The following is a 57671-nucleotide window of genomic DNA, read 5'->3' as shown; positions in this document are numbered from 1 at the left end:
TGATTGAGTTATAGAGCAAACAACTACCTTAATAAACATCCAGCATAGCAAAAAGTGTTAGATTGATGGCCATCAATCTAACACTTTTTCTCTTTAAACAAACACAAATAGGCATTTATTTAGCCTTTAATTGTTTTAAATACGCAATTGCATCATCGACCGTTTTCACAGGTACAATTTTCATTTTTGTACCGATCTCTTTAGCCGTTTTCACTGCCGTTGCATAATTTGATTCTAATTCAGGATACTTCGCTTTCATTTCAGTTGAGATTTCATCATCAGGCGCAAAAAAGATTTCCATGCCATCTCGATCGGCTGCAATGATTTTGTAATCAATACCACCAATTCGCCCAACTGTTCCATCAATAAGCATTTCACCAGTTCCAGCTACTGCATAGCCTTTTGTTAAATCCTCATCCAATAATTGATTTAAAATTTCCAGTGTAAACATAAGACCTGCTGAAGGACCACCAATATCTTCTGTATGCATTGTGACACTTGGATTCGTTTCAATCGACTTACTTTCTGCATAGGTAATTCCTAACCCAGCTTTTTTTTGCTCTGTTTGAGGAATTTCCTTCAAAGTAATCGTTTCTTCTTGTTCTTTTTGATTTCGTAATAATTGAATGGTCACTTTGTCACCTATTTGTTTTGTTGACAACAAATCAACAAGCATTTGTTGATTCGAAATATCTGTACCGTCCACTTTTGTTATTTCATCACCAGCTTTTAATAAACCATCTGAGGCGCCACCATCTAAGACATTTAATACAAATACACCATTGAAGTGTATCTTCGTCTCTAACCCAGCTCTTTGAAAGGCCACATATTTTGCATTAAATTGAGAGTCAGACATTAACTTTAACTGTCGGATATTATATTCCTCGTCATCCTCTAATGGATTTCTTACTTGTTGAATATCCATTATTTTTTCATATTTTTGCGTTTTCGCCCATAGATACGAAAACGGTGTGGCTTGCTGCATAGCAACTGTCATTAAACTCATTGAGCCCGCTTCATCCGTATGATTATTAGCGACACTCACAAATTTACTTACATCGTATGCACTTCCAGGCTTCATAATATACGCGTCTAGTCGGTATAGCATTAAAAAACAAAGCGCGACTAAAAACACTGCATAAAAACCAATTTTTTTCTTCATTGAATGGACACCTCCCAAGACGCATGCAAAAACCAGTAGTTCATGTTTTTGCCTTTTTCACATATATTAATTTTAGCATTTGCCTATGTGAATGACAAAAAGTTGAAACGAGATGATCACATGTTTGCGACAATTCAAATAGCGCTCTGCATACTTCTTATCCTATTACTCTTGTTATTCCCACAAACTGCTCATACTGGTACAGATTTAGGATTGAATCTATTTATGGAGGCGTTATTTCCGTATTTATTACCTTATCTTATTTTAACGCAATGGCTACTTCGTTTAACCGCTCCCATGCGCGCAAAAACAAAACGAGTTTCTTTATACGTACAAGCCTACTTAATAAGCGCTCTCGGTGGTTATCCAACAGGAGCTACAACCATTGTGTATCTAAAAAACAGTGGACAATTACACCCTAAGGAGGCAAATTTTTTACTCGCTGTTTGTCATGCACCTAGCCCTCTTTTTGTATTAGGCTTTGTTAGCCTTGATTTATTACACAGTAATACGTTTGGTTGGCTGTTTTTATGTTTACTACATAGTTTTAATATTTGTTGCTTAGTAGTCGGTTATTTTTTATTTCGTAAAACCGATCCACCTACTATTTCTATACACAATACCACCTTGTATTCATCCCCATTTTCAGAAAGCATAAAAGAAACAGCACCAACCATTTTGTTAGTTGGAACGACCATTATTTTTTTCACTACGATTCAAACGATTTTACAACAAAGCTTAGATAAAATGTTGCCCAATCTTCCACAATCAGTCGAACATGCTATTGCCGCTATACTAGAAGTAACAAACGGATTAAAAATGACTGTCACAGAATTCGGAGATTTCCAGTACTTATCATTGCTGGTTGTCATTATGCTGACAATGCAAAGCATTAGTATCCATTTACAAATTTTTGTAATTGCAAAATCAGCCAAGCTTTCAGTCAGACCATATATCAAATTTCGCCTTCTTAGCATAATCATTGTGCCTACTATTTATGCTCTTTTTTTCTTAAAATAATAAGTGCCTGACACTCACACAATTTTGTCTACCAAGACCGTTTGATTCCTGCAAAAAGCACGAAACGTAAGACGCGACAAGGAAGGGTACGGCTTGTCACATGCCCGTAGAAAGTGCCAGGCACTCACACAATTAAAAAAGGACTATAGACAGCACTCGGAATTTTCGAGTTGTCTATAGTCCTCTATTTGTTATTTAGCAAAACCGTATTTTTCTTTTAAAGCTTGTTCCACGCAAGCTGGAACAAGTTCATGCACATTGCCACCATACTTCGCTACTTCTTTCACAATGCTAGAGCTTAAGAACGAATATTGATTTTTTGTCATGATAAAAAATGTTTCAATCGTTTCATCAAGAAAGCGGTTCATTGAAGTAATTTGCATTTCGTATTCAAAATCTGAAACCGCTCGAAGGCCGCGCACAATCGCTTTTGCGTTCTTTTCTTTCGCATAATCAATAAGCAGACCTGAAGAACTCTCAATTCGTACATTCGGCAATTCCTTTGTTACTTCTGCCATTAACGCCATACGTTCCTCTACAGAAAATAACGGATTCTTTGATGAATTGTTTAAAACTGCAACATAGACAATATCAAAAACATCAGCTGCACGCTTAATTATATCTAGGTGACCAAATGTAACAGGATCAAAACTTCCAGGAACAACAGCAATTTTCTCCAACTTACTCTCCCTCTTCCCCAGCACAACGATAGACCGAAATAATCGTTCCGCCATATGTTTCTTGTCTCTGTAATAGAAAAGCACCAAAACTAGTTGGTAATTCTACTTCTTTTGCATGTTCACATAAAATAATACCATTGGGTTGTACTTTATCATGATCGACAAGCACCTGTACTAAATCATAGTATTCTTTATGGTGGTAAGGCGGATCTAAAAATACAAGATTAAATGAAATATCACGCTTTAAGAGCGCTTTCACAGCGCGCTTTGCATCAATACGAAAAAGCTCAGAACAGTTTTCATACCGACACTTCTTAATATTTTCCTGCAATACCTGATATGCTTTAGCGTCCTTTTCAATAAAGATAGCATGTTCTGCACCTCTGCTGAGCGACTCTATTCCTAACCCGCCGCTCCCTGCAAATAAATCCAATGCTGTTCCACCATCAAAAAACGGACCGATTATATTAAATATGGATTCTTTTACTTTGTCTGTTGTAGGTCTTGTTGTACTCCCTGCAACTGCCTTTAACGGCATTCCTTTACGTTCTCCTGCTACTACTCTCATAGATGTATTTCACCGTACTTTCTGTTACAAATAGAAAGCATTTTTGCAGCGAAAGAACTCCTCCGCTGCAAAAAATTATTCTTGTGCTTGTGTTAAAACTTGAATGCGACCATCACTTTTTTGTAGTTCTACTAAAAATAGTCGTTGTAGCCAAGCTTCTTCTACATAATAATGATCAACAATTTTTATAATTGGATCAGAAATTGTGGAATATCTACGTTGATTGAACACGTAGAATCCTGATTCTTTCGGGAAGCGGAATGTTCGATTGTCACTATTTACATAATAACCGTTTTTCCCTTCGCCAGCTGTATATCCTAGGTAAGGTAGTAATGTGTCGGCACTGTATAATACTTGACCTTCATATAAAATAACATGCACATCTTTTTTATGAATGCCATCTACATAAATACTACGCTCATCTTCCATTAATAATGGATACGTACCATTTTCTTGTGCTGCATTTAATTGGAAATAAGAAGTTTTTCCATTCAACACAGTTGAAAGTAGCTTATCCATTGTTTCTGGAGAAATGGATTCTTGTCCTAGGTTATCCATCGCTTCCTGCCATGCTAACTGCTGGCTTGCAGTCATGTAGTCTTTTAATGTCTGCACCATTTCCTTTGTCTTCTCTGAACCAATCGTATCCTTCACTAAATAGGATGCCACAACTTCAGCCAACCATGCTGGTGAATTTTCAAAATTATATTGTGAATGAATTTGCGAAAGGATTACTTCTTGCTCAACTGCTTGTGCTGTGAGCGTTGGTAAAAATAATAAACGTTCGTCATGCTGCGCAACAGGATTTTTCTCTTGTATAATCGCAATATGCTCATCATTTAAAAACTTTAAATTTTCAAGTGACTTTAGGAAATCTTTTGAAATTGCTTGCTGTGCATAAATTGTTAACACAGGTGTTTGCTCTTGCGCTTTTAACTCACCAGCCTGCCAATATAAATCACTCGCTGTACCATTGCCGCTAAACATTGTGTAGTTAACAAGTGATAATTGTTGCTGACCAACTAAAGGTAGACCTGTTATCCATTGTCCAACAGTTTTACTATCTGTTGAAATATGAATGACTGAATATGATACTTCTCCATTCGTTAACGTGGCAAAGATATTTTGAAGCAACATTTTATCTTTTAGGCCACCCTCAATTGGGATTATGTATGAAACAGATTGTGATTTTGTTTCTCCTTTTTCAAAATAGGAGACTTCCTCAGATAAACGATTACAACTATTTTCGTTATCGATAAAACATGTTGGGTTTGTCGCATCTTCAGGCCATTTTATTTTTACCTTTTGATTTGGTAAGTTTTTAAAATGATGACGAATATCTAGACTATTTTCACGATAGACAATCTCAATTTCCTGCGAATAATGGAATGTACCATTTCCTGTCTCTAAATCCGATGAATACGCCTGATATTGGAAAAACAACACACCCGATACAACTAATACTAAAATTGAAAAAAAGCTGACTGCAAATTTCATGTGCTTGACCTCCCGCAGCATGATACTATGTGTATTGGAAAGGATGTGCAATATTAAATGCCACAACAATTTATAGAATTAGGAGAAGGCTATGGCGATGTTTATGAACTACTTGAAATTATTAAAACGAATCAAGGTCGCTTTCACCAAGCCTTTATACTAACATCTACAAAAGAAGATAAAAAGGTAGCTTCTTTAGCTATCGCTTTAAAACCAGTCGGAGACAGTAAATTCATGCCGATTTATATTTGTCGCGAAGGCATTCCATTCAATGAAGAAAAGCCTTCCAAGCGTCAAATGATGTTCGAAGAAAGTATTGAACAACTAGGTCGAAAAGCGGTTGTTGTAGAAATAAAGCACTCATCTATATTTTCGGAGCCAAAACTATTTTATCAATACTTAATTGGAATAATGAGACTTCATCACTATATTCCTGCATTAAACTGACGTTATAGCCCCGCTTTATAGTCGTATTCCTTCGCTTTATCTGGCTTTGCATTTTCGAACTCAGTTTTAACGAAGGGACGATAAGATTCTACAACGTCTTTCACAAATGGAAGGCGTTGTAATTTTATTGTCATCATTTCAATGTCCTCTCGATTGCAATATAATACTACATACTTTTGCTTCCGAGAAATGTAATGAACATGACCATATTTTCGAAGTGATTTCGCATGTTTTAATTGATGGACGTAAACGATTAGCCCTTGTCGTTCGTTCATATAGTTTCCCCTCATTTCTTACATAAAAGCATACCATAGACCGGAAAATGATAGCAACAGAGTTTAGCTGACAGAACGCTCATTTTTCCGTTATAATGGAAAAGCATAGCGCGTTTATCGACAGATTTACTTTCTCTCATGCTAGATAAAAGTGCTTTAGCTTGAACATTGCAAGTGAATTCGCCAGCACCTTTTATATTAATTTGATTGTTAAGGAGGACGAATATGGGTAAGAAAACGAAGATAGCTATTGCAATAGCAGCAGCCAGTGCAGCTGCTTGGGCAGGTAGTAAAGCTATTTCCAAACCTCAACAGCGTGAAGGGAAACAAGCATTACAATTTGATCGCCCGATCATTCTCGCACATCGTGGCGGAGCACATTTAGAACCTGAGCATACAATGCTTGCTTTTGAAAAATCTGCACAATTAGGTGTAGATGGCTTTGAAATAGACATTCGCTTAACTAAAGACGAAGAAATTATTGTCTTCCATGATGCTACCGTAGACCGTACGACTGATGGCTATGGATCCGTATCAGAAATGACATTAGCAGAAATAAACGCATTGAATCATGGCTATCAATTTGAAGACTTAGCAGGTGAGTTACCTTATAAGGATAAAAAAGTTGACGTTGTTACACTACGTGAACTACTAGAAAGCTATCCAAATATGTTAATCAATATTGATATTAAAGATGCACCAGATACGTATGAAGGTAGTTTAATGCCTTCAAAACTATGGCGATTAATAGAAGAACTTCATGCAGAGGATCATGTCGTTGTTACTAGCTTTTATGGTGAACAAATTGACCGTTTTAATTTATATGCGCAAAATCAAGTTGCGCTTGGCGCAGGTGAATCAGATGTACGCAAAGCATTTGCTTCATTCTCAAGTCAATTCGGACATTTATATCATCCAAAAGTAGACGTATTTCAAATTCCTCCAAAATCAGGTGTTGTTTCGCTCGATTCACCAAAGTTTATTCAGTTTTTAAATAACTTAAACATCCCTGTCCATTATTGGACAATTAACGATTCTGTAACGATGAGTAAATTAATTAATAACGGTGCAAAAGGAATTATTACCGATCGACCTGATATTGCAGTTGAATTACTACAAGAACATGATTGAAGACATAAAGGTAAGAGCAACTATCGTATATGCTCTTACCTTTATCTTTTAATAATATCATTGAGATAATTGAGCTAAAATTGCATCCGTTACCTCCCTCATTGTAGCAGTTCCCCCTAAATCTCCAGTTTTTATGCCTTGCGCCAATGTCGCCTCCATTGCATTTAACACCTTAGTACCGAGCTCTTGATAACCTAAAAAATCAAGCATCATTTTACCTGTCCATATTTGACCAAGCGGATTGGCAATTCCCTTACCCGCTATATCTGGCGCGGAGCCATGCACAGGTTCAAACATAGAAGGATATTCGCGTTCAATATTTAAATTAGCTGCAGGAGCAATACCGATACTTCCCATTATAGCTCCACCTAAATCTGTTAAAATATCGCCAAATAAATTAGAAGCAACGATTACATCAAAGTTTTCTGGTTTCATCACTAGGAAAGCTGCTAGCGCATCAATATGATTCGTCGCTTGTCCAATCGCTTCATAATCTTTACCGACTTCTTCAAAAACCTCATCCCAAAATGGCATACTGTAAGTTAAACCATTGGATTTTGTTGCACTTGTAACATGCTGACGACGTGTTTTAGCCATATTGAAGGCATAACGCATCGCACGTTCAGTTCCTTTTCTCGTAAAGATGGCGTTTTGTATAGCAATTTCATCCTGGCCGCTATGAATACGACCACCACTCTCCGAATATTCTCCTTCTGAGTTTTCACGTACTACAACAAAGTCAAAGCCATTTGGGTTACGTAATGGCGATGGTAAACCTTGTAGTAGCTTTGCTGGACGTACATTAATAGATTGCTTCATTTCACGGCGAATTTTAATTAGTAATCCCCATAAGGAAATATGGTCTGGTACTAAATTCGGCATTCCGACCGCACCTAAAAAGATTTGGTCATAGCCCTTTAATAGTTCAATCCCATTATCAGGCATCATTTTCCCTGTTTCTAAATAATAATCACAGCCCCAAGGAAATGTTGTCCATTCAAATTGAAAACTTCCATCTAATTGTGCAACCTTGTCTAAAACTTCTATCGCTGCTGGTACTACTTCTTTTCCAATACCGTCCCCTGGAATAACAGCAATTCGATATGTATTCATTTCATTGCCCCCTTTTCCCAACTTTTCTTACATACTTACTATATAATTTTTATTGTAAAAAAAATAGAAGCAGTATCCATTTGATATGCCTCTACCTAGTACATAGAAATATGACACATTGATTTCCGTTCCAGACGCTCTCTTTCCGCAGGCACGGCTTCAACTCATTTTAGCTCTTGCTTTTACTGCAAGAGTGTCGCACCTTTCATACCAATCAACTAGTAGCATCTACATATAAAATATTTTGCTCCTTCCCTACTTAAAATAAGGTTATGAATTTATACAACAAAAGACACAACACCTCGAGAGGTATTGTGTCTTTACAATGAAGCAGTGTCATTTTGATACGATTTATATTATGCAGAACAGGAGCATGAGCCACCTGACCCACAACCGCTTCCACATGAAGAATTGGATGCGAAAAACGGATTACTTACTGGTACTTTTACTGCTTCAGAAACAGTTTTCCCAATAAGCAAGCTTATTTCATCTAGTAAATCTTGAAAATCATTTTCAGCTAACTTTAATGCTGAAATCTTTTCATTTAAATCGAGTGAGCGCTTTTGCTGACGAATCGATTTCATAATTGTATGATAATCCGGATGATATTTTCCGAAACGTTGTACATCTTCGTATTGCTCCTTCATGCGACCAAATGCATAAATAGCTTCAACCAGCTCACTATCGCTATAAACGGCATTATACGCTAACCTAAGCGTATTCGCAGGTTCGGAGGAAAGAATCATTTCGCAAAGCGCATCTGCCTCATCTAAAATGATTGCCCATTCAGAGGTTATCATCATTTTAATTCCCCCAATCTAATACCCATCATAACAGATTTTATGGTAATTTTACATTATTGATATTTCTAAATGAAGGAGTTTTAAAATTGGTAACATCATCTAAAGGACAAATTGAAGAATTACTTGCTACTATTTTACAAAATAGTACAGCGGAGGATGAGGAAGTATTATTACACTTGCTAAATGGTATTCACGATAAACAACAAGGTATACATCGCCGTTATATCAATGCTGCTTTACATATGGTAGGCAACTTCGAGCCAGACAGTAGTGAAGTACGGATACCGATTACGCCCGTGATTCACAATACCATTAAAGTTCCGCATGGAGGGATTATTGCGACAATAGCTGATGCCGCAATGGGCGGACTCGCATCGCGTTCTGTTCCAGCAGGCTTTAATGTTGTGACAACAAATATTAACGTGTCCTATATCGCCACTACAACCAATAAAGAGTTAATTGCACGAGGTCGTTTTGTTCATAAAGGACGTCAAACACTTGTAATGGAATGTGACATTGAGGATGAAACTGGTCGTAAACTGGCAATTGCCACCGCTTCGTTCTTCGTTATTCAGCGCCGTCAGTCATAACAGAGAAATAATCTTTAATACATTGTTGATCGGAAAAAGGGAATTTTTGATTTTTTATTTGCTGTGTTTGTTCATGCCCTTTTCCGGCAACAAGCACAATATCTCCTTTTTGCGCTTTAGCCAATGCTTGATGGATCGCAACTTTACGGTCTAAAAAAATTTCATAATATTGCTGTTCTGAAAAACCAGCAATAATACTTTCATTAATTACTATAGGGTCCTCATCTCTTGGATTATCAGTTGTTAAAAAAATAACATCTGCATACTTGCTTGCTACAGCACCCATTGCAAAACGTTTTGCCTTATCTCTATTGCCACCACAACTAAACACAAGGTAGATGGTCTTCTTACTATCAAAGGTTTGTAATACTGCCTGCAATGCCTCTGCCGTATGTGCGTAATCTACATACACTTCAATCCCAAGTGGGTTATCTATGCGCTCTAGTCTACCTTCTGGTAATCTTAGTTCCCACATATGTTCAGCTACTTCATCCATCGAGAAGCCTAAACGCCACACCGCCATGAATGCAGCTACTGCATTTTGCACATGATACTTACCAACAAAAGGTATGGCAATGATGTGTTCAGTCGTTGACGTTTGCAAACATAGTACAGTTTTTCCAATGGTTTCACTCACAATTTGGATATGTAAATCATTGTGATTGTCAAAGCCAAATGAGCAAGATTTTTTCTTGTCGTAAATACCAACGGATCGGCAAAAATTATCGTCTCCGTTTAACACAATTTTTTTAGATAAATCGGCTAACCTTTTTTTAGCACGTTTATACGCTTCTAGCCCTCCATGGTCTTCTATATGATCCTCTGATAAATTTAGAAATACTCCACAATCAATGTCGCAATGATCAAGTCTATGTTGTTGCAATCCCATTGAGGAAGCTTCTAAAACAACATGTGTAACACCTTGACGAACACATTGTTTTAAAATAGGATGGAGCTCTTTTGCTTGTAATGTTGTTAATTGCTCATATTCTGTTTGTTGTTTTTGCCCATTAACAAAGAAGCCTACTGTTCCAATAACTGCTACATTTTTATGTAAAGCCTTTAGTAATTGGCTTACAAAATGACTTACTGTTGTTTTTCCATTCGTTCCTGTTATGGCAATTACCGACAAAGCTTCAGCTGGAAAAGCAGCTAGCTTTGCGCTTGCATATGATAAAAACAAAGCGGTATTCGGTACCCAAACGAAAGGAATGTTTTGATCGCTGAATGGTATTGCAATACTTTCCTCGGATACGACGGCCGCAGCTCCTCTTGCCAGTGCTTCTTTTACAAAACGACTGCCCGATGTTTTTTTTCCTTTTCGCACAATAAAAATATCTCCAGGTTTCACCGCTTGTGCATAATCCTCTACACCAGTAATGATTGTGCGAATGGATCCACCAGTTACACTACATGGCCAATCTTTCAATAGCTCAGCTAATTGCAATGTCTCATCCTCCTTTCAGTTCTCTATCATATGACGGCTTTTGTAACGGTGTGACGAAAAATGTAGATGCCTCCTCATGCCAGTTAAACGGGCTATTTTAAAGGTGGAATCTTGCAATCCATTAACCAGTACAAAAAATATTAGTCGTTCGATTTTGCCGATTTTAAGCACAAAAAAAGATTGTCTTGAATTAATCAAGACAATCTTCTATAAATAAAATTGTTTGAGTGCCTGTCACTTAACATGGGCACTATATCGAAAAAATCCAATTCGCTTTTCAGTAAGCGGCTAACCTCGCTGTCGTACAGTTTGTTGCCTCTTACGTTTTGAGCTGTTCCCGCATAAATTTTTACTTAGTTAACCCTACTGGTAGCGCCGCGAAAATTCAGAATTGTTTGAGTGACTGTCACTCTCAGTTTCCTCTACGGATTCTTCACTATCATCTTTTTCCTTCGATGGCTCCATAAAAATTTGTGTATAGTAATTTAAAAAGACACCTGATCCTACAGCAGTATATTTATCGTTTAAAATCACTTTGCGATGTTCAGGTGAATTTAACCAGCCATGCATTGCTTCAATCGCATCAAAGTATGCTGTGGCAAGGTTTTCATTCGCATTACTATAAGCAATTTCTTGTGAGTCTAAACGTTTCTTTAAATCTCCATTTGTTGGAGACTCATGACCAGAAAAATTTTGCACCTTCATATCTTCACTGTGCAATTTAGCTACTTCCTCTAATTTTTCATCAAATGCCAACGGCGCTAAATCATGATGAACACGCGTGACATTAATTAAATCATCAAGCTGTGCCGTACTAGCTTCATTGATGTCCTGCTGTAAAAATGAGGAAGGCGGTGTAGGACTAACAAGCTCCCCTTGATAAATCATTTCGTAAGGTTGATGAAGTACGAGCGTCTCGCTATCAGTGAAGCGAACACCTTGTAGTGCACTCGTTTCGCTATCAATATAAAGCTGTGCAAACAGCCCATCAAATTTTATAAGTAGTCTAGTCTGCATATCTTCCTCACTCATAGAGAAAATGAAAATATTCTCCCCGACATTGGCAGCTACTTCATAATCAATAATGGTCATTCGGTAAATATCGTCCCGCTTCTGACCTATTTTAAAAGGTGTAGCATCTAGCTTATCACCCGCTATGTATACTTGTGTCACAACATCATTTTGCACACCTAACATAAAAAATGTTGATACACTTGTTTTATAAACCCACCATTCGTAACCAAACGATGAAGGCTCTTTCCTTGCTGGTTCACCATATTGTTCTAAGACAACTTGTATTCCTTGGCCAATTAATGTCGACATACCACTTTGCGGACGTGTCATCGCTCCAACTTCTGGCTGCTCCAGTTCTGTTTTCGGAATAATATTTGAACTGGCATTTGGCCCTTCTAGTGGCTCATTTTCCTTGGGCGTACTAAAGAACATAAAGCCGATAAACGCAATCGTTGCACAGGCAATTAAAATGCGAAATAAAGCTTTCATACTCGACCCCTTTCTTCCCCATTATTGTAAGTTATTATATCAATTGTAAACGTGTTGACACAATGTTGTCATTGCAACAATGTCAAATATGCTCTATTATAAAAATGAGCGTATACTTTGTACGAAAAGCTAAAGGAGGATTATTAGATGTATTTTGAGAATACTAACCTTGAAAATTTAACAGCTGACCAAGAACTAATTGAAAACATTATGAAAAATAATGGATTAGAATGTGACGGTGCTTGGGATTACGAACGCATGACTTTCGACCGTCGTTTCGATACTCGTGAAGGCCGTTACTACCTACGCGTATTCGCATATGCGCAATCAGGTGATGTTGGTGCACACGATGCTGTCCTTACATTAATGAAACCAGCTCTTGGTAAATACTACTATCCACATGGTGTTGAGTATGGTGACGATGAAGTGTTCCCAGCTCATCTTGTAAAAAAATGTGATGAAATCTTAAAAAAAGTAAGATTAGACTTAGAAGCATTCGTAGTTGAGTCTCCTTCTAACAAAAAAGCGTTGGAAACTGTTAACGCTTAAGCCAATGTCTTTGCATATTAATGACCTAAAACGATGGCATTGATGCTACAATAAGTTCATGTTTACTTGCTGCTAAAATGCAAGCTGTCATAAAAATGTATATGTATGATTATTAAGAAAAGACTGGTGGTCCAGTCTTTTTTATTTTGAGTAAAAAATTTTTTTCTTCTCATACTAACTATATCTTTCAAATGATGTAGGTGAGATACTTGATAGAATTTTTTAAAAGACCCTTTTTTCGCCATCCTATAATCGTTATCGCTATAGGATTAATTTTACTTTGGTTTTTATCCTTATCTTTTCCTATACTTCTTGCCTATGTAACCGCACTATTATTAGAGCCTTTCATTATTCGAATGAGCGAACGCTTTCGAAAAAAGCGTAAAATCATTGTCTCCATTTTTTTAGTTTTCTTTTTTTGTATAACATTACTATTATGTATTCTCATTGGCTATATAAGCTGGAAACAGTTTTCATCATTTATTATTCATATTCCAGATTATCTTAACCAATTGTCAGCACTATGGATTCAAATCCAATCCAAGCTAGCCAATTATACGTACCATTTACCTTTAGATCTTGTGGCACAAATTCAAGTAATGATTGGACGAGGACTATCTTCCATTGAAAAATTTGCACTTTCCTTAACAAATATTAATGATTGGTCGTCGTTACTCTCCTATATACCATCTCTGTTATTTGATATTTTCGTGTATTGGATAGTGCTATATATGCTACTTTTAGATTTACCATCCATCAACCAAAGATTATTGGCACCAATCCCTTTTCATTACCATCAAAAAATCCTTTTTATCGGAGAGCGTGTTAAAGTGGCATTATTCGGCTTTATAAAAGCTCAATTACTTGTTGGAATTTGTATATTTGCAGTCGCCTTAATATCGTTTTTTTTATTAAAAACACCATTTCCCTTTATATTAGCACTTTTAATTGTCGTCTTAGATATTATTCCCTTTTTAGACTCATTTATTTTACTGTTACCTTGGGCAATTTACAAAGCGTTTACTGGTGATTACGTCTTTGCTATTGCCTTAGTTGTGCTGACAGTCATCCTATTTTTAATACGTCGTATGATTGAACCAAAAATTATTGGTGATAAAATTGGTCTTTCTTCGCTCTCCACTTTTATCGCAATGTTTATCGGCTTTAAAATATTTGGTTTTCTCGGTATTTTAATCGGCCCTCTACTCGTTGTCGTTGCTCTTTCTTTATTTAATCAGCCTTCTACAAAAAATCTCCCACCTTCTCAAGAGTAAGGAGGGAGATTTTTATGTTAAAATCCTAAAATCGCTTTAATAACAGACGTTGTTTCGCCTGGCTCAAATAATATATACAGTAACATGTACACCATAACACCTGTTACGGCTACAAAGAACCAAATAATGCTTGTAATTGGCCCAATTCGCTTATGAAGCTTAATGTTTGTTTTTAAACCTGAAATAATACTAACTAGTCCAAACACAGCTCCAACCGTTGCTAATGTAATGTGGAAAATTAAAAAGAATGTATAGTAAGGTTTTAAATCCTCTCCGCCACCAAAAGCTGTATTACCAATAAAGACCGTACGTGAAGCGTAGATGATAAAGAAGCAAAGTGCAGCAACACCAGCAGCTAACATAACCTTTTTATGTGCTTCTACTTTTCCCTTTATAATTAAGCCCCAACCAATTGCTACAAGTACAGCACTTATTACAATAAATGATGTACTAATAGTAGGCAAAATTTGCAATTCCATTCACAAAACCCCTTATACAAAATAAATTTCAATTATTACAGCTGATGTTGATGTTCTCTTTCCCATTTCTGTTGGTGTGCCTTTAATGCATCGGCAGTAATTTTATCAGGGTCCTTTTGCTCAGAACGATACCATTTTGTAAAAATAGCGCCGATTAAAACACCAAAAATAAGCTCTTGTAAGATTTTCATAAGAACACCACCAAGTTGCTGATCCGCAGCAGGCTTCATATCTGTAAATAACTCTGGTCCAGATAAAGACAAGCCCGATAAAGTTGAGGCTGGTACACATAGCTCCATTGCTTTGAGCCAAGCTTCACCACTCGTATATGTTTCATACATAGCGTTAGGCGCAAAAATAATTAATGCACATGCAGGTGTAATTAAAACAGCATTGGCAATAATATACGCTAATTTATGCAAAGGTTTCATTTCATCACTATCTGGTATTTTTTGAATTAGAGGCCAGTACATTAAAACAGAAGAAACAAATAATACAAATGTATAAGTACCATGTAATGTTTCGTTTAATTTAATGTAATCTAATACTGATGGTAAATGGTAGATAGAAAATAAACCTATAAAAACAAATATCGCAACCACTGGTAATGTTAACACTTTAAATAAAGGTTTGACAACAGGCGCTTCAATAGCAACTTTCCACACCCACCATGGAATACCTTTAATTAAGAATATTGGCACAAGCAATAAAAGAATCGCCATTTGGACCATATGCATTGTAAACATAATATGGGCCATTAAATCAATCGGAGAACCTTTAATAATATAAATCGTAATCATTGCCAATACAAAATAAATTGCTTCACTTTTTTTCAATGGCTCACTTACTTTAAAATCTTTACGCCATTTCGTTGTCACTAAAAAGTAGATCGCTGTTATAAAAACGAGAACCCCTATTAAATACGGGCTCCATAAAGCTTGGAAACCAAATATACTAAGTGGCATACAATACGCGCTCCTTTAACTTTTTCCAGCATACATTCCTAACGCCTTAAGCGAGTGATGCATACCAAAATGTTTTACTTATCTTGGATACAAACTTCTACAAAATAAAGTTAAGCCTCTAGCGAATGTCGTGTTTTTTTAGCGTTAGCACAATAAAAACGGGCACAATTAAACAGAGACATAATGAAAACTCAGTACTCCTATTATAAAACGCTTACAGCTATACTGCAATGAACGAACGGTGAACAATTTACCAGCACTACATTCTATTAGCAAAACAAAAAAAAGCACGTCTCCGCGAAGAGCAGAGAACATGCTTTTTTGGTGATTACCACCAAATAATTGTTAAAAATGCTAAGAAGAATGTAAATGCGATTAATATCCCCATCCACATAAAGAATCCAATAACACCACCGAAGTGTGTTTTTTTGTCTTCTAAGTGCATGAAAGCATAAAGTTGAAGAACAACTTGAACGCCTGCAAGCAATAACACAAATGGAGCTATTAAGTATTTAGAAAAACCAGCAGCAACGACAGCGAACGCGATAAACGTTAAGAAAATCATGATCGCAAAGTTGATTACTTGTTTACGCATATGAACGGCATTATGATGACGATCATACTCGAATTGAGCTTGAGACTTAGCAACTACAGGTGTATCGTGTGATGACATTATCCGATCACTCCCATCAAGTATACTACTGTAAAGATAAATACCCAAACAACGTCGATAAAGTGCCAGTATAATGCAGCCACAAAGAATTTAGGCGCATTGTACAAGTTAAGACCACGTTTAGCGTTACGAACAAGTAAAGTCGTAATCCATACTAAACCTAAAGTTACGTGGAAACCGTGTGTACCTACTAGCGTATAGAACGAAGTTGCGAATGCAGATTGGTTAAATGTGAAACCAAGGTGCACATAGTGTTGGAACTCATAAATTTCTAGGGCAAGGAAGCCAAGACCTAAAAGTAACGTAATTGCTAACCAAGTTTGCATACCTTTGTAATTAAAGTTACGCATATGGTAGATTGCATAAACTGATGTCAGCGAAGACGTTAATAGTAACATCGTCATCGCAAATGCTAACGGTAATTCAAATAAACCTTGTGTTGTGAACTCCATGCCAGCTGGCCCTTTGTTCTTAAGTGCTAAGTAAGTCGCAAATAAACTTGCGAAAAGTACAACTTCACAGGCAAGGAAAATCCAGAAACCAACGACTTTATTTTTTCCTTCCATCGTTGCTTGTTCAGGATGATCTGGCCAAGTATGAGGAGTAAATTTAGTATTGATATCCATTATTTATTTCCTCCTTTACCGTAAAGTTGTTCTTCAATTTCAAGAATGTCTTCTTTGTGTAAGTGGAAGCCATGATCGTCCTTAACAGAACGGAAAATCATCGCGCCAAATGTAATAACAAGACCAATAATTAAAATGTAAATTGACCATGGTTTATCTGCATCTGGATTATAAAGTGCACCGAATGCTGCGATAAACATACCTAAAGAAATTACAAATGGAATTGCAGAGTTGTTTGGCATATGAATATCACCTAATGGCTCAGCAAATGTAACATCTTTATTACCTTCTTGCTTTTCAATCCACCATGGATCAAGACCACGAACAAGTGGTGTTTGACGGAAGTTATAGAATGGAATTGGTTGTGGAATTGACCATTCTAAAGTACGTCCATCGCCCCATGGATCGCGACCTGCTGGTTTACCTTTGATAGACATTAAGCAGTTAATTACCATTAAGATAACCCCAACACCCATCATCAATGCACCGATTGTAGAAATATAGTTGAACTGATCCCAACCTTGACCTTCCATGTAAGTGAATACGCGACGTGGCATACCCATTAAACCTAAGAAGTGTTGTACGAAGAATGTTAAATGGAATCCGATAAAGAATACCCAGAAAGTCAATTTACCAAGCGCTTCGTTTAACATACGGTTGAAGAAAATTGGCCAGTAGAAGTGCGCTGAACCGAATAGAGCAGTTACGATACCACCAACGATTACGTAGTGGAAGTGAGCAACGATAAAGTAAGAATCGTGTAATTGGTAGTCAAGTGGAGCAGATGCTTGCATTACCCCAGTAACACCACCCGCAACGAATGACGGGATGAAACCAAGTGCATATAGCATTGGTGTTGTAACTTTAATAGATCCGCCCCAAATAGTTAAGATCCAGTTGAATACTTTCATACCTGTTGGAACGGCAATTGCCATTGTTGCAACAGCGAAAATTGCGTTTGCAGTTGGCCCAAGACCAGTTGTGAACATGTGGTGAGCCCAAACCATGAAGCCTAGGAAACCAATTAAAATTGTTGCGAATACCATTGAAGAGTATCCGAATAGACGCTTACGAGAGAATGCTGGGATAATTTCCGAGAATAAACCGAAAGCAGGTAATACTAAAATGTAAACTTCTGGGTGTCCGAAGATCCAGAATAAGTGTTCCCAAATTACTGTGTTACCACCCATTGTATGGTCAAAGAAGTTACCACCGAACATACGGTCAAATAACATCATTAATAAACCAATTGTTAATGGAGGGAATGCGAATAAGATTAACGCACTTGATACTAGAGCCGTCCAAGTGAATAATGGCATACGCATAAATGTCATACCAGGAGCACGCATTGTAATAATCGTTACGATAAAGTTAAGACCTGAAATTAACGTACCCGCCCCTGAAATTTGTAAACCAAGTACATAGAAGTCAATACCATGTCCTGGAGAATATAAAGATAATGATGCATAAGATGTCCAGCCCGCATCAGGTGCGCCACCCATAAAGAATGATAGGTGAAGGAATACTGCACCTAGGAAGAACAACCAGAACCCTAAAGAGTTAAGGAATGGGAATGCAACGTCACGTGCACCAATTTGTAATGGTACAAGCATGTTCATAAATGCGAATAGTAATGGTGTCGCGGCAAGGAATAACATTGTCGTTCCGTGCATCGTTAATAATTCATTGAAAAAACCAGCTGAAACGAAATCGTTATTTGGTTTCATTAACTGAATACGCATTAATAACGCTTCAAAACCAGCGATAGCGAAGAACAATGTACCGGCTAATAAATACATTATTGCTAACTTTTTATGGTCAACAGTTGTAATGTAATCCCAGACAGCTGCTCCAAAGCCCTTTTTCTGTGTATATGAGCTCACAACTTTTACCTCCCTCAAAGTTTGTTACATAAACGAAAAATTATTTCTCTACTGATAAGCCCATGATGTAAGTTGCAAGAGCTTGAATTTCTTCTTCAGATAAATCGCCATAGATAGGTGCAGTACCATCTGGATTCATCATTAAGTTACCTGGTTTATATTCACCTGGGTTTTTAATCCATGCTTGTACGTTTTCTTCAGTATGCTCTAAGAAACCTGCAACACGGTTACGGTCACCAAATGTAGTTAAGTTAGGACCTACTCCACCTGTACCGCCTACGCCTGATACAGCGTGACAAGCTAAACAGCTGTTAGCAAATGTTGCTTCACCAAGATCAGTTGAATCTTTTGAAGCAGTTTGTCCTTCAGTTGCTTTCATACTAGCTACCCAAGCATCAAATGCTTCTGGGCTAACTGTTTTTACTTTAAAGTCCATTAGTGCGTGTGAAGGGCCACATAGCTCAGCACATTTACCATAGAATACGCCATCTTTAAGATCTGCTGATTCTTTATCGAATACTAAATAGAATTTGTTTAAGTTTTCTACGTTCGTATCCATTTTACCGCCAATCGCGGGAATCCAGAATGAGTGCTTAACATCAGCAGCTTTTAAGTTAAAGTAAACTTTTTGACCTGTTGGTACTACTAATTCTTGCGCTGTTACAATCCCTTGGTTAGGATATTCGAACTCCCACCAGTATAATTTTGCCGTTACATTTACTGTTAGGGCCGTTTTGTTACCTTCTGCATCTACTTCATCCATTGCAGCAACATCTGCAAATTTATAAGTAGCAGTAACAACTGGTACAGCTAAAATTAATAATAAAATAATTGGAATAACTGTCCAAATTACTTCAAGTGTGTGACTACCTTCTACTTGCTTAGGAATAACATTTTCGCCTACTTTTGAACGGCGGAATTTTAAGAATGCAAGTAAATAGATTACAGATACTATTACTACAACTAACGTCATAATTCCAGTAGCCAACATTAATAGGTTAAATTGTTCTTTACCTACTTGACCAGATGGTTTTAGTGCAGAAATATATTCTTCACCACAACCCGAAAGGAAAACCATCATCACTGCTAGAAGTGAAAAAAGACGCCACTTTTTAAGCCCTTTCATCATAGCTTAATTAAACCCCTCTTTCTTTGTTGTATTTTCATGTGTACCTAGGACATTGGTTCTATCTATATGAATTCTTGTGAAAGAAAGAATTCCAAATTAGCTGAATACCGCAAATATTATGATAGCCACAAATAGTATGGTCATATGATTCAATGAATAAATAAACATTTTATTTGCCCACTTCATATCGTCTTTTGTGGTAAAGCCCTTTAAAGCTAGTAATAACCAGCCTACGTTCAAAGTAGTCGCAAGCACTAAGAATCCAGTTCCAAGCTCAGGTAAAAGGAACGGTAACGGTAATAATAAAAGAATCCAGAAAAACATTGAGTACTTCGTTCGTTTAAAACCTTTTACAACTGGTAGCATTGGTATATTAGCTGCACGATATTCTTCAGTACGTTTCATAGCAAGCGCATAAAAATGCGGTGGTTGCCATACAAACATGATAAGAAATAGGGCAAGTGCTCCTGGGCCCAGAGTAGGTTCCACTGCTGCAAAACCAATTACTGGTGGAATCGCCCCTGAAATACTTCCAACGATCGTGTTACTAACATGCTTTCTCTTTGACCACATTGAATATAGAACAACATAAGCGAATATTCCAACTAGTCCCCACATGCCGGCCGCAAATGATGCCGTAAATAACAAAATTTCACCTACAATTAAAAATGAGAGAGCAATAGTCAATACAAAGTTCAGCTTAAATCTACCTGTTACTGTCGGTCTTGTCTTTGTGCGTTTCATAATAGGGTCAATATCTCGATCAATGAAATTATTCATTGCACCAGAACCGCCAATAATTAATGCAGCACCAAGCATGATACAAACTATAACATCAAGCTCTTGCAAGAAATGTCTACCAGTAAATTGAAATGCTAGCCACATCCCTGTAAACGTTGTGACAAGATTCGAGTTGACGATTCCAATTTTTATTAGTGCTAAGAAATCTTTTACAACGGATGAAGTTCCTGGTTTAGTATTTCTAGTAGCTGAAAACGTACGACCGTTTGACATGTTACCTCTCCTTTCATTTTTGTAAGCATATTCCGCTAACAATAACTATAGCGAAATTTGCGATTGATTTCTAGACGTTTAGTGAAATTTAGATGAAGTTGTAAAAATTAGCTTTGTCTAGAAATATAATTAAAAACAACATATCTATAGTAAATCATTTTCCAAATTGAATTGTGAAGGTTAAAGCACGAAATTATGAACAATTTGTGAAATGGAATCAACATCTAAAACTCCCTACTCCTTACAAGTTGTTTTTTAAACGTATTTTAGATATCATCTAGTAGCAGAAACATTACTTTCATGTAATATTGATAGATAAAGTAGGTGACTCATTTTATGCAACACAACAGGTATATGAAGTGGTTTGCTGTTGCCGCTACAGTGGGAATGCTCCTTATTTTACTAGGCGGGGCACTCGTTACTAAAACAGATAGTGGCTTAGGCTGCGGTAGAAACTGGCCAGATTGTAATGGATCTCTTATCCCAAAAGAAATTACAACAGAAGTATTAATCGAATTCTCGCATCGCGTTGTCACAGGAGTCGTATCAATTTCAATTCTTGTCTTAACCATTTGGACATGGCGGAAACTTGGACATATTCGTGAAGTAAAATTTTTAGGCTTTTTATCGATGTTCTTCTTAATTGCACAGGCACTAATTGGAGCAGCTCAAGTACTATGGGGACAAGGAGACTTCATTCTAGCACTTCACTTTGGAATCTCACTTATTTCTTTTGCTGCCGTTCTTATTCTTTCTATGATTGTATTTGAAGTTGATCGAAAGTTTGATGCAGATAACGTATTTATTGGGAAAAAACTACGTTGGCATACAATTGCTGTCACAATTTATTCTTATTTAGTTGTTTATACAGGGGCACTCGTTCGACATACTGATTCTAGTTTAGTATGCCCAGACTGGCCATTTTGCTACAATGAAACACCGTTTGCCTCACCAAACAATATGTACGAATGGGTACAAATGGGACATCGACTTGCAGCTATTATTATTTTCATTTGGATTACATACATAACTTGGCACGTAATAAAAGAATACAAACAACAACGTGTTATTTATTACGGCTGGATTATTGCTTTCATCATCGTTATATTACAAGTTTTAGCTGGTATGTCAGTAGTCCTTACTAGATTGAATTTAACTGTAGCATTATTGCATTCATTGTTCATTTCTCTATTATTTGGTCTCCTTTGTTACATGATTATGCTTGTAGCACGTAGCAATTATAATGAAAAAAATAAGTAACGTTTGGAAAAGGATTCGGCACTGTCGAATCTTTTTTTATTTACCCCACTTCATGCTCTTCTAAAAGAAAGAATTTTCACATGCATGAACTTTGTTAAGAAACAGTTAATTTATATTACTTTTTTGACACTTCATATAAATGGTTCTTAGTCCAGTCCCACTATAAATCCTTTCACAAGAAACTATAAATAATACAACAACAGCATCAACAAACATGAATCTGCTTATACCTTAAGCTAAAAAAAGTGGATTTCTTCATATATAATAGTAAAATCGTTTTTTCTATTAAAACGATTTTTATAGTGATTTAGATTATATTTCTTCTTGAGCACTTCCTACTATTCTTTTACATAAAAAAAGGTTAGTAGTGTGCTATAGGAGCACACCACTAACCTTCTTCTATATTAATTATTCAATTTCAATTAATAAGTCACCTGTTGAAATAGCATCGCCCGCACTTGCATATACCTCTTTTACAACACCGTCTTTTGGCGCTTGTACAGTTGTCTCCATTTTCATGGCTTCGGTAATTAACAAGTGGTCACCACGTTTAACAGGACTACCCTTAGATACTACGACCTTTAAAACAGTACCTGGCATTGTCGCCCCAATTTGATTTGGATTACTTGGGTCAGCCTTTAGTGCTATGCTGCCATCCACTTCTACTGTCATATCTTGAATGACAAGTTCTCGTGATTGACCATTTAGCTCAAAGTACATAACACGTGTACCATCATGCTGTGGCTCACCAATCGATACTAGTTTAATAATTAACGTTTTACCTTTTTCAATCTCTACTTCAATTTCTTCACCTAGCTTTAAACCGTACAAGAACGTAGGTGTGTCTAAAACTGAAATATTACCAAATGACGCTACAGTTTTAGCATACTCTTCAAATACTTTCGGGTACAAAGCATAGGCAAGTAAGTCTTTCTTCGTAACAGGTCGATTTAATTTGTCCGCCAATACTTCCTCTAGCTGTTCAAAGTTCACTGGCTCTAACAGTTCACCTGGACGAACAGTAATTGGTTCGCGCTCTTTCAATACTACTTTTTGAAGCTCCTCTGGGAAGCCGCCATGTGGTTGCCCTATATACCCTTGGAATAATTCAATTACTGAATCTGGGAAATCAATTGTTTGTCCTCTTGATATAACCGTTTCTTCATTCAACTCATTTTGCACCATGAATAATGCCATATCTCCAACTACCTTCGATGACGGCGTTACTTTTACGATGTCTCCAAATAATAAGTTTACACGTGAGTACATCCGTTTTACTTCATCCCATCGATCGCCAAGTCCAACAGCCTTAGCTTGCTGCTGTAGGTTACTGTATTGTCCACCTGGCATTTCATGGACATAAATTTCAGAATGCGGACTAATCATACCGCTCTCGAAATCTTTATAGTATTTACGAACATCCTCCCAGTAGTAGGAAAGCTTTTCAAGCGATTCAATATCGGCACGAATTTCACGTTGGCTACCCTTCATTGCATAATACAATGAGTTCGCACTTGGCTGTGACGTTAAACCAGCCATTGCACCGAGTGCTGTATCTAAAATATCGACCCCTGCTTCAATCGCTTTTGCATATAAATAAATTCCGTTGCCACTCGTATCATGCGTGTGCAAATGAATAGGTAGGCTTGTCGCTTCTTTTAACTCTGAAATTAGGCGATATGCAGCTTCTGGCTTCAATAGCCCAGCCATATCCTTAATCGCTAAAATATGGGCTCCTGACGCCTCTAGAGACTTCGCCATATCTTTGTAATACTGTACGGAGTATTTCGCACGCCCATCATCTAAAATATCTCCTGTGTAGCAAATTGCAGCTTCAGCAATCTTGCCTGCATCTCTTGCCGCATCAATTGCCACTTCCATACCTTTAATCCAGTTTAAGCTATCGAAAATACGGAATACATCAATGCCTGATGCAGCCGACTCAGCAATAAACTCTCGAATTAAATTATCTGGATAGTTTGTATAACCTACAGCATTCGCCCCGCGCACTAACATTTGGAACAGTACATTAGGTATTTGCGCACGCAGTTTCGCTAAACGCTCCCATGGATCTTCCTTTAAGAAACGATACGCTACGTCAAACGTTGCGCCTCCCCACATTTCAAGTGAGAAGAAGTTATGCATCATACGTGCAGTTTCATCTGCAATTTGGTACATATCTTGAGAACGTACGCGTGTTGCTAGTAAAGATTGATGTGCGTCACGGAATGTTGTATCCGTTAATAGCACATCTTGCTGTGCTAAAATCCATTTTTTCAGCCCATCTGCACCTTGTTCATCTAAAATTTGTTTTGTTCCAGATAGTGGCTGTCCTTTTAAATCTACTAGCGGTTTAATAGGCTGCGCAAAGATTGGCTTGGCCTTATTTTCTACACCAGGGAAACCATTTAACGTCACATTACCAATATAGCTAAGTAGTTTTGTTCCGCGGTCTTGGCGTACTGGGAAGTTAAATAATTCAGGCGTTGTATCGATAAAGCTTGTATCAAACGTGCCTTCGATAAAATTTTTATGGGTTACTACATTATTTAAAAATGGAATATTTGTTTTTACCCCACGAATACGGAATTCTTTTAAGTTCCGATCCATTTTCGCTGCGGCTTCCTTAAACGTCATTCCTGAAGTTGAAATTTTTACGAGCAACGAATCATAGTACGGTGTGACAACGGCCCCTTGGAAGCCATTACCAGCATCTAAACGAACACCGAAACCACCGCTTGAACGATATACCATTAGCTTTCCTGTATCTGGCATAAAGTCATTCGCTGGGTCTTCTGTTGTAACACGCGATTGGATTGCATAACCAATCATCGGAATATCCGCTTGTTGTGGAATATGAATTTCCTCGCTATGCAAGCCGTAGCCTGCCGCTACTTTAATTTGTGCATGTACAATATCGATACCTGTAATCATTTCCGTAATTGTATGTTCTACTTGAATGCGAGGGTTAACCTCGATGAAATAGAAATCATCGCCTGCAACTAAAAACTCGACTGTCCCTGCATTTATGTACGAGACATTTTCCATTAGCTGAACCGCAGCATCACAAATCTTATTTCTTAAATTTTCTGAAATCGAATTTGATGGCGCGATTTCTACCACCTTTTGGTGACGGCGTTGGATTGAGCAATCACGCTCATATAAATGCACAATATTGCCCATTTTATCGCCTATAATTTGTACTTCAATATGCTTTGGTTGGAGAATGCACTTTTCTACATATACGTCATCCGAACCAAACGCTGCCTTTGCCTCTGACTTGGCACGTTCATAAGCGGACGCCACATCTTCCTTTGTTTGTACGACACGCATTCCGCGCCCACCGCCACCTAAGGAAGCCTTGATCATAAGCGGATATCCATATTGCTCACCAAAAGCTTGTACTTCTTCTACAGAAGCAACTGGACCGTCTGTACCTGGAATGACAGGAATATTTGCTTTAATAGCTTGTTCACGTGCTTTTACTTTATCACCAAACATATCTAAATGCTGTGAAGTTGGACCAATGAATAAAATGCCCTCTTCCTCACAACGACGTGCAAAATCCACGTTTTCTGATAAAAAACCATACCCTGGATGAATCGCATCAACGCCTGCATCCTTAGCAATTGCAATGATGCCCTCAATATCTAAATACGCATCGATGGGCTTCTTACCTGCCCCTACTAAATAAGCTTCATCTGCTTTAAAGCGATGGAATGCCCCACTATCTTCTCGTGAATAGATAGCGACAGTGTTAATGTTGAGCTCCGTACACGCACGGAAAATTCGAATTGCAATTTCTCCCCGATTGGCTACAAGGATTTTGTTGATTGATTCCATAGGTATCCCCCTTATGTTATGTTTGTGATTTTTTTCTTTCTACCCTTTCAAACATGGAAACATTGACCAATATCCCCATAGCTAAAGATAGCAAAATTATAGATGTCCCGCCATAACTAATGAAAGGCAGCGTGACACCGGTTAACGGGATTAACCCAGTTACACCCCCAAGATTAATAAACGATTGCCAAGCTATCCAGCTCGCAATACCTGCCGCTATCATTCGTGCTAGCGGATCTTTTGTTCGCAATGCAATTGAAAAACCTTTATATACAATAAATCCTAAACCGCCTAAGACGATTAGCACGCCCCATACACCAAGTTCCTCCATCACTATTGCCATAATAAAGTCGGTTTGAGGTTCAGGTAAATATCCTAATTTTTGAATAGATTGTCCGAGTCCTCGACCTTCTAGACCACCACCACCAATTGCATAATAACTATTGACAACTTGGTGACCTACCCCGTTTTCAAAATCGAACGGATTGAAATACGACTCGATACGTCCTTTACGATTTCCTTTTAATAATTCGCCCTTAAAGAGCCAAAGCATACCAAGAATGGCTGCACCAAATGCACCTAATACGCCAAAAAACTTCCAAAACGTTTTAAAAGGAATACCACTTGCCGCTACAACAGATACTGCAATGCCACATAAAATAATGACTGCACCTAAATCTGTTTCAAATGCCACACCCGCAACAACAAGAATCCAAAGGAAAATCGGGTAAAAAATTTCTGTTGGCTGTAGCTTTTCAAATGTATATTTTTGAGATTTTCGATAAAATGCTGCTGCAAAATATAAAATTATAAATAGTTTCGCATATTCAGAAGGCTGGAAATTCCCGAATCCTGGGACATGAATCCAACTTTGAGAGCCTACTTCCTCTGCGCCATTACCTGCTACTTTTACCCATGTAAAGAGAACAATTAATACAATCGTCAGTAACAACATAATATTCTTATTTGCATAATGCTTATAAGGGAAAAATGCTGCTACCAAAAATCCTAAAGACGCGACAGCTAAGTTAATTAATTGTTTTTGATAAAAATAATCAGGCGCTTGTTCTTTTTGGACAATTGCTACCATCATACTTGAACTATATATCATCACTAATCCAAATAAACTTAACAACAAGACAGTAAAAAATAGTGGATAATCAAAATTTTGAGCATATCGTTTTAAGTATTGTTTCATTGGAAAACCTCGTTCTAGTAAAAAAACTCAAATCGCAGCAGCGTTTGAGTTTTTTCTTTTTATTTGTCTGTATACGCGTCATGTAGTACAGAAAGTTCTTTCTCGAGTGAATCGAGAATTGCTTTGCCTTTATCGCGTTCAATAAGTCCAAGCTTCACAGCAAAGTCAATTTCACGTGAAAGGCCGAACATTTGTGTATCTAATACTTCTTCATATAAAGGGCATTGTGGCATCGTTAAATGATCCATTTGTACTCGAATGAGGCGAGCAATTTTATCTGCATCAGCTACTAAAAGCTCCAAAGCCTTCTCTTGAAAGGAAGTTTGTGATTTCGTATCCATGAGGACGCCCCCATTATCTGATATTTCTTCGATTCTATCTTAATAAAGTTTATCTTTTAGTCGATAAAAATGCAAGTGTCTTCGTTGGAAAATAAAGAATCCAAATTATATTTCTTTATTATCTCCTTGTATTAGCGTTATACTAATTCATGGATATACAAGATTTGAGGAGGATTTCTATTATGGAAACAATTATTCCTATCAAGGGTGCAGTTTCGTATCAGCTTACATTAGATCCAACTGTTTGGATTTTTGACGATCGTAAACTAGACTTAAATACGTACTTCCAAGCAAGAGAAGTAGAGGAAGATGCGGATACAAAATATATGCGTGAAGTCGGTGCTCACTGGTCACGTGAAATTATGGAAGGTGCTACTTTCCCACCAACTTTAAAATCAGAACGTAAATTCGATCGTAAAGGGATGGAAACAGGTACTTTCGGTATCGAATTAAGTCATTTCTTGAAAAATGCTGAACTTAAACCAGAGGCGACAAAAATCGTCATTGAATGCAAAGATGGTGAAGAACATGCATTTTCAATCGAAGAAGCACAGACATTAATTTTTAAATACAGCCAAGATGGCAAACCTTTAGCTGAAGATGGCCCTGTCCATATATTATTTGGAGACGGCTCGAATGTAGACAACCCTATCAAAAATGTATTAGCCGTTCGTGCGGAATAGGGAGGGAATGCGATGCGCGTAAAATGTGTCATTTGCGATACTATTAACCAGTTAGATGATGATTTACCGTTAGCAAAAAAACTACGAAATCGCCCAATTCATACGTATATGTGCGATACATGTCACGATCGTATTAAAGAAAATACGGTGACACGAATAGAAACAGGGAACTTCCGTTTTTATCGTACCTCACCACAAATGGATAAAGAATTTTAAGCACCACTTGGAGTGCCAGGCACACACACTATTCTGAATTTTGCTAAGTAAAAATTCACGTAGACTCCTGCGGGAACGCACAATACGTTAGACGCAACAAGCCGCGCGACAGCGAGGGTTGCGGCTTACGCTGTGCCCGCGGAAAGCGCACGCCTGGAGCGGAAATCCATGCTTTAAAACGCAAAACCTTGTTAAAACAGGTTTTGCGTTTTTTAGTGTCAGCTATGGGCTTTCCCACTGTCGATACATTTTAGCATTTTCCCCTTTTGAAGGTTGCAACATAAAATTTCTCTGTCAGTATGCTCAGTTGATTGGAGCGGAAGGCGGGCGACTCCTGCGGGAACGCACATTACGTAAGACGCAACAAGCCGCGCGACAGCGAGGGTTGCGGCTTACGCTGTGCCCGCGGAAAGCGCACGCCTGGAGTGGAAATCCATGCTTTAAAACGCAAAACCTTGTTAAAACAGGTTTTGCGTTTTTATTTATCCATTATTTTTAATAATTACTTTCTCGATTAATTCGACGACTTGATACATGATTGTTGCAAAGAAAGCAATTATGAGCAGTGACATAAGGACAAGATTAAAGTTAAATACTTGGAAGCCATAAATGATTAAATAGCCAAGTCCCTTTGAAGCAACTAAAAACTCACCGACTATAACACCTACCCACGATAATCCAACATTAACTTTTAAAGTCGAAATAATTGTTGGGAAGGATGCAGGCAAAATAACCTCTTTAAAAGTTTGCCACCGCGTCGCACCAAAAGTTTGCAATACCTTACTGTAATTTGGGTCAACACCTTTAAAGGCGGTGTAAACGACAATCGTTGTAATGATGATTGAAATGAGTGCACCCATTGCTATAATCGAAAAATACCCTGGGCCAAGTGCCACAATTAAAATTGGTCCTAGTGCTACTTTCGGCATTGCATTTAAAATAACTAAATAAGGATCAAGTATTTTTGATAGCATCGGTGACCACCATAAAACAGTGGCAATTATAGTTCCTAGTAATGTACCTGCAATAAAACCGATAATTGTTTCCATTAACGTCACACCGACATGTAATGTGAGCGAGCCGTCACTTACTTTTTCAATAAACGTATGCCAAACATTTGTGGGCGAGCTAAAGATTAAACGATCGATCCATTCAAGCCTTGATAGTAACTCCCACCCTCCAAAAAAGGCGATTAAAATAATAATTTGATATAATCGAACATAGCGTTTTTCCTTTTTTAGCAATTGTTGATACTGTTTAAACAATGTGTTATCCAAGGCTCTCCAGCTCCTTCCAAATCGTTTGGAATACTTCTGAATACGCCGGATGCTGCCTTACATCGAACGGAGATAGCTGTTGTAACGCAGAAGGTATTTCAAACACTTTGTGTAACGTACCAGGATTGGCTGAGAAGAGAAAAACTCGTTCACTCATCGCAATTGCCTCACCAATATCATGTGTGACAAGAATTGCGGTTTTTTGATAGGCCTTTAATGTTTCGACGACTAAGTCCTCAAGCTTTAATTTCGATTGATAATCAAGTGCTGAGAACGGCTCATCTAGCAGTAAAATTTTCGGATTTACTGCCAAAGTCCTTGCTAGTGCAACGCGTTGACGCATTCCTCCTGACAATTCTCTCGGGTAATAACTTCCGACATGCGGTAAACCCACTTCTTGTAAGAGCGCATTTGCAGTTACTTTATGCGTCTTATTATCTCGCTGCATTATTTTTAATCCAATTGTGACATTATCCTCAATCGTTTTCCAAGGAAATAAGTAATCCTGTTGAAGCATATAGCCAATAAGCGATTGATTGTGTGGTGCAATGATTTCCCCATCAATAAACACCTTGCCTTCTGTTGCAGGAAACAACCCAGCAATAATAGACAATAGAGTTGTTTTCCCACAGCCACTTGGCCCTATAAAGGAAACAAACTCACCTTCGCGAATATCTAGGTTAATGTCACGTAAAACTTCCTTCGCCTGCGTACTGGAGAAATAACTATGGTGAATATGTTCTAGTTTTAAAAACTCCATTTACTCCGCAGCCTTTTTTGCAAACTTCGTATTCACAAGGTCTTCATATTTTACTCGTTGAGGAAGTTCACCTGCTTCCTCCATAATAGTTTGTAAATTATCCCACTCTTCCTCATCCAATATTGGATCTGTTGCGTAGGAACCTTGTGATTTATAGCGTTCTACTACTGTTTCAATTAAAGATACATCTACATTCTCAAAATACGGTTGAATTATTTTCGCAACTTCTGCTGAACTTTTTTCCTGTACAAAATCTTGTGCTTTTTTTAGTGCATTTGTAAAGCCTTGCACTGTTTTAGCATCATCCTTTAAGTAGCTACTTTTTGCCATGAAGGATGTATATGGTAAATGACCCGATTCAGTACCAAATGAAGCTACAATATAGCCTTTACCTTCTTTTTCAAAAACACTTGCTGTCGGTTCAAATAGCTGTACATAGTCCCCTGTTCCTGACGCAAAGGCTGTAGCAATATTGGCAAAATCAATATTTTGAATCAGCGTCAAATCTTTTGTAGGATCAATACTATGCTTTTTCAGGACAAATTCACCTGCCATTTGTGGCATTCCACCTTTACGCTGCCCTAAAAATGTGGATCCTTTTAAATCCTCCCATGAAAAATTGTCCATCTTTTCACGTGCTACTAAAAATGTGCCATCTGTCTGTGTTAATTGCGCAAAATTTTGAATCGGATCATTGGCACCTTGCGCAGTGACATATATGGATGTCTCAGAGCCAACCAAGGCAATATCAATACCATCAGAAAGTAACGCAGTCATCGTTTTATCTCCACCTGCAATCGTTTGTAGCTCTACAGAAAGCCCCTCTTCCTCAAAGAACCCTTTTTCAAGTGCTACATATTGCGGAGCATAGAAAATCGAGCGCGTCACTTCTCCGACTTTTACTTTTTCTAGCTCAGCTTTATTACACGCTGCCAACGAAAGGAGCAACAAAGCAATACCACTAACTAACAAACCTTTTTTAAGCCAACGCATTCCATTTCCTCCTTGATTTGATAAATAGCCTATCGAGACTAACTTATTCACACACAAAGATTTCGGTGCCTACGATGTTTCATAAAAAAGTAATGGGAAATAAATCCTTTTCTAATGCAATATAATGAGGTATTTTTTCAAGCAGAATATTTGTCCATTTTTTTGAATCTAGCAAACAAAAATGAACTATTTTATTTAAGAGAGAAAAAAAAACAGCCTTAGCAAATGAATGCTAAGACTGTTTACGGTAAAGGAGCCAAGCTACTATTATTGATTGGCAGCTTGTTGCTCTTCTCTTTTTTCTCGCCACATACGTGTTTTGTATACAATTAAAATTAACGCCGCTACGATGAGGCCTTCAACCATTGGTAGGAATAACGCGAAAAATGTCAACATAATACATCCCAAAAATAGGAACACATAAATGACAATATTTTGAGATAGCTTTAACTTTTTTGCAAAGCCTAATTTATAGACAATTGCAGAAAGTGCAAACACTAGAAAGAATACAACATAGCCTGCAACTTCATAGCTTGGTAAATTTTCGTATAAAAATCTAGTTATACCAGCCATTCTTTCATAAACTTTTGTTGTTTCCTCTGCATTTACAGGTGTAGCAACTTGAATAACATTTAGTTCACCCAATAAAGCGGACTTTATATCCAAGACTCCTCTTCCTTTCATTTCAGCGGAAAATTATTGTTCAGCGTTTTTTAATTTTTTCGCTGCTTTCTCACGTTCGTTTTTATCTAGAATTTTTTTACGAAGACGAATAGATTCTGGAGTGATTTCTAAGTACTCATCATCACCTAAGTATTCTAGAGCTTCTTCTAGAGATAAAATACGTGGTTTTTTAATAACATTCGTTTGGTCTTTATTTGCTGAACGGATGTTAGTTTTTTGTTTCATTTTTGTAATATTTACAGTGATATCAGCGTCACGAGTATTTTCTCCAACAATCATACCTTCGTAAATATCTGTACCTGGCTCTAAGAATAGTGTACCACGGTCTTCAATTTGCATCATACCATAAGTTGTCGATTTACCAGTTTCCATTGAAACGAGTACGCCTTGGTGACGACCACCAATTTTTCCTGGTAATAATGGTTGGTAGCAATCAAACGTATGGTTGATAATACCGAAACCTTTTGTCATCGACATGAACTCAGTTGTATAACCGATTAAACCACGAGCTGGTACTAAGAACGTTAAACGAACTTGACCACTGCCGTTGTTCACCATATCAAGCATTTCACCTTTACGTGTACCAATAGATTCAATAATAGAACCAACATTTTCTTCAGGTACATCGATTTGCACGCGTTCGAATGGTTCGCATTTCACGCCATCGATTTCGCGCACGATTACTTGTGGTTTTGATACTTGTAATTCAAAACCTTCACGACGCATGTTTTCAATTAGGATCGATAAGTGAAGCTCACCACGACCTGAAACTGTCCAAGCATCAGGAGAATCAGTATCTTCAACGCGTAAAGATACGTCTGTTTGTAATTGAGCACGTAAACGTTCTTCTACTTTACGAGAAGTAACCCATTTCCCTTCGCGACCTGCGAATGGAGAGTTGTTTACTAAGAAAGTCATTTGTAGAGTTGGCTCATCGATACGTAAAGGTGTTAGTGCCTCTTGGTGTTCAACAGGACATACTGTTTCACCTACGTTAATATCTTCCATCCCTGAAACGGCGATTAAGTCACCAGCTTTTGCTGTCTCAACTTCTTCACGTTTTAGACCGAAGAAACCAAAGATTTTTGTTACACGGAAGTTTTTCACTGTACCGTCTAATTTCATCAGCGCAACTTGTTGACCTACTGAAATTGTTCCGCGGAATACACGACCAATTCCGATACGTCCAACGAAGTCATTATAGTCAAGTAAAGCTACTTGGAATTGTAATGGTTCTTCTGAGTTATCAACTGGTGCTGGGATAGCCTCAATGATTTTTTCAAATAGACATTTCATATTTTCTTCTTGTTTAGATGGATCAGCGTCTAACGAAGCTGTACCATTTACACCTGAAGCATAAACAACTGGGAAGTCTAATTGATCATCATCTGCACCTAGCTCGATGAATAATTCAAGCACTTCATCTACTACTTCTAGTGGGCGAGCTGAATCTTTGTCCACTTTGTTAACTACAACGATTGGTGTTAAGCGTTGTTCTAATGCTTTTTTTAGTACGAAACGTGTTTGTGGCATACAACCCTCATACGCATCGACAACTAGTAAAACGCCGTCTACCATTTTTAAAATACGTTCTACCTCACCACCGAAGTCGGCGTGTCCAGGCGTATCAAGGATGTTGATACGAGTTCCTTCATAGTTTACTGCTGTATTTTTAGCTAAAATCGTAATACCGCGTTCACGTTCAATATCATTAGAGTCCATTGCACGTTCTTCAACACGTTCGTTTGAACGGAATGTACCAGATTGTTTTAATAATTGGTCGACTAAAGTAGTTTTACCATGGTCAACGTGGGCGATAATTGCGATATTGCGAAGATCTTGACGTAAGTTTGTCATTATTCCACTCCATATTCTTTTTTCGAATGTTTAACTGTGATATTATAGCACAAGAAGGATGTAAATGTCCTTATTAGAATTTCTCTCATTCTAAAAAAATATTTTCAATCACAAATTTATTATAAATTAGGGGGCTCGGTTATGAATCGTGGAAAAATCGTAATGGCCATTTATGCACTAGCAGCTGTACTAGCAATGTGTTCTATCGGGTATTCAGTAGCGGCAAGTAATATATTCGGCGTATTAGCAGGCATTATAGCTACTTGTGTCATTTTCATGACAGCTTTTAAAATGAAGCGTAAACTGCGAGAACAAGGCTTACTTTAATGCTAGTATTTACTTTCTAACAACATTTATGTGTCTAACATGACATAGTATCTCAGAAGGAGCTGTCCATTTATTGGATAGCTCCTTCTATTTTGTAAACAAAAGATGCGGGGACATAACTTATTGTTGTTAGAAACAATCGCAAAGATGTTCTTAAATTTTTACTATGCCGTTGATGCCCGCTTCTCAACGGGCACTTTTCGGCGAGCACACCGTAAGCGGCAATCCTCACAACGCACAGTATGCCCGCAACTACCATCAACAAGCGAATTTATTTTTGGCATAAGAAAGCAATATTTATAGCAAAAAAGTGTTAGATTGATGGCCATCAATCTAACACTTTTACTTCCTCATTTATTTCCCAAATTATATTGCTCATCAAATGGGCTGTTAAATCCTTAGCCTATTCGTTTTTTAATTTTCTAGGTAATCTAAAGTTGCTTGACCTAAAACATTCGCCGCAATGCGCAGTGAGCGTTCATCAATATCGAATTTCGGATGATGATGTGGATATACTTCCTCCCATTCAGGATTTTTTGCTCCTGTAAAGAAAAATGCCCCTGGAATTTCCTCTAAGTAGTAAGCAAAATCTTCACCACCCATAGTTGGTTCAACAAAATCAACTGATACTACATCCGTTACCTTTCTTGCAGATGCCATTACATGTTCTGTTTCTGCAGCATGATTCACAACTGGTGGGTAACCACGGCGAAACTCATATTCATAGTCTGCCTTTGTTAAATAACAAGTTGCCTTTAATAGCTCCTCAATTTCACGTTCTAGTAAATCGCGTTCTTCCTCATGGAACGTTCGTACAGTTCCTTTCATGTAGACTTGGTCTGCAATAACATTAAAAGGATTCAATGCCTCAATATGACCAACCGATACGACCGCTGGACGCAAAGGATTAATACGACGTGCTACAAGTTGCTGTAAGTTTGTAATAAATTGCGCTGCAAGCAAGATTGAATCCTTCGTATCACTCGGATTTGAGCCATGCCCACCCTTTCCTTTAATCTTAATATAAATGCCATCTGCCGCAGCCATAAATGGTCCGATAGCGGTCTGCACTTTACCAAGATCTGTTGGTGCCCATAAATGTGTACCAAAAATAACATCCACGCCTTCTAAACAGCCATCAGCAATCATTGATTTCGCTCCACCTGGTGCAAGTTCTTCTGCATGTTGATGAATAAAAACAATTGTCCCAGCTAAGTTGTCCTTCATTTGATTAAATGCCTTCGCTAAAATTAATAATGAAGCTGTATGACCATCATGGCCACAAGCATGCATACGCCCTTTTATTGTTGATTGGAAAGGTAAACCTGTTTCTTCTGTAATTGCTAAAGCGTCAAAGTCTGCTCGTAATGCCACCGTTTTCCCTGGCTTAGCTCCAACTAACGTTGCCACAACACCATTACCACCCACACCTTCACGAACCTCATGTCCTAATGCGCGATGAAATGCCGCAATAGTTTTCGGTGTTTCAACTTCCTCAAAGGAAAGTTCTGGATTTTCATGAAAATGACGACGTAGCTGAATCATTTCCTCTTCATATTGTTTTAATAAATCAACTAACTGCTCTTGTTGTAAAACTGTCATAGTTCAACACTCCTTATTTTAAGTAGATATAATCTCCAGGTCCAAGCGGTAAACCAAGCAAGAACCAAATGGCAAACAGTATAATCCAACCGATTGCAAAGAACACAGAAAACGGTAGTAAAGCTGAAATAAGTGTACCGATACCGATATTTTTATCGTAGCGTTTAGCAAACGACAGTAAAATGGCGAAATAAGGAAGCATCGGTGTAATTGGATTTGTAATTGAGTCTCCTACACGATACGCCATTTGCGTTACGGCTGGAGAATAACCTAAGTAAAGGAACATTGGGACGAAAATTGGCGCAAGTAATGCCCATTTCGCAGAAGCACTTGCGATCAATAAGTTGACGAATGCACATATTAAAACAAACCCAATCATCATTGGTAAACCTGTAAAGTTTAATGCTTGTAAAAGCTCTGCCCCTTTAATGGCTAAAATAGCACCAATATTACTCCAGTTAAAAAAGGCAATCATTTGTGAAGCAGCAAATGCTAAAACAATGAAGGGAGCCATATCCGCAATTGATTTAAAAATCTTCTCGGCAACTTCCTTATCATTTTTCACTACTTTTGCCGCAATCCCATAGGCAAGACCAGGTAAAAGGAAGAAGAATAACATAATCGGTACAATACCTGACATAAACGGAGAATTTAAAAAGCCTCCTGTTTCAGGATCACGTAAAAGACCATTCGATGGAATGACCATAAATGCAATGACAACAATATAAATGACTGTTACTATACCTGCCCATAGTAAACCACGTTTTTCTAAAGCTGTTAGTGGCTCTAACTTTTCAACCTTGCCTTCAAATATGCCAAAGCGAGGTTCTGTAAACTTTTTCGCAACCCATGTACCAATGACGATTAATAAAAACGTCGACGCAATTAAGAAGTAATAGTTCATCGTTGCTCGTCCAGTATATTCTGGGTTGGCAATATGCGCTGCGGATTCAGTAATTCCTAATAATAAGACATCTAGAGAACTAATTAAAATATTGGCACTAAAGCCCCCAGCTACGGCTGCATATGTAATAATTAAACCAGCAAGTGGATTTCGGCCAATGCTCATAAAAATCATTGCTGCAATCGGTGGTAAAATGATGAATGCTGCATCAGCAGCTAGATTACCGACTAAACCTGTGAAAATAATAAATGGCACAATTAATTTTGTTGGAGCTGACATGACAAGCTTTTTCATAACGGCTGAAATAAGTCCTGTTTGCTCTGCTAAACCAATACCAATCATCGTCACGATTACTAATCCTAAAGGAGCAAAGCCTGTAAATGTCGATACCATTTGCGTTAATATTAAGATAAGACCTTCTTGACTCAGTAGATTTTTTACTTGGATAACATCTTCAGTGCCTGGTTGAACCGCTGAAATACCAAACATTGATAGGATCCATGATAAAACAAGCACTATACCTGCTAAAATAATAAATAGTGTAATAGGATCAGGTAGTTTATTACCTGCCCTTTCAATACTATCTAACATTTTATCAATCCAAGATTTCTTTAATGTGTCTGATTTTTTTTGCATAAATCCCTCTCCTTCTATTGTTTAAAATTCGACTTATGCTATTCAATCAAACACCATTTTAAGACATTGATAGCATGTGTCCTTAATACAAAGAAACCATATTTTTAGAATATTTTCAATATTTAATTTTAAATTAAGGAGATAATACTATGTATAAAATTAATGTTTTCACTGCTAAATTGTCCCTCTCATGGGTAGAGCAACTCGAAAAAATTAAGCCCGCTTTTTGCGAATTTCATTATCATTCCTACACTGATTCTGAGCATCTATACACTCTGTTAGAGCAACATTTAATAGCGGGCGACGGTGCACTTTTTAGCGGGCAAATTCCCTATTTTTTTACGCAAACACATTTTCCAAACATGGCTATACCTATGCTCTATTTCGATATTTCAGAACGTGATTTTTACCGTACCTTAACAGAATTATTTTATGAGAATAAAATTGCTATGAATCGGATTGCCATTGATTTTTGTTATGAGGAAAACGATTACCTTGGCATTCATGAATGGTCACTAGGAAGACAACCTTATCTTTTTAGTCAAACAATGAATGAGTACGCAAACAATGATATTGTTGATAAAGTGGCGAACTGGCACATTCAATTACATCGCGATAATAAAGTAGATTTAAGTTTTACTCGTATTGCAGAGATGCGAGAGCGATTGGCACACCAAAATATACCATTTATCGCTTTTCATCCATCGCTTCATGCCATGCAATTAACATTGGATCAGTTGGTGAATCAGCTCCACCTTCGTCAACTTGAGCTAAATAAAGTAGTCGTTGTACATATTGTAATTCCGATAGATAAATCCAATATAGATGAATTGGAGTATCGGCAAATCGCTTTATATAAAGCCATTTTAGATTTTAAACAATTATATGCCAGCACCTTTATCGTGCATCGGGAAGCATCCTATATCGCGATTATTACAACATATCAGCAATTTTTAATGACAACCAATGACTATACACATTGTCAACTCGTAGATTTTTTAGATGATAAATTACTATTTCCCGTAAAAATAGGATGGGGAATTGGTAACTCTCTAACAGAAAGTCAGAAATTTGCAAAAAAGGCTGCAACACTCTGTTCTTCAAAGGAAACACAGGGCTATATTATAGAAAATGCAAAAGAAATTGGTCCGTTACTGTATGGAGCATTACTACAGTTTGATAACGAAAAACAGCAGCGCTTAAAAAAATTAAGCGCTGCCTATGATATCCCTTTACTGCAATTGCAAAAAATTGAGGCTGTTATAGAAAGATTAGCAACAACTATTGTTAATGGAGAACTGTTGAGCACACATTTAGGCATTACCGTGCGTTCTGCAAACCGCATTTTAAAACAGCTACACGAAAAAAATTTAGCGGTCGAATTGCCAAGTACTACTTCCACCAATCGTGGACGTCCGAAAAAATATTATCAACTCAATTTATATTAGTATCAACAAAAAACTGTTTAGGAAAAAATTCCTAAACAGTTTTTATGTAAAAGCTACAAATCATAAGGGACAATATATTTTTTTAATAATTCCTGATGAATAGCAGGGTTAGCAATTATAAACGTATCCTGATGTAAGAAATCAAAGCCTTCCCCATGTAGGTTTGTTGCGATAGCTCCAACTTCCTGAGCAATAATCATTCCTCCAGCGATGTCCCAAGGAGATAATCTCATGGACACATAAGCATCTAGCTTCCCACTGACAACAAAGGCTATTTCCATTGCAGCAGAACCATATGAACGCGTCCCTCGCACTTTACGAACTAATTCAATTACTTTTTCATGATGTATATGTCGATTTGGCGCTACCCAATGGGCATTAATGCCAATAACAGATTCTTCAATGTTTACAGGCTGTAACTTGCGCAATGGTGATGCATTATACCAAGCTCCCTCTCCTGCAACAGCATTGAATAAATCTTCACGCATTACATCATATATGTAACCAAGTTTCCCTATGCCATCAATAAATATCCCAATAGAAATCATAAAGTGACGATGTTGCTTTACAAAATTCATCGTTCCATCAATCGGATCAATAATCCATACAACACCATCTAATGATTCGACTTTTTCACCCATTCCCTCTTCACCTAAAATTTTATGGGTAGGGTCAAAAGCTTTAATTTGTTCAATAAAAAATAATTCAGTTTCTCGGTCTATATTTGTAACAAGGTCATTCGCATTCGATTTTGTCTCGATCACTAGATTATACGAAAATGCATTCCGTATACGTTTACCTGCTTCTACGATGATACTTTTCGCATATTGATCGATTTGCTTTAAATCCATAAAAACCCACCCCTCGAATATAGAAAACATTCACACTCGTGCACACACGCATTTACTAGTACTTGGCCTACGAGCGACAATGTTGCTGTTCGCTACGCAGTACTACATTTCCCCGTTTCTAGTCATCAAAAAGGTAAACCCTTATCCGAAAAGAGAGCGTGAGTTATGTATTATATTACACCTTTCAGCACATTTATTGTGCAATGACACTCACTAAAAAATGAAAACAATAAATTCTAATATGATATATTATCTATTTTAACCTTTATAATAACAAAAATCACCTGCTGTCAGAATATTCAGCAAGTGATTTTTATATGGGGGTTAATTTTTTTTTACGCATAGGCGTGCAAACTTTCCAGCTCCATCTGTATTTCGGCTAGACGCTTTTTACTTTTTGCTATTTCACCCTCATCTTTCTCATTCATTGCAGAAAACAATGAGGCTAATTCATAATCAATTTCTAATTGCAGGATGCGTTCATATTGCTTTTCAATGTCAACTTTACGTATAATTTTTACGACTTGTTTCATAAAAGTCACTTCCCTTTTTTATTTTTTTACAAAACCTTATAGGATTCGATAAAGTTCTTGTTATAAGATTTTTTCCCATTTTTTTAATAAAATAAACCTTATAATCGAAAGGAGTTACTAAAAATGTCTACCTTAAAATGGACTAATAAAGATTTTAATGTTTTTCAAATAAACGGTTTAGAACAACGGATGGATGCCTTAAATTCCTGTGTACGACCAAAATTCAATAAACTAGGAGAAAACTTCTCCGCCTTCTTTTCCAGCCACCTAGGTGAAGAATTTTATCCCCATGTAGCAAAACACGCCCGCAGAACGGTTAATCCACCAAATGACAGTTGGGTTGCATTCGCTCCTTATAAAAGAGGTTATAAAGCGTTGCCTCACTTTCAGATTGGTCTTTGGAGCACACATTTATTCATCGTCTTGGCTATTATTTATGAAGCACCGCAAAAAAATTTAATGGCAGAGCGTTTACTAGCCAATAAATCCTTGCTACAACAGCTTCCGGAAGATTTTATTGTTTCTGGGGATCATATGTCACCTGCTGCCATTTCCTTACAAGATGCGAAAGAAGAAAAACTAGAAGAAATGCTTATACGTTTGCGTGATGTGAAAAAAGGGGAATTTCTCATTGGTCGTCATATTCCAAAAGAGGAAGCTGTAAACATGTCCTTTAAACAGTTCCAACAATTAACAGAAGATACATTCCAAACATTACTTCCTATTTATAAAATTATTCAAGGAAAATAAATTTGTGAAGATTCATCATGAAAATGTGGAATAAAAATCTTACTTGAACATTACTTCTTCGAAAGATCCTGAAACCCGAATTTTATAAGGTTTTACACATTTGGACGAGGTCTTAATGTAGGTCTTTTGAGGAATTGCACAGAACATCTTAAAGGTGTATTGTCGACGCTTATTGAGGGTATGATAACTTTTATACTCAACTTTTTAATTCGTTTTTGAAGTGTTGGCGAAGTTGTTTCACCAACGTTAACGAACATTTTGTTACAGAAATCGATATTGCTGTAGTTTATGCAAATTATCGTTAATTAACACTATATTACACTAAGTAATTTAATAAATTTTTTTAATAGGCAATGGAAACTCCGCTGTGCTTTCTGTAGGATTTGTCTATGCAGACAGTATTTTGTTTGTTGTTTTATCGTTTCGAATGATTTCTACAGAAAGCTTTGCGGTATTTTCACATAATTAAAAAGGCATGCAAGGAAATTTCCTAACACACCTTTTCACTTTAAACTGTGACGAATTTTAACGTCGTTGCTTTGGAACAACTTTAATCATCGTTCCATCAGCTGCCTCTTTTGCTTGTTTCACAACTGGGTAGCTAACATAGCCACTAGCCTCTTCAAATTCACGGAAAATTGTTTTTTCCTCCGCTTGTGAAGGAACAATTTCTTTAAAGCGACGATATTTAGCCATCATCACTTCACGTTTGATGCCCTTTTCATAGGCAAGCTCGATGCCTTCAAAAAATTTAACAACATCGACAATCTCTTCAGTCGACCAATCGATTGAAAACGGATAAGAATATTCCATTTGGACATGACCACCTTTACATTACTGTCCCCATTTTACCCGGATACTTTCTGCTTCTGCAACCATTCGTGTAATGAGCTCGTCCACTGTAGGAATATCTTGAATCATTCCTGTAACTTGTCCTGCCCAACCTATGCCCGCATCTTTTTCTCCGTCATAAATAAAACGCTTATTAGCACTGCCACTAATATAATCTTTCAATGCCTCATAAGTAGGTGTTTCACGTTCTATTTCTAAAATTTTCTCTGTGAAATGACTACGTAACGCTCGAGCAGGTGCCCCGATGGAACGCTTTATAACAGTTGTATCTGCCTCAGAACTATTAAGTAATGCCTCTTTATATGCTTGTGATGCATCGACACACTCTTTAGTCGCAATAAAGCGCGTACCCATTTCAATACCTTCTGCACCAAGTGCATGTGCAGCCATCCAACCACGACCGTCTCCAATACCACCAGACGCAATAACAGGGATTTTCACACTATCTACAACTTGTGGTACAAGTACCATCGTTCCGACATCATCACGGCCAAGATGTCCACCACCTTCTTGTCCAACGACCATTACCGCATCCGCACCTAGCTCTTCGGCTTTCTGGGCTTGCCTACGCGCTGCTACAAGGACAAGTTTTTTAATATTTGTTCCTGCAAGTAAATCAAATATCGGTGCTGGATTTCCACCAGTCATTGTGACAACAGGTACCTCTTCTTCTACAGCTACTCGTACCATCTCCTCATAGCCTGTGCCATGCATACCGATTGCAAAATTCACACCAAATGGTTTATCAGTTAATGTTCTTACTTTATGGATTTCCGCACGCAATAATTCTGGGTCTCGCAAGCTCATAGCCGTTATTTGCCCTAGTCCGCCAGCATTCGACACCGCAGCTGCTAAATCTGCATAAGCTAAATAGGCTAATCCCCCTTGAATTATTGGATATTTTATCTTTAAAAGTTCGGTGATACGTGTCTCCCAAATCATCAAATCTCCCCTTTCGTACCATACTATCTTCTCGTAATCTTGAAAAAATCCCTTTATTTTTTTAATTAAAGTCTATTTTTTCATGTCGTTAGGTGCTATAATTCATTTGTTTTCTTAGATATTATAAAAGTGAGGTGGTACCTGCGTTGTCACAATTAGAGACTCCATTGTTCGACGTATTACTAAAACATCGGAACAGACATCCAATTCAGTTCCATATTCCAGGCCATAAGAAAGGGCACGGTATGGATCCTGCTTTCCGAGAATTCGTCGGCGACAACGTTTTATCAATCGATTTAATTAACATTGCTCCACTAGACGACTTACATTCACCAAAAGGTGCAATCAAGGATGCACAAGCACTTGCTGCAGAAGCCTTTGGTGCTGATCATACATTCTTTTCCGTTCAAGGTACTAGTGGCGCCATTATGACGATGATTCTGACCGTCGTCGGTCCAGGTGATAAAATTCTAGTACCACGGAATGTTCATAAATCCATTATGTCAGCGATTGTTTTCGCTGGTGCCATTCCTATCTTTATTCATCCTGAGGTAGATAGTGAATATGGCATTTCTCATGGTATTTCAGCGGAAGCTGTTGAAAAGGCATTAAATGCATACCCAGACGCAAAGGCTGTTCTTGTCATTAATCCAACATATTATGGCTTCTCAGCGGATTTAAAACGCATTGTCGAAATTGTCCATCGTCGTAATATACCAGTCGTTGTCGATGAAGCTCATGGTGTTCATATAAAATTCCATGACGAGCTTCCCTATTCAGCAATGGAGGCTGGCGCAGATATGGCTGCAACAAGCGTACATAAGCTTGGAGGCTCTATGACGCAAACTTCAATTTTAAATGTACGTGAAGGGTTAGTTTCTGCCAAACGTGTACAGGCTGTCTTTTCAATGCTGACAACAACGTCAACGTCCTATCCTTTACTTGCGTCACTTGACACAGCTCGTCGTCAGCTAGCTATTCATGGCTATGATTTAATCGACGATGCACTGCGTTTAGCAAAAGATGCACGTAAACGCATTAACCAAATTGCACATTTAAAATGTGCAGGTAAGGAAAAGCTTCACTCATCTGCAACATATGATATGGATCCATTGAAGCTGTTAATTAGTGTAAAAGACTTAGGTATTTCAGGTCACCAAGCTGAAGAGTGGCTTCGTCATAACGCAAATATCGAAGTGGAATTATCAGACTTATATAACATTTTATGTTTAGTGACATTAGCAGATACGAAAAAAGAAATTAATCTTCTGATCAATGCACTAGGTCGTATGTCAAAAGCTTTTGATTCAGAAGCTGCCATTACTGAAGCGGTTGTCAATGTTCCTGAAATTCCAGCACTTGCAATGTCACCTCGTGATGCATTTTATGCAGATACAGAGGTAGTCCCTCTTGCAGAGGCAGATAATTGCATTTGCGCTGAATTCATAATGGTTTATCCACCTGGAATTCCAATTTTTATTCCCGGGGAAATAATTACGCAAGAAAATATTCATTACATTCAAATGAATATTGAAGCTGGTTTACCAGTTCAAGGACCAGAAGATACAACATTAAAAACGATTCGTGTTATTAAAGAACGTAGAGCAATTATTTAACAATGCAACGCTACCTCTTCTGAATGCTAGTATTCAGTGATTTCCGTCACATATTGCGCTGTCCACTCGGTACACTGTAAGCTGCAAACTTGAGCAGGAGAGGCAGTACTACTTCTATCAATAAATAAAAATAAAAGGTATCAAGTTAAACTCCTTGATACCTTTTATCCACTATTCGAGCACCTCATTATGTCTACTAAACTTATTCAACTAATGATTAAAAGTTATTTAACTTTTTTCTTATTTTATTTAATACTGTATTATTTAAGCGTTGAATATGTTCCTTATTTTTTACTAATATTCTATAAGAATCTATTACTGACACTGTACGGATGAACAGGTACACCCCAACTGCAATAAATGCAATAAGTAATGGATAATAAGGCATTAACACGAATGCTGCTACAATTTCTTTTTTTACTAATAAAAATGAAATACCACCTGCTACAATTAAGCATAAGCCTACTACCATAATTGCCGTATTCTTTCTCTTCACTTCTTCGTACCTATTGCTCAATTCTTTTAAGTAATTATGGTCAAATATTAATACTTCTCTTTTCAGAATAGAATAACGATCTTCCTCTATAAAGCCTGCTGCAATCGACCCAATTCCAAAAACAACAATAATAGTAATGAAAATAGTATAAATTAATGGATCTTGTTTAAAAAGGAAATAAGGGATAGTAGATGCGATAAGCAAACTAAATCCTATAGCAAAATACTTAGAAATTTTACGTTGTGATAAGACATATCCTTCCGCCATTTCTTTACTGACATAATAACTATGTTCATCTTCATGACTATGTTCAACAGTATCTTTTAACAAGTAATCTATTGACACTTCAAAAACATTGCCAAGCATTAAGAGTTTCTCGGTTTCAGGAAAACCTTGATCATTTTCCCACTTACTTATAGCTTGCCTAGTAGTATTTAATTTTTCAGCTAGTGCTTCTTGCGATAAACCTTTTTCTTTTCTTAGTTTAAAAAGTTTTTCACTAAATTTCATATATGGACTCCCCTTTCTGTTATTAAGTAAATTTTATTAAAACATTTCCTTTAATTCCATATTTCAGGGAGTGCACTTTGTCAATTTCAAGTTGCAACTGTGTTATTTGGCGCAATTTCTATTTTACGAAGCGAAAAATTAGATTAAGTATTGGTCATTACTTACAATATTTAAAAGGGAGTGAATTGAATGAATACATGGGATGAACGTTTTAAATCAGCGGAATATATTTATGGTGAACAACCAAATGCATTTATAGAAAACTATGTAGATAATTTAAAGGGGTATGTAAATGTAGCAGCATATGCTGAAGGCGAAGGTAGAAATGCGGTTTTTTTAGCATCTAAAGGGCATACAGTTACTGCATTCGATTACGCTAAAAGCGGTCTTGAGAAAACAGCACAGCTAGCAAGAAAGCATTGTGTTACAGTTAATACTCAACTTGTTGATTTACTGCAAGATGAATTACCAATCGAAAAATTTGACGCTGCGGTCATGGTTTTTGGTCATTTTCCTCAAGAACAGCAGCAAGCCGTTTTTAATCGTATTGTCCATTCTGTTAAACCTGGTGGTCGAATAATGATGGAATTATATTCCATATACCAACTACCCTATGCCACAGGTGGCCCACAAAATATAAATTTATTATATCATCCTATTTCTGTTCTTACTTGGTGTCAGCCCTATAAAATCATTCATTTTTTTACTGGCGAACAAATACGAAATGAAGGTAGCTTACACACTGGACTTGCGCATACCATTCAATTAATCATTGAAAAAAGTTAGACAAGCTACACTTAGAAAAGACCACACCCCTTTACAAGCGCGTTTTATCTTGTAAAGGGTATTTTACTACATAAATAGATAAACAAAGAGCGGACATAGAAACGCCCCTATAATTGCTGTAAGCCCCATAGAAAGCGAGCCAACCGATAATTCTTGTTCACCATACTCTCGCAGTTTTACAAGCCCTACACCATGCGAAGCGCTTCCTATCGCTACACCTCTACTAACAGCAGAATCAATTTTTCCATATTTGATAACTAATGGCCCAACAATAGCTCCAACAAAACCTGCAATCATTACAAAAACCGCCGTTAAAGGAGGAATTCCACCAATTGTTTCACTTACTTGCATACCTACTGGTGTTGTTAACGACTTAGGCAAGGCTGTCAGCATCCAACTCTCCTTTACACCGATCCATTTTAGCATGATAAAAATTGTAAGCAATCCTGTAACCATTGCTAGCATTATCCCTGAAAGAATTGAGTATTTATATTTCATAATAATAGCTCTTTGATTATAAAGTGGATATGCGAGTGCCACAACAGCTGGACCGAGCATTTTTTGCAGCCATTCCCCACCTACCATATAGGTTGAATACGGAATTTGAAAGACGACTAAAATAACGGCGCTGACAATCGTTGTTGTCACTAATGGAATCATAATAGGATGCGGGAACCGTTGATAAAGCTTCGTAAATAAAACGAACAGCCCTATCGTACCAAGTACAACTATAAGTTCAATCAACAGATAATTCTCCCTTCCCCTCTTCAACATTTACTTCTTTTTCTTTTTTCGCTAATTCTCGTTTTTCAATTTGTTGGGTCAACACGCCTGTTACATAAATGGCAATTAATGTGCTAGCAATTACAGCTAAAATAATGAACAGCCCAGTTGTGGACATTAATTCTGGATAATCAATAATACCAACCGTTGCTGGAATAAAAAATAATGTTAAAATGCCAATTAAAAAACTAGCACCATCTTGAATGTATTCTACTTTAATTATTTTAAAATTGAGTAAAAGTGCTAATAACAGTAATCCAATTACACTTCCAGGAAGCGGAATGTGCAAATACGAAACAATGCCCACACCAATGTAATAAAAAATATTGAGGATTGCAATTTGGACAATAATACGGACAGCACGCATTAAAATCATTGTAAATTTTTCGTTCAACATTTCGCCTCTTTTCACCCCCTATTACGCTTATTCTACAACTGCAGGAATTTTCTGTCTATTATAATTTTAGAAAAACAATAGAAAAAAGAGTCAACCTAAAACTTAATAGGTTGCTCCTTTTCATGCAATAACCTCTTAATAGCGCAAACTTTCTCCAATATTTTATGGAAAATAAAAGGAAGAAAAACGTCAATACTTTAGTGTGTTTTGCTTATCAGTTTTTGTCGGTAAACTATAAGGCGTGTCCTGAACCACCGTCTATATTAACAGCAGTACCCGTCACATAACTCGCTGCATCTGAAACTAAAAAAGTTATGACATTTGCCGCCTCTTGGGTTTCTCCTACACGGCCAAGCGGAATCGTTTGACCGACTTTTTGCGAATAGTCTTCCCACGATAGCTCTGGAGCATCTTTTTTCCATCGCTGTTCAATTTGATCACTTCGAATTAAACCAATACAGACCGAATTCACACGGATATTATCTTTCCCTAAGTCCTTGCTCATCGCCTTCGTTAACGCTAGTCCAGCCGCACGACTCACCGTTGTAGGAAGGGAACTTGCAGGAGGCGTTTTAGCCATTACAGCCGTTACATTAACAATTGCTCCACCGCCAACCTTTCGCATATGGGGCACTGCATATTTGGAACAGTTAATCGCACCAAATACTTTTAAATCAATATCAGCTTGCCACACTTCACTGCTAACCGTTTCAAATGGATTGGCTGACGCTGTACCCGCATTATTAATAACAATATCAATACGCCCAAAATGCTCTACTGTACGCTCTATAAGTCTCTTACAATCTTTTTCCTTTGTGATATCTGTCGGAACAATTAACACTTCCTCGCCCGTTTCGTTTTTAATGCATCCAGCGGCTACTTGTAGCTGTTTTTCGCCGCGTGCACTAATAACTACCTTCGCGCCTTCTTTCACTAGCTGCATAGCCGTATAATAGCCAATACCTTTACTTGAACCAGTAATAATCGCCACTTTTCCCTTTAAGCCTAATTCCATTTCGTCCCACCCCTATTTTTTCGAATAGTCTTTCAATAGTTTTACTGTATCAAAGTTACTAAAATTATACAAAAAAACGACTATAAAGCGTTTGTGCTTTATAGTCGTGTTATATGTGTTAAATTATTTTTTAGCTACAATATGGATTGGGTTGCCTAGTAATACTTCAGCAGCTTCCATTGTAATTTCACCTAAAGTTGGGTGAGCATGAATTGTTAACGCGATATCTTCAGCAGTCATGCCGCCTTCGATTGCTAAGCCCATTTCAGCGATCATATCAGATGCACCAGCACCTACGATTTGAGCACCAATTAATAAGCCATCTTCTTTACGCGCAACTAGTTTCACAAAGCCTTCTGTTTGGTTCAATGCAAGTGCACGACCATTTGCTGCGAATGGGAATTTCGCTGCAGTATATTCAATACCTTCAGCTTTAGCTTGATCTTCGTTGTAGCCAACTGTCGCCATTTCTGGATCAGTGAAGCATACAGCAGGAACAGCTAAATAGTCTACGATTGATTTTTCGCCAGCGATTGCTTCAGCAGCAACTTTACCTTCATAAGAAGCTTTATGTGCAAGCTGTGGTCCCGCTACGATATCACCAATTGCATAAATGTTTGGAATGTTTGTACGGCATTGTTTGTCAACATTAATTAGACCACGTTCGCCGAATTCAATTCCAACACCTTCAAGACCCATTTCATCTGTATTTGGACGACGACCAACAGTTACTAATACATAATCAGCTTCGACTTTTTTCTCTTCTCCGCCAACTTCATATGTTACAACTACGCCGTTTTCTGTTTCTTCTACGCCTTTTGCAGATGCGTTTACTTCAATTTCAACGCCTTTCTTTTTAAGGCCTTTTTTAACGATTTGCGTCATTTGTTTTTCGAAACCAGCTAAAATGTCTTTGCCACCTTCGATAATCGTTACTTGTGAACCTAGGTTTGCATAAGCTGAACCTAGCTCTGTACCGATGTAGCCTCCGCCGATAACAACTAATTTACCAGGTACTTCTTGTAAAGAAAGTGCGCCAGTAGAGTTTAGGACACGCTCAGAGAATTTAAAAGCTGGAATTTCAACTGGACGAGAACCTGTTGCGATAATCACATTGTTAAATGTGTAAGTTTGAGCAGATTCACCATTGATGATACGCACTGAATGAGCGTCAACGAAATATGCTTCACCTTGTACGATTTCAACTTTATTACCTTTAAGTAAGCCTTCAACACCGCCAGTTAATTTCTTAACAACGCTGTCTTTAAAAGCTTGCGCTTTTGAAAAGTCTAGTTTCACATCAGAAGCGATGATACCCATGTCATCTGAATGTTTAGCATGCTCAAAGCGGTGACCAACTGAAATTAATGCTTTTGACGGAATACAACCTACGTTTAAGCACACACCACCAAGTACATTTTTTTCAACGATTGTTACTTTTTGGCCAGTTTGAGCTGCACGAATTGCTGCTACATATCCTCCAGGACCTGAACCAATGACAAGAGTATCTGTTTCGATTGGGAAATCTCCTACTACCATTTTGTTACGCCTCCATTAATAATAATTCTGGCTCACTTAACAAACGCTTTAAGTGATTTAAAGCATTTTGCGCAGTGGCTCCATCGATCATGCGATGATCAAAGCTCAATGATAATGCTAACACAGGTGCAGCTACAATTTCACCATTTTTTATTACAGGTTTTTCTGCAATTCGACCAATACCTAAAATTGCTACTTCAGGATGGTTAATTACTGGAGTAAACCATTGACCACCTGCAGAACCGATATTCGTAATAGACATTGATGCACCTTTCATTTCATGTGGCGCAAGTTTTCCATCACGTGCTTTTGTTGCTAAGTCATTAATTTCATTTGAAACTGCAAATACAGATTTGCGATCTGCATGCTTAATAACTGGAACTAGTAAGCCTTTTTCAGTATCTGCTGCAATACCAATATTGTAGTAATGCTTTTGAACGATTTCTTGTGTTGCATCATCTAATGAGCGGTTAAATTCTGGGAATTCACGCAATGTTGAAATAAGTGCTTTCACTACATATGGTAAATACGTTAATTTAACGCCTTTTTCAGCAGCGATATCTTTGAATTTTTTGCGATGTGCTACAAGAGCTGTTACATCAACTTCATCCATTAGTGTAACGTGTGGCGCTGTTTGTTTTGAATGTACCATCGCTTTAGCAATCGCTTTACGAATGCCAGACATTTTTTCACGTGTTTCTGGGAAGTCGCCTTCAAGAACAACAGGCGCAGATGGTGCAGCTTCTTGTTGAACAACTGCTTCTTCATTTGCAACTGGTGCTTCTTCAGCCTGCACTGCTCCGCCGCCATTTAAGAAATTCTCAATATCTTCTTTTAAAATACGACCATTTTTGCCAGTACCCGCTACTTCATGAATATTGACATCATTATCGCGAGCAAATTTACGAACTGAAGGCATTGCAATAACGCGTTTAGTACTATCCGCTGATTCTTGCTTTACCGCTACCTCTGCTGTTGCTGGAGCTGCTGGCGCTTCTTCTTTAGCAGCAGGTTCTTTAGCTACATCTTGACCAGCTTCAGCAGTTGACTGAACTTGTGCCTCTGTCTTCGCTTCCGCATGATCGTCACCTTTTAGCTTCATATCTTCATATCCAGGAGCATCTAAACGGATTAATACATCGCCAACAACAGCTACTGTACCTTCTGCTACTAATACTTCCTCTACTTTACCTTCAACAGGTGAAGGAATTTCTACGACTGCTTTATCATTTTGTACTTCACAAAGGATATCGTCTTCTTTTACTGTATCTCCAGCTTTAACGAACCATTTTACAATTTCGCCTTCGTGAATACCCTCGCCGATATCCGGTAATCTGAATTCAAATGCCATGTGTACCCATCCTTTCTCTTTGCTCTTCTTCAAATATGCAAGCTACATTAGAATGTTAAAACTTTTTTCGCTGTTTCCATTACATCTTTAAAATTCGGTAACCAAACACCTTCAGCTTGTGGGAATGGGTACACTGTATCTGGTGCTGCTACACGAAGAACAGGAGCTTCTAAGCTCAAAATAGCACGTTCTGTAATTTCAGCGACAACATTCGCAGCAATCCCTGCTTGTTTTTGTGCCTCTTGAACAACGATTGCTCGGCCTGTTTTCTCAACTGACGCAATGATTGTTTCAATATCAATTGGTTGAATTGTACGTAAATCAATAACTTCTACAGAATGGCCTTCTTTTTCTAGTTCTTCTGCTGCTTTTAAGCTTTCGTGTACCATTAAGCCATAAGCAACAATCGTTAAATCTTTACCTTCTCGTTTTACATCAGCTTTACCTAGTGGAATTTCGTATGCTTCCTCAGGTACTTCTTCACGGAATGAACGGTATAATTTTAAATGCTCTAAGAAAATGACTGGATTATCATTTCGAATAGAAGAAATGAGTAGCCCTTTCGCATCGTAAGGTGTTGAAGGAACAACCACTGTTAAACCTGGTTGAGCCGTCATTAAACTTTCTAAGCTGTCTGAGTGCATTTCTGGTGTATGCACACCACCACCGAATGGAGAACGAATTGTTACAGGTGCATTGTACACACCACCGCTACGGTAGCTTAAACGTGCTAATTGCCCACTGATAGAATCCATTACCTCATAGACAAAGCCGAAAAATTGAATTTCTGGAACTGGACGGAATCCTTGAAGAGAAAGACCAATCGCTAACCCACCAATACCTGACTCTGCTAATGGTGTATCGAATACTCGGTCAACACCAAATTCTTTTTGTAGGCCTTCAGTTGCACGGAAAACCCCACCATTGACGCCTATATCTTCCCCGAATAAAAGAACGTTTTCATCATTCTTTAATTCTGTGCGAAGAGCATCTGTAATTGCTTGAATCATCGTCATTTGTGCCATAGGTTATTTCGACTCCTTCTCTTTGTAGATTTCATACTGTTCTTTTAAATTAGATGGCATTTCGCCTTTATACATATTTTCCATTAACTCTGTTACTTTTTGCTTTGGAGCAGCATCGGCCTTTTTAATAGCCTCTTTAATTTCTTCTTTCGCGCGCTCGATAACAGCCTCTTCTTTTTGCTCATCCCATAAACCTTTACCCTCTAAGTATTTACGGAAACGAACTAGTGGATCTTTTAGAGCCCATTCGTTATCTGTATCAGATGTACGGTAACGTGTTGGGTCATCCCCAGCCATTGTATGTGGGCCATAACGGTAACACATTGTTTCGATGAACGTTGGACCCTCACCATTAATTGCGCGTTCACGTGCATCACGTGTTGCAACATAAACTGCAAGCGCATCCATACCATCCACTAAAACACTTGGAATACCTGCTGCAATACCTTTTTGTGCAATTGTTTTTGCTGCTGTTTGCAATTCACGTGGTGTAGAAATCGCGAATTGGTTATTTTGAACGATGAAAATCGCAGGCGCTTTAAATGCTCCAGCAAAGTTTAAACCTTCGTAGAAATCACCTTGTGATGACCCACCATCACCTGTATAAGTAATTGCTACTGCTTTTTTACCTCGTTTTTTAATACCAAGTGCCACCCCTGCCGCTTGGATATATTGAGCACCGATAATGATTTGTGGTGCTAGTACGTTTACACCTTCAGGAACTTGATTCCCCAAGAAGTGACCACGTGAGAATAAAAATGCTTTATCTAAAGGTAGACCATGCCACACAATTTGTGGAACATCACGGTAACCTGGTAAAATCCAATCTTCTTTTTCTAATGCGAAATGAGAAGCAAGTTGTGATGCTTCCTGACCTGCTGTTGGTGCGTAGAAGCCTAAGCGACCTTGACGGTTAAGAGAAATGGAACGTTGATCTAAAATACGTGTATAAACCATACGCGTCATTAACTCAACTAGCTCTTCATCTGATAATTTCGGATCTGCCTCTTCATTTATAATTTCGCCTTCTTCGTTCAAAATTTGAAACATTTCAAACTTTTCTTCGATTTCAGCTAGCGTTTGTTGTGGATCAAAAATATTATTGTTTTTCTTGCTCATTTGTCACATCTCCCTTTCAACTGTATTAAAATAAATCACTTTTTAACTAGTACAACTTATTCTTAGCACTCAGTATACTGAATAAAATACTGTCGGTCAATCATATATTACGCCTGATACTAAAGAATTTTTCTACAAAAACGATTATTATAAACTGTTCCATACTGTATTACTAACTAAGTAAATCTGTATTACAACAACATTCATCAAGCGCACAAACATTACGTTTCAATACATAATTACCAATAGTAGAATACCCCAGTTCTCTATAATCTAATAGCAACATAAAATATTTTTAAGTTTATTCAAATAAAGTCTTTTTTCATGTGCATGTTTCGATGCGTGATGTATACTTATAAGTAAGGTAATACAAAGATTGAAAGGAAGATTTACTCATGATTTTAATGGATGATATAATTCGCGAAGGCCATCCGACTCTCCGCACAAAAACAATAGACGTTCAATTCCCTTTAACTGATGAAATAAAACAACTGGCTACAGATATGCTTCAATTTTTAATTAATAGCCAAGATCCAGAAATGGCTGATAAATATGACTTACGTAGTGGCATCGGTTTAGCCGCTAATCAAGTAAACAGTCTACATCGAATGTTTGCTCTTCATTTAAAAGATGACCAAGGCGAACAACTTAGCTTTGTTGCTATCAATCCTAAAATCGTCAGCCACTCTGTTGAAAATACCTATTTGCCGACTGGTGAGGGCTGCTTATCTGTTGATCGTAATGTACCTGGTTACGTGCCTCGTCATGCACGCATTACAGTGAAATTTAAAACAATCGACGGTGAAGAGAAAAAAATGCGTCTGTCAGGCTTGCCAGCTATTGCATTCCAGCATGAATTAGACCATTTAAACGGCGTCATGTTTTATGATCGTATTAACGAAAAAAATCCATTCGCAGAAATTCCAAACGCTGTACCGTACGAACGAGACTAAGATAGTGGCTATTGGTTGATGTCCGCTACGGCGGACCCTTTCCGCGGGCACACCGTAAGCCGCAACCCTCGCTAACGCGCGGGATTGTTGCGTCTTACATTGTGTGTTGTTCCCGCGGGAGTCGCCGCCTCCGCTACCATCAACTATTGCTCTCTGCAAAGTTTTATTTATTGCAAAAAGTGTTAGATTGATGACAGTCAATCTAACACTTTTTCGCTTTAAGAGCTTTATTTTAAACTAATCGTGCATTAATTGTTTCAATTAGTGCAGGCAGTTCTTGCATTGTTTGAATGGTATAATGCGCACCTGCTTGTTCAAAAACAGCTTTTGTTCTTTCGATAGCATCCGCTCGCTCTTCAGCAGATAAACGCATAAACTCCTGTTCTGTTAAACCCATTTCTGAACTACCGATGATGACACCTACAGCCCAAACCCCTGCATTTAATGCCTCTTGCATATCCGAAGTAGTATCCCCTACTTTTACTACTTTTTTCGTTGCTTGAATGCCAAGTTCCTCGATATTTCTAAAAATCATATAAGGATACGGACGCCCTTTATCTCCTACATCAGTTGGTGTCACTAAATAATCAGGCTTATATCCTTTTTCCGCAGCGTGATGCGTCACTACTTCCATCATTGATTTCGTATAGCCTGTTGTAGAGCCGATACGTATGCCAGCTTGTCTTAACTGTTGAACCGTTTCTCTTACATGCGGAATGGGATCTGTGAACAATGCTAGCGATGCCATTAACTTTGTTTCAAATTGAGCATATAAAGCTTGTACATCCTGCTCTGTATATGCACGTCCATATACTTGTTCCCAAGCCTCACTTATTCTTGCCATTTCAAGCATCGTTCGAATATGATCAATTTTCAACATCCCCATCGGTTTACGCGCTTCTTCCAGCGTTACAGTTACACATGCTTCTTCAAAAATTGTGAGAAAAACATTTACTGGAGCAAAACATCCGAAATCAACCGCCGTACCTGCCCAATCTAAAATCACTGCTTCAATTTTCATTATTTTTCACCGCCATATAGTTTTCAATAACATTGCATAATGTATGAATATCTTCCTCATGAACATCCCCTATATTACCAATTCGGAATGTATCAACATCAGTTAGCTTTCCTGGATAGATGACAAAGCCTGCTTGTTTCATCTCTTGATAGAAATGCTCGAAAGAAAATGCTGCAGATGGATATAAAAATGTTGTAATAATTGGCGATTGAATTTCCACAGAAATATAAGCCTCAAACCCGCATTTCGATAATCTTTCACGCAACATTTTATTGTTTTTTGCATAGCGATTGTAGCGCGCCTCAATACCGCCTTCTTCAGCTAGTTCCTCCAACGCCTTCGCAAATGCCGCAACAACGTGTGTCGGTGATGTAAAACGCCATTTCCCATCCACTTTCATCACTTGCCATTGACTGTATAAATCTAATGCAACACTTTTGGCTATTCCTTTACATTTTTCTAATGCTTCAATTTTTGCAATGACAAATCCAAAACCTGGAACGCCTTGAATACATTTATTTGCACTACTGATTAAAAAGTCAATATGTCCGTTTGACAAATCCATCGGCACACCACCAAAGCTACTCATCGCATCTACAATAAACGTTTTATTAAACGATTGAACAACTTCTCCTATTTCATTAATCGGATTTAATATTCCCGTTGTCGTCTCACAATGTACAACTGCTACATGTGTAATGCTTTCATCGTTTTCTAAAATAGTTCGCACTTCTAAAGGCGATGGTTGCTCATTATACGGCACACAATAAACGACATGCTGTAACTGAAGGGCTTTCGCCATTTCTACTATACGTTCTCCATAAGCACCATTCGTTATAATAAGGACTTTATCAAGGTCATAAATAGTCGTTGTTAGGACCGATTCCACAACAAAGCTACCACTACCTTGCATGAGTACTGCTGAATACATTGTTTCATCCACTTGAGCGAGTTCTACGAGCTTTTTACGTATTGTTTGTGTTACTTGCTTATAGTCGTCATCCCATGTACAACGATCCATTAACATTTCCTTTTTGACTGCTTCCGTTGTAGTTAATGGACCTGGTGTTAATAATTTGTAGTTATTCATGTCTTTATGCTCCTTTATTGTTGTGCTTCTTTAAAGAATGCTTGATGTTTTTCTAATAAATCGACAGTTAACGTCGTATCCCACTTTTTCAAGTATTGCGGAACATATTCATCTTCGACTTGCTCACCTTCGTAAAGCGCTACAGGATATTGCTTTAATAAATCTGTTCGTGCCTCTGTTGCAATTACTTTTGCGATTTCAATTGCCATTGCTTCATCGCCTTCTTTATCTACAACAGCAACAGATTCCGTTAACGTAAAGTTGCCTTCAGTTGGATCAATATAGTCAATAGGTAAGCCCTCATTTTTTGCATCAATTGCTTGTATCCGTAAACCAAATCCTGCAGCCACTTCTCCTGTCTTCACCTTTTTAATAGGTCCAGAACCTGAGCTTTCAATATGTGGACCAGCATTTTTAATTAAATCCGCTAATACTTGCTTCCCTTCTTTTTCTCCATATTCGTTCATAATCGCTTGAACTAATAACCACCCTGTAGATGAATCTAAAATATTTGGAAATGACACTAAATCTTTAAACTCCGGGTTCGTTAAATCCTTTATTGTTTTCGGCACAGGTAGCCCTTTTTGTGCCAATAAATCAGTATTGATAAAAATTGATCCTACGTTTCCTAAAATCGGTAATGCGTAGGTTGATCCACCGTCGTCTAATAGCTTTAAGTCAGAGGATAGGTCAACAAATATGGATTTAGATGTTTGCGCACTTTCAATAAAATAAGAAGCCATCGTTACAACATCCGCTTCAATATCAGTACCTTCTGCCATCATTTTCCCACCTAATTCAGATGTGCCAAACGATTGGATGATATATTTGCCTTCATAACCTTTCTTATCTAATGTCGCTTGCATTACCTCAATAGCTTCATCATCCGCATTTGAATAAATGATGACTTGTTTGTTTGCATCAGCCTCCGCACTGCCACACGCAGCCAATACAATTGCAGAACTAACACTACCTAACATCATGATTGTTGACTTTTTCATCATTCCATCTCCTTACCCTTTTCTTTAGTTGTTGTTATATAATCACAACCTAATTTCACAATGAGGTTAGTGCATAAAATAAAAATGGAGAGAACAAAAATATCTGTATACTTCGCAAAATGCTGAAGCTCTTTAATACGTGTGGAGACAAGCATTGTTTTCGTACTGACAAGGAAAATTACCC

At 37.7% G+C, this 57671-nt stretch carries 57 protein-coding genes (1 of these 57 cut by a window edge); 15 read left to right on the top strand and 42 right to left on the bottom strand.

What is annotated here, in order from left to right; genetic code table 11:
- Positions 1 to 115: 115 nt before the first annotated feature.
- On the bottom strand, positions 116 to 1162 hold the full coding sequence (locus tag FH508_RS04835; RefSeq protein WP_173477866.1) for a SepM family pheromone-processing serine protease: 1047 nt from the start codon (positions 1160 to 1162) through the stop codon (positions 116 to 118).
- A gap of 42 nt (positions 1163 to 1204) precedes the next feature.
- On the opposite strand from FH508_RS04835, the gene FH508_RS04830 reads away from it, so the two are divergent.
- Positions 1205 to 2182 (top strand): hypothetical protein, encoded by a 978-nt coding sequence (locus FH508_RS04830; protein ID WP_173477867.1) that lies wholly within the window; start codon positions 1205 to 1207, stop codon positions 2180 to 2182.
- 191 nt (positions 2183 to 2373) lie between these two features.
- Here FH508_RS04830 and coaD read toward each other — a convergent pair whose 3' ends face one another.
- The 3 genes from coaD to FH508_RS04815 form a co-directional block, all read right to left on the bottom strand.
- The gene (gene coaD / locus FH508_RS04825; protein WP_173477868.1) at positions 2374 to 2862 is read right to left on the bottom strand and encodes a pantetheine-phosphate adenylyltransferase; all 489 of its coding nucleotides are present in this window, start codon (positions 2860 to 2862) and stop codon (positions 2374 to 2376) included.
- Position 2863: 1 nt separating this feature from the next.
- Positions 2864 to 3430 carry a 16S rRNA (guanine(966)-N(2))-methyltransferase RsmD gene (rsmD, locus tag FH508_RS04820; RefSeq protein ID WP_173477869.1) on the bottom strand — a complete coding sequence of 189 codons (567 nt, stop codon included), beginning with the start codon at positions 3428 to 3430 and terminating at the stop codon, positions 2864 to 2866.
- 75 nt (positions 3431 to 3505) lie between these two features.
- Positions 3506 to 4927, bottom strand: a complete 1422-nt coding sequence (locus FH508_RS04815) for an RNA polymerase II (RefSeq protein WP_173477870.1) — start codon at positions 4925 to 4927, stop codon at positions 3506 to 3508.
- A gap of 57 nt (positions 4928 to 4984) precedes the next feature.
- On the opposite strand from FH508_RS04815, the gene FH508_RS04810 reads away from it, so the two are divergent.
- Positions 4985 to 5374: a DUF7147 family protein gene (locus FH508_RS04810; RefSeq protein ID WP_173477871.1), complete on the top strand. Its 390-nt coding sequence runs from the start codon at positions 4985 to 4987 to the stop codon at positions 5372 to 5374.
- 2 nt (positions 5375 to 5376) lie between these two features.
- Here FH508_RS04810 and FH508_RS04805 read toward each other — a convergent pair whose 3' ends face one another.
- On the bottom strand, positions 5377 to 5649 hold the full coding sequence (locus tag FH508_RS04805) for a YlbG family protein (protein ID WP_173477872.1): 273 nt from the start codon (positions 5647 to 5649) through the stop codon (positions 5377 to 5379).
- Between the two features lie 225 nt (positions 5650 to 5874).
- Here FH508_RS04805 and FH508_RS04800 point away from each other — a divergent pair, with 225 nt between their 5' ends.
- Positions 5875 to 6780, top strand: a complete 906-nt coding sequence (locus tag FH508_RS04800; protein ID WP_173477873.1) for a glycerophosphodiester phosphodiesterase family protein — start codon at positions 5875 to 5877, stop codon at positions 6778 to 6780.
- 57 nt (positions 6781 to 6837) lie between these two features.
- Here FH508_RS04800 and FH508_RS04795 read toward each other — a convergent pair whose 3' ends face one another.
- Together FH508_RS04795 and FH508_RS04790 are read right to left on the bottom strand one after the other, a co-directional pair.
- Positions 6838 to 7893, bottom strand: coding sequence for a tartrate dehydrogenase (locus FH508_RS04795; RefSeq protein WP_173477874.1), 1056 nt, complete (start codon positions 7891 to 7893; stop codon positions 6838 to 6840).
- A 356-nt stretch (positions 7894 to 8249) separates the two neighbouring features.
- Positions 8250 to 8696: a YlbF/YmcA family competence regulator gene (locus tag FH508_RS04790; protein WP_173477875.1), complete on the bottom strand. Its 447-nt coding sequence runs from the start codon at positions 8694 to 8696 to the stop codon at positions 8250 to 8252.
- A gap of 86 nt (positions 8697 to 8782) precedes the next feature.
- Here FH508_RS04790 and FH508_RS04785 point away from each other — a divergent pair, with 86 nt between their 5' ends.
- On the top strand, positions 8783 to 9286 hold the full coding sequence (locus tag FH508_RS04785; protein WP_173477876.1) for a PaaI family thioesterase: 504 nt from the start codon (positions 8783 to 8785) through the stop codon (positions 9284 to 9286).
- Here the strand turns inward: FH508_RS04785 and FH508_RS04780 are convergent.
- Together FH508_RS04780 and FH508_RS04775 are read right to left on the bottom strand one after the other, a co-directional pair.
- The gene (locus FH508_RS04780) at positions 9264 to 10733 is read right to left on the bottom strand and encodes a UDP-N-acetylmuramoyl-L-alanyl-D-glutamate--2,6-diaminopimelate ligase (RefSeq protein WP_173477877.1); all 1470 of its coding nucleotides are present in this window, start codon (positions 10731 to 10733) and stop codon (positions 9264 to 9266) included. The two genes, FH508_RS04785 and FH508_RS04780, sit on opposite strands and share 23 nt — an antisense overlap.
- 363 nt (positions 10734 to 11096) lie before the next feature.
- Positions 11097 to 12236 (bottom strand): CAP domain-containing protein, encoded by a 1140-nt coding sequence (locus FH508_RS04775; RefSeq protein ID WP_173477878.1) that lies wholly within the window; start codon positions 12234 to 12236, stop codon positions 11097 to 11099.
- Positions 12237 to 12383: 147 nt separating this feature from the next.
- On the opposite strand from FH508_RS04775, the gene FH508_RS04770 reads away from it, so the two are divergent.
- Both FH508_RS04770 and ytvI read left to right on the top strand, forming a co-directional pair.
- Positions 12384 to 12785: a YugN family protein gene (locus FH508_RS04770; RefSeq protein ID WP_173477879.1), complete on the top strand. Its 402-nt coding sequence runs from the start codon at positions 12384 to 12386 to the stop codon at positions 12783 to 12785.
- 209 nt (positions 12786 to 12994) lie between these two features.
- The gene (ytvI, locus tag FH508_RS04765; protein ID WP_173477880.1) at positions 12995 to 14059 is read left to right on the top strand and encodes a sporulation integral membrane protein YtvI; all 1065 of its coding nucleotides are present in this window, start codon (positions 12995 to 12997) and stop codon (positions 14057 to 14059) included.
- Between the two features lie 17 nt (positions 14060 to 14076).
- On the opposite strand, the gene FH508_RS04760 is transcribed toward ytvI, so the two are convergent.
- The 7 genes from FH508_RS04760 to cyoE form a co-directional block, all read right to left on the bottom strand.
- Positions 14077 to 14538, bottom strand: coding sequence for a DUF420 domain-containing protein (locus FH508_RS04760; RefSeq protein WP_173477881.1), 462 nt, complete (start codon positions 14536 to 14538; stop codon positions 14077 to 14079).
- Between the two features lie 35 nt (positions 14539 to 14573).
- A complete protein-coding gene (ctaG, locus tag FH508_RS04755) occupies positions 14574 to 15503 on the bottom strand; it encodes a cytochrome c oxidase assembly factor CtaG (protein ID WP_173477882.1) in 930 nt (309 codons plus the stop codon).
- A 328-nt stretch (positions 15504 to 15831) separates the two neighbouring features.
- Entirely contained in the window at positions 15832 to 16176 is a 345-nt protein-coding gene (locus tag FH508_RS04750; RefSeq protein ID WP_173477883.1) for a cytochrome C oxidase subunit IV family protein, read from the bottom strand.
- Positions 16176 to 16802 carry a cytochrome c oxidase subunit 3 gene (locus FH508_RS04745; protein WP_173477884.1) on the bottom strand — a complete coding sequence of 209 codons (627 nt, stop codon included), beginning with the start codon at positions 16800 to 16802 and terminating at the stop codon, positions 16176 to 16178. The genes FH508_RS04750 and FH508_RS04745 overlap by 1 nt, the downstream gene beginning before the upstream one ends.
- Positions 16802 to 18685: a cytochrome c oxidase subunit I gene (ctaD, locus tag FH508_RS04740; RefSeq protein WP_173477885.1), complete on the bottom strand. Its 1884-nt coding sequence runs from the start codon at positions 18683 to 18685 to the stop codon at positions 16802 to 16804. The genes FH508_RS04745 and ctaD overlap by 1 nt, the downstream gene beginning before the upstream one ends.
- A gap of 40 nt (positions 18686 to 18725) precedes the next feature.
- On the bottom strand, positions 18726 to 19814 hold the full coding sequence (gene coxB / locus FH508_RS04735; RefSeq protein WP_173477886.1) for a cytochrome c oxidase subunit II: 1089 nt from the start codon (positions 19812 to 19814) through the stop codon (positions 18726 to 18728).
- A gap of 96 nt (positions 19815 to 19910) precedes the next feature.
- Entirely contained in the window at positions 19911 to 20828 is a 918-nt protein-coding gene (gene cyoE / locus FH508_RS04730; protein ID WP_173477887.1) for a heme o synthase, read from the bottom strand.
- A gap of 336 nt (positions 20829 to 21164) precedes the next feature.
- Here cyoE and FH508_RS04725 point away from each other — a divergent pair, with 336 nt between their 5' ends.
- Entirely contained in the window at positions 21165 to 22088 is a 924-nt protein-coding gene (locus tag FH508_RS04725; RefSeq protein ID WP_173477888.1) for a COX15/CtaA family protein, read from the top strand.
- 408 nt (positions 22089 to 22496) lie between these two features.
- Here the strand turns inward: FH508_RS04725 and pyc are convergent, their stop codons facing one another.
- The 3 genes from pyc to FH508_RS04710 are packed head-to-tail and all read right to left on the bottom strand — an operon-like array spanning position 22497 to position 27470.
- Positions 22497 to 25931: a pyruvate carboxylase gene (gene pyc / locus FH508_RS04720; RefSeq protein ID WP_173477889.1), complete on the bottom strand. Its 3435-nt coding sequence runs from the start codon at positions 25929 to 25931 to the stop codon at positions 22497 to 22499.
- Positions 25932 to 25947: 16 nt separating this feature from the next.
- Positions 25948 to 27129 (bottom strand): FtsW/RodA/SpoVE family cell cycle protein, encoded by a 1182-nt coding sequence (locus FH508_RS04715; RefSeq protein ID WP_173477890.1) that lies wholly within the window; start codon positions 27127 to 27129, stop codon positions 25948 to 25950.
- 59 nt (positions 27130 to 27188) lie between these two features.
- The gene (locus tag FH508_RS04710) at positions 27189 to 27470 is read right to left on the bottom strand and encodes an Fpa/YlaN family protein (RefSeq protein WP_173477891.1); all 282 of its coding nucleotides are present in this window, start codon (positions 27468 to 27470) and stop codon (positions 27189 to 27191) included.
- 182 nt (positions 27471 to 27652) lie between these two features.
- Here FH508_RS04710 and FH508_RS04705 point away from each other — a divergent pair, with 182 nt between their 5' ends.
- Both FH508_RS04705 and FH508_RS04700 read left to right on the top strand, forming a co-directional pair.
- Positions 27653 to 28153 carry a molybdopterin-binding protein gene (locus FH508_RS04705; RefSeq protein WP_173477892.1) on the top strand — a complete coding sequence of 167 codons (501 nt, stop codon included), beginning with the start codon at positions 27653 to 27655 and terminating at the stop codon, positions 28151 to 28153.
- A gap of 12 nt (positions 28154 to 28165) precedes the next feature.
- On the top strand, positions 28166 to 28369 hold the full coding sequence (locus tag FH508_RS04700; RefSeq protein WP_173477893.1) for a YlaI family protein: 204 nt from the start codon (positions 28166 to 28168) through the stop codon (positions 28367 to 28369).
- A gap of 482 nt (positions 28370 to 28851) precedes the next feature.
- Here the strand turns inward: FH508_RS04700 and FH508_RS04695 are convergent, their stop codons facing one another.
- The 5 genes from FH508_RS04695 to typA all read right to left on the bottom strand — a co-directional run bounded on the left by FH508_RS04695 (position 28852) and on the right by typA (position 33940).
- Positions 28852 to 29646, bottom strand: a complete 795-nt coding sequence (locus tag FH508_RS04695) for an ABC transporter permease (RefSeq protein ID WP_173477894.1) — start codon at positions 29644 to 29646, stop codon at positions 28852 to 28854.
- Complete coding sequence (locus FH508_RS04690) at positions 29639 to 30406, bottom strand: ABC transporter ATP-binding protein (protein ID WP_173477895.1); 768 nt, start codon at positions 30404 to 30406, stop codon at positions 29639 to 29641. The genes FH508_RS04695 and FH508_RS04690 overlap by 8 nt, the downstream gene beginning before the upstream one ends.
- Complete coding sequence (locus FH508_RS04685; protein ID WP_173477896.1) at positions 30407 to 31399, bottom strand: ABC transporter substrate-binding protein; 993 nt, start codon at positions 31397 to 31399, stop codon at positions 30407 to 30409. It abuts the gene before it with no gap.
- 267 nt (positions 31400 to 31666) lie between these two features.
- A complete protein-coding gene (locus FH508_RS04680; protein WP_228134385.1) occupies positions 31667 to 32065 on the bottom strand; it encodes a YlaH-like family protein in 399 nt (132 codons plus the stop codon).
- Between the two features lie 30 nt (positions 32066 to 32095).
- Positions 32096 to 33940: a translational GTPase TypA gene (typA, locus tag FH508_RS04675; RefSeq protein WP_173477898.1), complete on the bottom strand. Its 1845-nt coding sequence runs from the start codon at positions 33938 to 33940 to the stop codon at positions 32096 to 32098.
- Between the two features lie 141 nt (positions 33941 to 34081).
- Between typA and FH508_RS04670 the strand changes: the two genes are divergently transcribed.
- Entirely contained in the window at positions 34082 to 34267 is a 186-nt protein-coding gene (locus tag FH508_RS04670) for a DUF5325 family protein (protein ID WP_173477899.1), read from the top strand.
- Positions 34268 to 34681: 414 nt separating this feature from the next.
- Here the strand turns inward: FH508_RS04670 and FH508_RS04665 are convergent, their stop codons facing one another.
- Complete coding sequence (locus FH508_RS04665; RefSeq protein WP_173477900.1) at positions 34682 to 35869, bottom strand: M20 metallopeptidase family protein; 1188 nt, start codon at positions 35867 to 35869, stop codon at positions 34682 to 34684.
- Positions 35870 to 35882: 13 nt separating this feature from the next.
- Positions 35883 to 37409 (bottom strand): AbgT family transporter, encoded by a 1527-nt coding sequence (locus FH508_RS04660; protein ID WP_173477901.1) that lies wholly within the window; start codon positions 37407 to 37409, stop codon positions 35883 to 35885.
- Between the two features lie 149 nt (positions 37410 to 37558).
- Here FH508_RS04660 and FH508_RS04655 point away from each other — a divergent pair, with 149 nt between their 5' ends.
- Complete coding sequence (locus tag FH508_RS04655) at positions 37559 to 38857, top strand: hypothetical protein (protein WP_173477902.1); 1299 nt, start codon at positions 37559 to 37561, stop codon at positions 38855 to 38857.
- 53 nt (positions 38858 to 38910) lie between these two features.
- On the opposite strand, the gene FH508_RS04650 is transcribed toward FH508_RS04655, so the two are convergent.
- Together FH508_RS04650 and FH508_RS04645 are read right to left on the bottom strand one after the other, a co-directional pair.
- Positions 38911 to 39708 (bottom strand): inositol monophosphatase family protein, encoded by a 798-nt coding sequence (locus tag FH508_RS04650; protein WP_173477903.1) that lies wholly within the window; start codon positions 39706 to 39708, stop codon positions 38911 to 38913.
- A gap of 335 nt (positions 39709 to 40043) precedes the next feature.
- On the bottom strand, positions 40044 to 40241 hold the full coding sequence (locus tag FH508_RS04645) for a hypothetical protein (protein WP_173477904.1): 198 nt from the start codon (positions 40239 to 40241) through the stop codon (positions 40044 to 40046).
- A gap of 123 nt (positions 40242 to 40364) precedes the next feature.
- Here FH508_RS04645 and FH508_RS04640 point away from each other — a divergent pair, with 123 nt between their 5' ends.
- Positions 40365 to 40991, top strand: coding sequence for a YktB family protein (locus tag FH508_RS04640; RefSeq protein ID WP_173477905.1), 627 nt, complete (start codon positions 40365 to 40367; stop codon positions 40989 to 40991).
- 525 nt (positions 40992 to 41516) lie between these two features.
- On the opposite strand, the gene FH508_RS04635 is transcribed toward FH508_RS04640, so the two are convergent.
- Both FH508_RS04635 and FH508_RS04630 read right to left on the bottom strand, forming a co-directional pair.
- Positions 41517 to 41804 (bottom strand): UPF0223 family protein, encoded by a 288-nt coding sequence (locus FH508_RS04635; protein WP_173477906.1) that lies wholly within the window; start codon positions 41802 to 41804, stop codon positions 41517 to 41519.
- Positions 41805 to 41825: 21 nt separating this feature from the next.
- Positions 41826 to 42785 (bottom strand): NAD(P)H-dependent flavin oxidoreductase, encoded by a 960-nt coding sequence (locus FH508_RS04630; protein ID WP_173477907.1) that lies wholly within the window; start codon positions 42783 to 42785, stop codon positions 41826 to 41828.
- Positions 42786 to 42931: 146 nt separating this feature from the next.
- Between FH508_RS04630 and FH508_RS04625 the strand changes: the two genes are divergently transcribed.
- Positions 42932 to 44401 carry an aminotransferase class I/II-fold pyridoxal phosphate-dependent enzyme gene (locus tag FH508_RS04625; protein WP_173477908.1) on the top strand — a complete coding sequence of 490 codons (1470 nt, stop codon included), beginning with the start codon at positions 42932 to 42934 and terminating at the stop codon, positions 44399 to 44401.
- Between the two features lie 217 nt (positions 44402 to 44618).
- Here the strand turns inward: FH508_RS04625 and FH508_RS04620 are convergent, their stop codons facing one another.
- On the bottom strand, positions 44619 to 45407 hold the full coding sequence (locus tag FH508_RS04620; protein ID WP_173477909.1) for a helix-turn-helix domain-containing protein: 789 nt from the start codon (positions 45405 to 45407) through the stop codon (positions 44619 to 44621).
- 189 nt (positions 45408 to 45596) lie between these two features.
- Here FH508_RS04620 and FH508_RS04615 point away from each other — a divergent pair, with 189 nt between their 5' ends.
- The gene (locus tag FH508_RS04615; RefSeq protein WP_173477910.1) at positions 45597 to 46193 is read left to right on the top strand and encodes a class I SAM-dependent methyltransferase; all 597 of its coding nucleotides are present in this window, start codon (positions 45597 to 45599) and stop codon (positions 46191 to 46193) included.
- A 66-nt stretch (positions 46194 to 46259) separates the two neighbouring features.
- Here FH508_RS04615 and FH508_RS04610 read toward each other — a convergent pair whose 3' ends face one another.
- From FH508_RS04610 to pdhA, 7 genes are all read right to left on the bottom strand, one after another.
- Entirely contained in the window at positions 46260 to 46937 is a 678-nt protein-coding gene (locus tag FH508_RS04610) for an LrgB family protein (protein WP_173477911.1), read from the bottom strand.
- A complete protein-coding gene (locus FH508_RS04605; RefSeq protein ID WP_228134384.1) occupies positions 46930 to 47373 on the bottom strand; it encodes a CidA/LrgA family protein in 444 nt (147 codons plus the stop codon). The genes FH508_RS04610 and FH508_RS04605 overlap by 8 nt, the downstream gene beginning before the upstream one ends.
- Positions 47374 to 47605: 232 nt before the next feature.
- Positions 47606 to 48388 (bottom strand): SDR family NAD(P)-dependent oxidoreductase, encoded by a 783-nt coding sequence (locus FH508_RS04600; RefSeq protein WP_173477912.1) that lies wholly within the window; start codon positions 48386 to 48388, stop codon positions 47606 to 47608.
- 123 nt (positions 48389 to 48511) lie between these two features.
- On the bottom strand, positions 48512 to 49927 hold the full coding sequence (gene lpdA, locus FH508_RS04595) for a dihydrolipoyl dehydrogenase (RefSeq protein WP_173477913.1): 1416 nt from the start codon (positions 49925 to 49927) through the stop codon (positions 48512 to 48514).
- Between the two features lie 4 nt (positions 49928 to 49931).
- A complete protein-coding gene (locus FH508_RS04590; protein ID WP_173477914.1) occupies positions 49932 to 51278 on the bottom strand; it encodes a dihydrolipoamide acetyltransferase family protein in 1347 nt (448 codons plus the stop codon).
- 47 nt (positions 51279 to 51325) lie between these two features.
- A complete protein-coding gene (locus FH508_RS04585) occupies positions 51326 to 52303 on the bottom strand; it encodes an alpha-ketoacid dehydrogenase subunit beta (protein WP_173477915.1) in 978 nt (325 codons plus the stop codon).
- Between the two features lie 3 nt (positions 52304 to 52306).
- Complete coding sequence (gene pdhA, locus FH508_RS04580; protein ID WP_173477916.1) at positions 52307 to 53422, bottom strand: pyruvate dehydrogenase (acetyl-transferring) E1 component subunit alpha; 1116 nt, start codon at positions 53420 to 53422, stop codon at positions 52307 to 52309.
- A gap of 395 nt (positions 53423 to 53817) precedes the next feature.
- On the opposite strand from pdhA, the gene def reads away from it, so the two are divergent.
- Entirely contained in the window at positions 53818 to 54375 is a 558-nt protein-coding gene (def, locus tag FH508_RS04575) for a peptide deformylase (protein ID WP_173477917.1), read from the top strand.
- A gap of 232 nt (positions 54376 to 54607) precedes the next feature.
- Here def and phnX read toward each other — a convergent pair whose 3' ends face one another.
- The 4 genes in view from phnX to FH508_RS04555 are tightly spaced (at most 14 nt apart) and all read right to left on the bottom strand, a layout consistent with a single transcriptional unit that may run on beyond the window.
- Positions 54608 to 55396, bottom strand: coding sequence for a phosphonoacetaldehyde hydrolase (gene phnX, locus FH508_RS04570; RefSeq protein ID WP_173477918.1), 789 nt, complete (start codon positions 55394 to 55396; stop codon positions 54608 to 54610).
- On the bottom strand, positions 55386 to 56486 hold the full coding sequence (locus FH508_RS04565) for a 2-aminoethylphosphonate--pyruvate transaminase (protein ID WP_173477919.1): 1101 nt from the start codon (positions 56484 to 56486) through the stop codon (positions 55386 to 55388). The genes phnX and FH508_RS04565 overlap by 11 nt, the downstream gene beginning before the upstream one ends.
- 14 nt (positions 56487 to 56500) lie before the next feature.
- Positions 56501 to 57487: an extracellular solute-binding protein gene (locus FH508_RS04560; RefSeq protein WP_173477920.1), complete on the bottom strand. Its 987-nt coding sequence runs from the start codon at positions 57485 to 57487 to the stop codon at positions 56501 to 56503.
- Positions 57487 to 57671: the end of an ABC transporter permease subunit gene (locus FH508_RS04555; protein ID WP_173477921.1), read on the bottom strand. 1444 nt of this gene lie beyond the right edge of the window; the window shows 185 of its 1629 coding nt (coding positions 1445-1629); its start codon lies beyond the right edge, outside the window; its stop codon occupies positions 57487 to 57489. The genes FH508_RS04560 and FH508_RS04555 overlap by 1 nt, the downstream gene beginning before the upstream one ends.

Origin of the sequence: Lysinibacillus sp. CD3-6, assembly GCF_006351725.2 — a bacterium.
Classification (GTDB): Bacteria; Bacillota; Bacilli; order Bacillales_A; family Planococcaceae; genus Lysinibacillus.
This window is presented reverse-complemented; position numbering and strand designations above follow the sequence as displayed.

What these genes read in the sequence shown, in the direction of transcription:
- FH508_RS04835 (WP_173477866.1), bottom strand. Translation starts at nt 1,162, where the DNA reads ATGAAGAAAAAAATTGGTTTTTATGCAGTGTTTTTAGTCGCGCTTTGT.
- FH508_RS04830 (WP_173477867.1), top strand. Translation starts at nt 1,205, where the DNA reads ATGTTTTTGCCTTTTTCACATATATTAATTTTAGCATTTGCCTATGTG.
- rsmD (WP_173477869.1), bottom strand. Translation starts at nt 3,430, where the DNA reads ATGAGAGTAGTAGCAGGAGAACGTAAAGGAATGCCGTTAAAGGCAGTT.
- FH508_RS04815 (WP_173477870.1), bottom strand. Translation starts at nt 4,927, where the DNA reads ATGAAATTTGCAGTCAGCTTTTTTTCAATTTTAGTATTAGTTGTATCG.
- FH508_RS04810 (WP_173477871.1), top strand. Translation starts at nt 4,985, where the DNA reads ATGCCACAACAATTTATAGAATTAGGAGAAGGCTATGGCGATGTTTAT.
- FH508_RS04805 (WP_173477872.1), bottom strand. Translation starts at nt 5,649, where the DNA reads ATGAACGAACGACAAGGGCTAATCGTTTACGTCCATCAATTAAAACAT.
- FH508_RS04800 (WP_173477873.1), top strand. Translation starts at nt 5,875, where the DNA reads ATGGGTAAGAAAACGAAGATAGCTATTGCAATAGCAGCAGCCAGTGCA.
- FH508_RS04795 (WP_173477874.1), bottom strand. Translation starts at nt 7,893, where the DNA reads ATGAATACATATCGAATTGCTGTTATTCCAGGGGACGGTATTGGAAAA.
- FH508_RS04790 (WP_173477875.1), bottom strand. Translation starts at nt 8,696, where the DNA reads ATGATGATAACCTCTGAATGGGCAATCATTTTAGATGAGGCAGATGCG.
- FH508_RS04775 (WP_173477878.1), bottom strand. Translation starts at nt 12,236, where the DNA reads ATGAAAGCTTTATTTCGCATTTTAATTGCCTGTGCAACGATTGCGTTT.
- FH508_RS04770 (WP_173477879.1), top strand. Translation starts at nt 12,384, where the DNA reads ATGTATTTTGAGAATACTAACCTTGAAAATTTAACAGCTGACCAAGAA.
- FH508_RS04760 (WP_173477881.1), bottom strand. Translation starts at nt 14,538, where the DNA reads ATGGAATTGCAAATTTTGCCTACTATTAGTACATCATTTATTGTAATA.
- ctaG (WP_173477882.1), bottom strand. Translation starts at nt 15,503, where the DNA reads ATGCCACTTAGTATATTTGGTTTCCAAGCTTTATGGAGCCCGTATTTA.
- FH508_RS04750 (WP_173477883.1), bottom strand. Translation starts at nt 16,176, where the DNA reads ATGTCATCACACGATACACCTGTAGTTGCTAAGTCTCAAGCTCAATTC.
- FH508_RS04745 (WP_173477884.1), bottom strand. Translation starts at nt 16,802, where the DNA reads ATGGATATCAATACTAAATTTACTCCTCATACTTGGCCAGATCATCCT.
- coxB (WP_173477886.1), bottom strand. Translation starts at nt 19,814, where the DNA reads ATGATGAAAGGGCTTAAAAAGTGGCGTCTTTTTTCACTTCTAGCAGTG.
- cyoE (WP_173477887.1), bottom strand. Translation starts at nt 20,828, where the DNA reads ATGTCAAACGGTCGTACGTTTTCAGCTACTAGAAATACTAAACCAGGA.
- FH508_RS04725 (WP_173477888.1), top strand. Translation starts at nt 21,165, where the DNA reads ATGCAACACAACAGGTATATGAAGTGGTTTGCTGTTGCCGCTACAGTG.
- pyc (WP_173477889.1), bottom strand. Translation starts at nt 25,931, where the DNA reads ATGGAATCAATCAACAAAATCCTTGTAGCCAATCGGGGAGAAATTGCA.
- FH508_RS04715 (WP_173477890.1), bottom strand. Translation starts at nt 27,129, where the DNA reads ATGAAACAATACTTAAAACGATATGCTCAAAATTTTGATTATCCACTA.
- FH508_RS04710 (WP_173477891.1), bottom strand. Translation starts at nt 27,470, where the DNA reads ATGGATACGAAATCACAAACTTCCTTTCAAGAGAAGGCTTTGGAGCTT.
- FH508_RS04705 (WP_173477892.1), top strand. Translation starts at nt 27,653, where the DNA reads ATGGAAACAATTATTCCTATCAAGGGTGCAGTTTCGTATCAGCTTACA.
- FH508_RS04700 (WP_173477893.1), top strand. Translation starts at nt 28,166, where the DNA reads ATGCGCGTAAAATGTGTCATTTGCGATACTATTAACCAGTTAGATGAT.
- FH508_RS04690 (WP_173477895.1), bottom strand. Translation starts at nt 30,406, where the DNA reads ATGGAGTTTTTAAAACTAGAACATATTCACCATAGTTATTTCTCCAGT.
- FH508_RS04685 (WP_173477896.1), bottom strand. Translation starts at nt 31,399, where the DNA reads ATGCGTTGGCTTAAAAAAGGTTTGTTAGTTAGTGGTATTGCTTTGTTG.
- typA (WP_173477898.1), bottom strand. Translation starts at nt 33,940, where the DNA reads ATGACAAACTTACGTCAAGATCTTCGCAATATCGCAATTATCGCCCAC.
- FH508_RS04670 (WP_173477899.1), top strand. Translation starts at nt 34,082, where the DNA reads ATGAATCGTGGAAAAATCGTAATGGCCATTTATGCACTAGCAGCTGTA.
- FH508_RS04665 (WP_173477900.1), bottom strand. Translation starts at nt 35,869, where the DNA reads ATGACAGTTTTACAACAAGAGCAGTTAGTTGATTTATTAAAACAATAT.
- FH508_RS04660 (WP_173477901.1), bottom strand. Translation starts at nt 37,409, where the DNA reads ATGCAAAAAAAATCAGACACATTAAAGAAATCTTGGATTGATAAAATG.
- FH508_RS04655 (WP_173477902.1), top strand. Translation starts at nt 37,559, where the DNA reads ATGTATAAAATTAATGTTTTCACTGCTAAATTGTCCCTCTCATGGGTA.
- FH508_RS04650 (WP_173477903.1), bottom strand. Translation starts at nt 39,708, where the DNA reads ATGGATTTAAAGCAAATCGATCAATATGCGAAAAGTATCATCGTAGAA.
- FH508_RS04645 (WP_173477904.1), bottom strand. Translation starts at nt 40,241, where the DNA reads ATGAAACAAGTCGTAAAAATTATACGTAAAGTTGACATTGAAAAGCAA.
- FH508_RS04640 (WP_173477905.1), top strand. Translation starts at nt 40,365, where the DNA reads ATGTCTACCTTAAAATGGACTAATAAAGATTTTAATGTTTTTCAAATA.
- FH508_RS04635 (WP_173477906.1), bottom strand. Translation starts at nt 41,804, where the DNA reads ATGGAATATTCTTATCCGTTTTCAATCGATTGGTCGACTGAAGAGATT.
- FH508_RS04630 (WP_173477907.1), bottom strand. Translation starts at nt 42,785, where the DNA reads ATGATTTGGGAGACACGTATCACCGAACTTTTAAAGATAAAATATCCA.
- FH508_RS04620 (WP_173477909.1), bottom strand. Translation starts at nt 45,407, where the DNA reads ATGAAATTTAGTGAAAAACTTTTTAAACTAAGAAAAGAAAAAGGTTTA.
- FH508_RS04615 (WP_173477910.1), top strand. Translation starts at nt 45,597, where the DNA reads ATGAATACATGGGATGAACGTTTTAAATCAGCGGAATATATTTATGGT.
- FH508_RS04605 (WP_228134384.1), bottom strand. Translation starts at nt 47,373, where the DNA reads ATGTTGAACGAAAAATTTACAATGATTTTAATGCGTGCTGTCCGTATT.
- FH508_RS04600 (WP_173477912.1), bottom strand. Translation starts at nt 48,388, where the DNA reads ATGGAATTAGGCTTAAAGGGAAAAGTGGCGATTATTACTGGTTCAAGT.
- lpdA (WP_173477913.1), bottom strand. Translation starts at nt 49,927, where the DNA reads ATGGTAGTAGGAGATTTCCCAATCGAAACAGATACTCTTGTCATTGGT.
- FH508_RS04590 (WP_173477914.1), bottom strand. Translation starts at nt 51,278, where the DNA reads ATGGCATTTGAATTCAGATTACCGGATATCGGCGAGGGTATTCACGAA.
- FH508_RS04585 (WP_173477915.1), bottom strand. Translation starts at nt 52,303, where the DNA reads ATGGCACAAATGACGATGATTCAAGCAATTACAGATGCTCTTCGCACA.
- pdhA (WP_173477916.1), bottom strand. Translation starts at nt 53,422, where the DNA reads ATGAGCAAGAAAAACAATAATATTTTTGATCCACAACAAACGCTAGCT.
- def (WP_173477917.1), top strand. Translation starts at nt 53,818, where the DNA reads ATGATTTTAATGGATGATATAATTCGCGAAGGCCATCCGACTCTCCGC.
- phnX (WP_173477918.1), bottom strand. Translation starts at nt 55,396, where the DNA reads ATGAAAATTGAAGCAGTGATTTTAGATTGGGCAGGTACGGCGGTTGAT.
- FH508_RS04565 (WP_173477919.1), bottom strand. Translation starts at nt 56,486, where the DNA reads ATGAATAACTACAAATTATTAACACCAGGTCCATTAACTACAACGGAA.
- FH508_RS04560 (WP_173477920.1), bottom strand. Translation starts at nt 57,487, where the DNA reads ATGAAAAAGTCAACAATCATGATGTTAGGTAGTGTTAGTTCTGCAATT.